A 57,671-nucleotide genomic window follows, 5' to 3' on the forward strand; every position below is an offset into this window, starting at 1 on the left:
AATTTATACATAGAAGTTAAATAAATTTTCTGGTGTACTAGGCTTAGAAATCCAAGATTTCTCGGACCCCACAACGTACGACAAAAAACAAATAAAAAGGAAATCATATGGCAGTGCGTAATAAATTTAGATATGGACTACTTGCATTTTTAGTCTCAGCGGCGCTCACAGGATGCGGCCTTGATGGTGATGATGGTGCTCAGGGGGAAACCGGAGCTCAGGGGCCACAGGGTGAACAAGGTGAGTCTGGTACTGATGGCAGCGACGGCACAGATGCTTCAATTGGCATTGCGATGGATATCGTAGGTCGCGCTTTCTTGGGCAACCAAACAGCAGCTGAAATCGTGCAGTATCACGCTGATACTAGTACGATTTACGCAACTAATGGCGAAACTAACACAATTGCGGTTATTGACGCTTCTAGCGTCAATACGGCCACAATGTCAGATCCAATTAATACGACCACGCTTACGCCAACCACTATCGCATTGCCTGCTGATATTAACGGTGTAACGCTAGGCAGCTTAACAAGCATCGCTATAAGTGGTGATCTTATGGCTGTTGCAGTACCTGCAGATGTTAAAACTGACAATGGCTATGTGCTGTTTTACACCGGCCTAGACAGCTCAGCTCCCGCATTTTTAGACTCGGTTGAGGTAGGCGCACTGCCTGACATGGTTACTTTTACCCCTGACGGCGGTAAAGTACTAGTAGCGAACGAAGGCGAGCCGTCTGATGACTACACGGTTGACCCGGAAGGTTCGATTAGCGTAATTAATATTCTTGCCAGTGGCGAGCCTGAAGAAACAGGAACCACAGTTGGTTTTAGTGCACTTAACGGCAGTGAAGCTGAACTTATGGCGCAGGGCATGATGTTTCCAAACCCAGCAGGGCGCACGATTAACGGTACTGCTATTACATCATCAGTCGCTAAAGACCTTGAGCCAGAATACATAACGGCAACGAACGACGTCGCTTATATTAGCCTTCAGGAAAGCAATGGCTTAGCCATTTTAGATTTAGAAGAGTTAACCGTGGACGTTGTTGGCTTAGGTACTAAATCTTGGGCAGGGCTTAATATTGATATCCAAGAAAACGATGCGGTAAGTTTCGGTCAATATACTGGTCTTTATGGGGTATATCAGCCGGATACCATTGCTAATTTCACGTGGAAAGATGCAACTTTCATTGTAACAGCGAATGAAGGTGACGCACGGGAGTACTTCTTTGACGTTGCCGATGAAGCTGCATGTACTGCTGCTGGTGGTGTTGATTTCGACGAAGACGATGGATGCCTAGCCTATACCGATGAAGTGAAAGTGGAAGACCTTACTGCTGCAGCAAACTCTGAATTGGCTATGCTACAGGCAACAGGTGAAGCTGATGATTTACGAGTAACTTCGGCCATGGGGGATGCTGATGGAGACGGTGAATATGATGCTGCATATGCCTATGGTGCGCGTTCATTTACTATATGGGATCAAAATGGCTTAGTGGTTTATGACTCGGGCGACGATTTTGAGCGCATTACAGCTTCAGTTCACGGCACACAGTTCAATAACGGTGACGACGAAAATGCTAGCGATTCACGTTCTGAGAATAAAGGACCTGAGCCTGAAGCATTAACAGTGGGTCAAATTGGCGATCGCACTTATGCATTTATCGGCACTGAGCGCATGGGTGGAATCTTCGTATACGATATAACTAACCCTTACGATGTTCAATTCGCAGAGTATGTGATCAACCGCGACCTTACTGAAGGGTTAACCAGCGATGACGTGATTGGCGATCTAGCGCCAGAAAGTTTGGTATTTGTGAACGCTGAAGACAGCCCAAGCGGCGTCCCTCTGCTTGTAGTAGGCAATGAAGTAAGCGGTACAGTCACGGTTTGGCAAATCAACGAGCTGTAATTTAACGCTATATAGCTAGATAAAAACCCGCTTGAATAAGCGGGTTTTTTTATTGTTATTTAGATGGCGATACATCTTTTCGTTTTAGCTCCTCAAACGCTTGCATCTACCGAGCTTTCTATCCACGTATATCCCGCCTTTAAGACTATATCGCGTTTTACGTTATTGGACGCGAGGTGCCAAAAGAAAGGAAATGCAAAATCACACAACATGGTTCGCAATGCGGGGGTTAAAGGCGCTAATCAAAAAGCCCGAGCTTGAGCTCGGGCCTTTTAATGTCGCGGAGTGCCTTGCTCTTACCAAGACATTGATTGTTACGATTGCAAGTACTTAGTACTTAACAGTTACGCCTGCAAACAAGCGTGGGCCATAATCATTTACTTCGCCAAGGTTGCCTTGAACATAGTAGTCTTGAGACTTAGGAGCACTAAATAGGTTAATTGCTTCAACCTTAACGCGTACATGCTCATTAACTTTATACGATGCGCGGGCTTCCCATACACCTACCTCATCTACGTAGCGAAGGCGAGTTCCATTGCTGGTATACGGCTGGAAGTACTCACTTCTATACTTGTAAATAAGCGCAGTATCAAGATCGCCAATCTGATAGTAAACCTGACCGCTAAACACGTGTTCAGAGAAGCCAGGTACAGCGCCTGGAGGAATGATACCTTGAGTCAACTGTGAAGTATTACCATCAAGGTCGGTAATAAATGTATCGCCGTAATTACTGTCTTCAAACTCGTAATCAGTGTCGGCATAGTTATAGCCGAATTTCACGCCAATACCGCTATCCCAACGGTAAGCAACAGAGGTTTCTATACCTATCAATGAGCTACTATCATCAGTAGTCACAGAGTTTGTGATAGGCAAGTTGTAATTGTCACCCTCAATCTCAAACGTTTCTAGCACCGTTTGCTGTTGGAAGCCACCGTTAAACTGTTTGTAGTAAACACCGAAAGCAAAGATTGAGTCTTCATTCGGGTACCACTCAATGGCAACGTCGTAGTTCCAAGACATAAGAGGCTCTGTACTTGGATTACCTGAACCATTCACGCCAACAATTAGGTCTGAAATAGTGGTTGGAGCGACTTCATCGTCAGTTTGGAACGTACGGCTAAAGCCTAAATCAGATGGGTCTGCGCGAGACATACCGCGATAGATACCTGCACGCAGTAAAATATCGTCGCTATAATCCATTACAAAGTTAGCGCTAGGAAGGACCTCGGTATAGCTACCACCACCTTCGATACGCTCAACGACTGAGTCATCTTCAACAAGTGTAAGTGTACCCAGCTCACCTTCAATAATTTCAAAAGCGCTTCTAAAACCAATTGACGTAACTTCCGTGTTTACAACACGCACACCGAAGTTACCGCGAATAAATTTGCCCCACATTTCTGTATCGTAATTCGCCATTAAATAACCAGCGTAAGTACGCTCAGTAACGTCTATTGTTCCTGAATTTTCATATTCTAACTCTGGATAGCCAAAAGCATCACCATTAGATGCAGCAACAGCACTAGCAAAGCAGTTGTTATCATATGTTGCCCATGAAGAACCCGTGCCGCTATCTACCGTATTTCCGTCGCCGTCGACGTGCGTGATGATGTTTCCATCTGAAACAGAGGATAAGAAGTCACTTTCTGGGAAGTCAATCTGACAACCTTGCATAAGAGCAATGGCCTGAGCAATTTCTTCTTCATCGGTTGAGCCTTCGGTAGCCGAGAACGTCCATTCAGTTCTAGAACCGTTGCCCTGAGAACCACCTAGCTGAACAAATGTCATTTCTGATGCACGTAGGCCACCTTCAACACTTACGAATACATCGTGATCAAGGATATAGCTAAAATCTACCTTAGCCGACTTAACTTCGTTTTCGCGGGTATTCTCTCTATCAGCACGAGTGCGTAAGCTATCGTAGAAATTAGTGATGTCGGTCACGTCAAAGTTTTGTACTGTGAAATGAGGGATATCATCACCCATATCCCACGAGAAAAATTGTCTGTCTTCGGTTCGGGCACGGTTTGAAATTTGTAGTTCTTCACGCTCTGTTTTCGAGTAAGCAAGATCGAAACTTAGCGTTAAAGCGTCGGTAGCGAAGTGTTCAACATTGATACCAAAACCATGGTAGGTTTCGTCGCGCGAGAATTGTTCGCCAGAGCTTTCAATACGGTCTTGACCTTCCCAATGTAAAATACCACCCACATCATTAGTTACTAGAGTTGGGCCAGTTAATCCAGGGATCGCACGTTTTTGTAAGAATATTAAGTCGTGTCTTGCTTCTTGCTGCAAACGATTTGAGTATTGGAAGTCGGTGTTGATATCCCAGGCTTCATTAGGCTGAAACTGCAGCGCTAAAAAGAATGCGTCTCGCTCGTCAGACGTTTCGTTTTGACGGTAGCTTCGTGAACTTCCGGTCCAAGCGTAAGGCGTACCAGCACTTATCGCTTCACCCGTTTCAGGGTCTATTTCCGTGTTATAACCCTGATTTGAGCTACCGCTAACCTGGTCTTCACAGTCGCCAGCGCTGCTGCGGAAAAAGCCTTCATTAGTGTTGGTCGGATCGTTCAAACACGCCCATAGCGAAGAACCCGTTGGGCTAGAGCTTCTGTACTCGGCTTCAGGTTGAGTTATGTCCTGACGCTGGGCACCGATAGAGATACCTAACGCAGAACCGTTGTTGAACTCAAACTGGTCAACATAGCTTATCGTTCCACGATAGCCTAAGTCACTGTGAAGTGAATTATCTACATTGCCTTCGTCAGGGTTATAGTTGCCTTTAACTTCACCCTGAATACGCTGTTTGCCGTAATCAAGAGGGGCTACAGTTTCAAGGGCTATAACACCAGCCACACCACCTTCAATCATAGAGGCGTCTTGTGTTTTATAGATAGCAATCTTCTTAACCAGTTCACTTGGAAACTGTGAGAAGTTAACAGAGCGGTCACCACTACCGTTAGTCGCTTCACGGCCGTTAATGTGCGTAGCACTTAAGAACGGACCTAGACCACGAATAGTAATTTCTGTAGCACCACCATTTTCACGGTGCGAAGCAGCACCCGTAATTGATTCTAGTGCTTCACCAATAGAAAGCGCTGGTAAATCACCAATGTCTTCGGCCGATAAGCCGTCAACAACAGTAGTAGATTCGCGCTTGATTGAAATCTGGTCTTGTATAGTACGACGTGAGCCAACAACGTCAATAACTTCTACGTCTTCAGCGGCGGCTTGCTCTTGCGCTTCTTGTGCTTGTAGCGAAAAAGCAGAAGTGCTTGCTACGCCAGCGATGAATGCTGCTTTTACCCAGCGTGCTGTTGGGTTTAGGGTAAAGGATGTGCTTCTTTTCAACGACATTACAATTTCTCCGTTGTGTTATCGATGCACTAACGCCCCGGAGGGCGCAGTGACTAAATGTGTAGGGTATTTGTGTTTTATGTATTAATTATCTGCTGTCCATGTAGAGCCAGCACCTACATCAGTAGACTGAATGTAGTAAAGCCCTTTAGCCCCAGCGATAGCTTGCGCACCGTTCGGGTCGGTTTCAATTAAACCATTGGTAGCAGTCACGAACTCTGGCACTTCCTTGCCATTGTCAGCTGGGTTTTGGTCGATAGCGCCGTCAGTGTCGAATTCGCCATTGCCATTAAGGTTGCGAATATCTACCCAAGACTCATCTTCAACATCTCCTGACGCATAGCTATCAGTAAAGCCGAAGTTGTTAGATAGAAGTGATTCGTCGTGGTTAATTAGGTCGCAATCGTATTCAAAAGCGTGGTCACTGCTAACAGCTTCTGAGTCAAAAGCAAAGCCTAACGTGCTCTCTTTGTCTGCTTCGTTAAATCCATTGGCAATAGCGTTGGCATCGAAGTCAATAACAAAGAAATTCTTGGTAAGACCATAAAGAGTAGGGGCGTTATCTGCAGTTAACTCATCGCAATCGCCAACAGGTGCTTTGCTGCCAACCTCTGTACTAAATACAATAGGTTGCAGTGAATTTAAAACCGTGTTTTTCGAAACGGTTAGCGTAAGGTCACCGCTGCCGTCAAGCACCGTTTGATTCCCTGCATTTGGAACACCGCCGTCAGCCTGAGAGAACGGGTTAGCAGTAAATACTAGGCCGCCGGCTTCTTTATTGCCAGAGCGAATACCTGCAATGTAGTTGTTCATTACCGTATGGCCGAGCGGCGTGATTAATACACCACTTGGGCGGTCGTCTGAACCCGTAATATCAGTAGTTCTAATAATGATATTGTCAGCAACGGTGTTAAACCCACCGTCTTCCAACGAAATACCGCCATTAGCATCAATGATGGTGTTGCCTTGAATAGTAGCGCCAGACGTTTGGACGCGCATTAGACGACGTCCTGAAGTAAAGTTATCAATACGGTTGTACTGAACAACAAAGTTAGCGTCTTCTGCCGCATCCGCACCCGTAGTGCTTCCAACGTTAAGTAGCAGTAGGCTTGATTGGTTGAAGTTCGGGTTAACCGCATTTTCAAACAAGTTGTATTGAATAGTATGGTTTAGACCCGAAGAAGAGAGCTTAATCACCGAGCCTTTAACCGCGTTGTTTCTATTGCGGAATGTATTACGCTCAATCATGGCGCCTTCGCCATTTACTACAAGCCAGTGATGAGTTTCTTCGTTTAGCGTAGTCTGGTCGCCGTCCATTGTGTTTTCAGTGAAAGTGAAATTATCACCTTCAGAGTAAATAACTGCAGCAGCCTCGCTTTCACAGTAAGAATCTACTGCTGTATCTATGTTTTCAAACCGAATGCCTTTTATTGCGGCACCGTCTACAGTGCTAGCAATGTTCACACATGCTTCGCCAGAAATAACCGGAGTTTCACCTTCTACGGCGGTCATAGTAACGGCACTGGTTAACATAATTGGCGCCAAGTCAGCATAAACGTTAGTGTTTAGACCTAATACATCGCCGTCGGCTAAGCCGCTATTTAGCGCACTTTCAAGGCCAGCTTTGTCATTAACAACAGTGCTGTACACGATAGTATCTACTGCATCTGAAGCCGATCCTTCAAAACCGTCATTATCGGTATAAGAGGCTTCTACAGAAATAATCGCGCCCGCATTCGCGCTTGGTGTGAATGTATTGCTGTTGCTATCAGGTACAGCCACACCATTTGCAAACCAAGTGTATACAACACCGGCTTCATCAAACCCGTTGTTATCAGTGAGAGTTGCAGTTAAAGCACCGTTCACTAAGTAGGGAACTGTTCCTGTTATCTCGATTGCGCCAGCTTCGTCAACAGCTTGCTCATTTACCGGAATAGTAGGCTCTGAAGTAATGACTTCTTCAAAACCGTTATCATCGGTATAAGATGCTTCAACAGTAATTACCTGTCCAACGAGACTTGTTTCAACTACATAGCTGCTTTGAGTGGCACCAGAGATGGCAGTATCATCGCCATACCATTGATAAGCGATTTCACCGGTAGCACCGTCTTCATCATTTACTTCTGTAGAAAGTGTATTACCTACTGTGGGAGTTCCGACAATAGTGATTGCACCTTCAGAGTTTACTCGGCCTACGAGAGCTGTTGGCTCAGACATTGGCGCTTCGTCAAACCCTCGGTTATCCGTAAACGTTGCTGAAACGCTGATGACCTTGCCAAACTCATTTTCCGTGAGTGTGAGTATTGATGTAACTTCATTTTCAATAGCGACATCATCTGCGAACCACGTATAAACAATGCTTTCAGGCTCAACGCCATTTTCATCTGACACAGAAGCTGTAAGCATACCGCCTACCACAACATCGCCAGAGATTGCGATAGTTGAGGCAAAGGCAATCGCCATAACATCGCTAGTTGGGTCACTTACGTGAGACTCGTTAATGCCACCATCGTCGGTATAAGAGCCTTGCACCGTAATAGCTGCACCAATTTGATCGTCAGTTAGCGTAAAACTAGCGCCGCTTGCGTCAGCAATTAGCTGGTTGTCTGCATACCAAAAGTAGCTAACCGATGATGAAATTCCATCTGGATCACTGACTGAAGCAGTCAAGGTCTCGCCGGACGTCGGCGTTCCAGATAATGTAATACTGCCTAAAGTGTTAGGGTTGTTGTCAGAATCTACATCACATCCTGTAATGGCAGCTGCTATTGCGCAAAGTGCAAATGCTTTTATCTTCATGATGGCATCGTGCTCCGAGTTAAATTGTAGGGTGGTAAGGTCGTTATCTTATTTTTGTGTTACCAATGTTTTTATTTGTTTGACCAAATTGGTAATAAGGTTAATAAAAACACAATTCATTAACATTTGCTAGGGGATTTACAAAATTACTTTAAAAAAAGGGAAGTTAGATTAAATTTGATGCAGGAAGAGCAAGAACTGGCTTGGCAGCCTAAGAAGTGCGCATATCTTTATGAAAGTAAAAGTTAAATTTAATGAGGAAATATGCGCTACCGGATATCAAACCAACCCGGTAGCGCAGTGGTGTGCTACTGCTTAGGCTTAAGCATTTCTATCTTGGGTATAAGAGTCCATATCGCCACAATTGCAATAATGGCTAACGATGCACCGATAACGAATGCTGGCGTATAGTTTCCATCTGCGGTTAGCCACGGCACTAACGACGTTAAACCAACAGCGCCTAACTTGGCCGCCATACCTGAAAAGCCAGACAAAGTGCCTACAGCCTTCTTACCAAACAAGTCACTAGGAAGCGTTTGAACATTACCAATTGCTGTTTGGAAGCCAAATAAAATAACGGCCATGATTAGTACAGCAACTGTTGGTGCACCTGGGTTCGACATAGCAATAAGTGCAGGAAGCATAATTAAACAGCCCAAGGTGATGACTAATTTTCTAGTCTTGTCTGTGTTCCAGCCTGCCGCAATTCGGTTTTGCGCTAACAAGCCGCCAAACCATGCGCCTAGCATCGCTCCTACATAAGGAACCCAGCCGTATATACCTATCTCTGTAACGTTCATCCCGTATACTTCGTTAAGATAGATAGGGATCCAGAATACAAATAGCCACCAAATAGGGTCGATTGCTGCCGATGCGATAATTACGCCCCAGCTCTGTTTTCGAGAAAGTAGTTCACCTGTTGAAGGGCTGTATTCCTCAGCTTCTTTGACATCACCATTTTCATCTTTGTCTTCGCTCATGGTACGCTGACCAGAAAGAATATAGTGTTTTTCTTCTTCAGTTATCCAGGAGTGCATTGCCGGCGGAGCTTTCACGATGATGACCCACGGGACAAGCCATAATAGGCCAATTGCACCTACCATAATAAATACAGCTTGCCAGCTGAAATGAAGTGTTAAAAAACCAATGATTGGAAAGGCGATGATGCCGCCAATAGCTGCACCTGAGTTGAATATACCTTGAGCTAAAGCTCGCTCTTTAGTAGGAAACCACTCAGCATTGCCTTTTGTGGCACCGGGCCAGTTACCTGCTTCAGCAATACCCAAAATAGATCTGAAAATACTAAAGCTAAGCATTCCTTGGGCAAAAGCGTGCGCGATAGTAGCCAGTGACCAAACACCAATAGAGAGGACGAAGCCAATTCGCGTTCCAATCCAGTCGAAAATCTTACCGAAAATCGCCTGACCAAATGCGTAAGAAAATACAAATACGATAGATATGTTAGCGTAAATCTGTTTCCTTTCTAACGCTGATTCATCGGGAAACAAGTCTTCTACAATAGCAGGCCATAATACGCTTAAAGCTTGTCTATCGATGTAATTTATAATCGTTGCGAGAGCAATAAGTGTAATTACCCACCAACGTAGACCTTGAATTTTCACGGCATCACTTCTCTTTTAGGTTGTGTATAGTTTCGCCAGCGCGTTCGTTTACTACTTATCTAATTTGACAAAATAGTCGTAGATTTCAGGTACGTTGCCGTTACCTAAGCCCGCATCTAAAGCTGCTTGCAAATTAGCTGATGAACCTTCAGCAATTTTTGATTCAGTTCCCAGATCTTCAACCATTTTTAGAAAATAGCCTAAGTCTTTGTTGGCGTTAGCAATAGAAAAGCCTAAATCGCTGTTGTTATCTACCGCATAATTCTTACAAAATTGCATAAACGGTGAATTTGAAGGACCCGCTGACATAATGTCGAACAGTTGTTGGCGATCAACACCTGCACGCTCTGCTACAGCAAATGCTTGAGACATAGCGCATACTGTGGTCATTCCCATGAAATTATTGATTAGTTTCGTAGTATGGCCCGCGCCAAGTTGTCCAAGATAGAATACGTTTTCACCTTGTTCATCAAGTACTGGCTTAACTTTTTCAAAAGTTTCTTTATCACCAGAAGCCATAATATTAAGAAGACCGTCTTTTGCATGAGCAGGTGTGCGGCCTAATGGTGCATCTACCATACCTACGCCTTTAGCAGCTAAATCAGAGCCAATTTTTCGAGTAGAAGACGGAATTGAGGTACCAAAATCTATTACAACTGCACCTTCTTTAAGGCCTGCCATAATACCGTCGTCAGCATACATCACCGACTCTACAATATTGGATGTGGTCAAACACAGCATTACGATATCTGACTTTTCTGCCAGCTCCTTGCCTGAGGTAGCTACACCTGCTCCACGCTCAGTGCATTTTGCAACTGCTTCTGGATTTAAATCCATAACTGTAGTTGGAAAACCTTTGTTTAAAAGGTTTTCTACCATGTTGCCGCCCATAAGGCCTAGGCCGATAAAACCAATTGATGGTTTAGACATTATCTTTTCCTCATAAGTAAAAATTTCGAAGGTTAGATACAACCTTGTCACCCTTGGTATCACCTAGTCTTTAACGGTCCACTGTCTATCAAACAGTGCTCTATTAACTTTATGACTATTGTTATTACCAATTTCATGGGTTAACCCTATTTCTATCTTGCCAATTTGTCAACCAATATCGATACTGAGGTCATTAATATGTAAACAAAATGTAGGTATTTAGATGAGAAATCATTATGAAATTTTGTTTTTAAAGTGAATTTATGATATTAAATTGCTGATATTTAATTACTTTTTTTGACTTTTATGTGAGCACGGGTAAATGAGAAGTGACATTGGAATTTGTTTATTTGAAAGTATAAATTCACTTACTGAAATTTGAAGAGTGTCGTTTTATTGGTCAAGTCAATTTAGCTACAATTCAAATTTGATTGATAAAGATAGGTTCGTTGTATGCATCTTGGTTACACCGTTGTAGGATTAAGGTAAGCTATAGCCCATAAAACGCAGTCGTATTTTCAACGTTAAGTACGATTAGGTTTAATTGCACTGGCACCGTTGCGTGTAGGACACAAAGTAGCGCAATGTGTTGAAAGCCAGAGTTTAAATAGATAATAGAGAATGCTTATGTCTCAACAAGTAGTGATTAGTGGTGTGGGTGTTTGGCACCCTAAAGACAGTATTACTAACGAAGAATTAGTAGATAGTTACAACGCATATGCCGATGTGTTTAACGTAAAAAATGAAAAACAAATTGAAGCCGGTGAAGTTGCCGCGATGCCTCACTCGAGCGCAGAGTTTATAGAAAAAGCGTCGGGCATTAAAAGCCGTTACATTTATCAAAAAGAGGGTGCGCTCGACATCACGCGAATGAAGCCAAAAGTTGCCCCTCGAGCAGATGATGAACTTTCTCACCAAGCCGAGATTGCCGTAGAGGCCGCCAAACTTGCGCTATCATCTGCCAATATAAGTGCTGGTGAGATTGATGCTGTGATTGTTTCTTGTGCCTACACTCAGCGCGCTTATCCGGCTATTGCTATTGAAGTACAAGAAGCTTTGAATATTGAAGGTTTTGGTTTTGATATGTTAGTCGCTTGCTCCGCTGCGACCTTCGGCATGCATCGCGCTTATGAAATGCTGTGCGCTAAAAATGCGACCCGCGTGTTGGTGATTAACCCAGAACTAGTTTCGCCACAAATTAACTATGCCGACCGCGACAGTCATTTCATTTTCGGTGACGTGGCAACGGCAACGGTTCTTGAATTTGCGGAAACGGCCAAGAGCGAGCACGTTTACGACGTTTTAAGTACCAAGGCACTGACGAAGTTCTCTAACAATATTCGTTCAAACTTTGGTTACATGACGCGAGCTGAAGATGTTGACCCTTATGGGCCAGACAAACTGTTCCACCAAGCCGGACGCAAAGTGTTCAAAGAAGTGTGCCCGTTGGCTGCTGCACACATTGAAGCGCATCTGGCAAGTCACGATATTACACCCGAAGGTGTGAAGCGTTGGTGGCTACATCAGGCAAACATTAATATGAATACTCTGATTTGCAAACGTTTGCTAGGACGCGATGCAGATCGCACAGAAGCACCAATCGTGCTTGATGAATACGCTAATACTGCTTCTGCGGGCTCTGTAATAGCGTTTGGCTTGAATCACAAAGATCTTGTTGCCGGCGACATAGGTGTGCTTTGTTCATTCGGAGCTGGCTATTCGATTGGTTCACTGGTAATACGCAAACGATAACTTTCTGAGCGCAGGTTCTACCTGCGCTGTGCAAAGTGCGTTACTTTGTTCTGTGTTTAAATACGCGCATTTGGACAAGCCACGTTTTAACCAAATGCGCCAGCAGGCCAAATAGAATGATGACATTGCAAGACAAGAAAATTAGTAGCATTTAATTAAGGCAGTAGCATTCAAGTATTATTAATATGATGATCTACACGGGTGTAGGTCAGCGTCTCCTAAAAAATGATAATAAAGGTGAGATAAAAGGATGATTTCAGATGTAGGCTATGGATTAAATAGTCTGGCGCACTTAGCCCTTTTATTATTATTGCTGACAGTAAGAAAACCAGGGGTAGCCAAACATCTACTCGTTCTAGCAACTGCGGCTACTTTTCTGTGGTCGACAAGTTTAATCACCTCACTTTTCGGTCCTATTTCTCTTAGCTGGTTACTTAGTGTTGATGTAATAAAGCAATTGGCTTGGCTGTTGTTCTTAGCTGCCTGTATTCAAACTAACTTCACCAATATTGCTGCGGTTTTAAAACGTCCAATTACGCTTATTATTGTCGCGCCAGCGCTTGTCGCACTTCTTGCGCCCTACTTATTGGCAGTAAATCCTGCGTGGAGCTTCCTAGTTTTAATCGTACTTTCTTTAGAAGTGCTTGTACTTTTAGAGGTTGTATACCGACAAGCGGGAAGAGAACAGTGGGCTTTTAAACCCCTTATAATTTATCTGGGCGCAACAAATCTGTTCGAGTTTGTCACCTACGCCAACGCGACCATGGTCAATCAGGTAGAGATTGGCTACATCGCTGCGCGGGGTTATATTTATTTTTTGTTAATGCCTTTGTTAGTCATATCAATTCGACGAATTCATCACTGGGGCATAGATATATTCATCTCACGGGATGTAGTTTTACACAGCTCACTATTGTTAGTGGCTGGCGGTTACCTTTTCGTGATGGCCGTGGTTGGCTATGCCATAAATTATATGGGTGGAAACTGGGGAGCGACAGTTCAAATAATTCTTGTAGTCATGTCGTTTGCGCTATTGGCCACCGTATTTTTGTCGAATGGCTTTCGAACCAAAATAAAAGTCTTCATCACCAAACACTTCTTTGCAAACCAGTTTGACTACCGCGTTGAATGGGTGAAGCTAACCAAGTGGCTTACTCGCGCCGGCGATACGTCTTCAGACGTTTTTCATGCAGGGCTAACAGGTATGCTAAACGCTATTCAGTATGAATCTGGTATGCTTTTTAAAGTGACTCCAAATGGTTATGAGTGTGTGGCGAAAGCTTCGCCTATTGAAAGCTCGGCTAATGAAAGCGTAGATAGTGCCATCTGCACCACTTTAGAAGCCCTCGCACATTACAGTGACGAGAATGGTTGGATTATCGATACTGACGCTTACCTGGTTAAACCGTTTGACTATGAAGGGTTAAAATTAAACCGCGACGCACTAAAAGAGTGGGGTTACCAACTATTTGTCCCTTTTTTGAAAGACGGTGGGTTGTGGGGATTTGCCGTGCTGGCGTCAGGCGACAAAGAAAAGATAAGTCTCAACTGGGAAGTGAAGGATTATCTTACTGCGGTTTCAGAGCAAGTTGGTACTTATATGCAACACCATGAAGCTGCTCAAGTAGTTGCTGAGAATGCGCAGTTCGCAGCGTTTAATCGCATGTCTGCGTTTGTATTACACGATTTAAAAAATGTACTCGCCCAAGTAGACCTAATTCTTGCAAACGCTCAACAGCACAAGCACAACCCTGAGTTTATCGAAGACACGTTCGAAACCTTAGAGCATACTAAGGCAAGAATGGAGAAAATGCTTAAGCAACTAACTGACAAGAAGGCGGTAGACGAAGGTGTAAACGCTGAGCTTTTGCTATCTGATGTTGCGAAAGATGTGGTGAGCAACCGCTGCTCCGGTTTAAATCCGTTACCGAAAGTGCATGTACTTAAAGAAGCTGCAGTAACGATTGATAAAGAAAAAGTAGCAAATGTCTTTTATCATTTGATCAGCAATGCACAACAAGCAACGAATGATGACGGTGAAGTTGATGTGGTTATTACCGCTAATTCTGACAACAATACCCAGCTTGTCATGATAGAGGATAATGGTGAAGGTATGGATAAGGCGTTTATCGAAGAGCGTTTGTTCAAGCCTTTTGATACTACGAAGGGGAATGCAGGTATGGGGATCGGTGCTTATGACGCAAAAACCTATATCGAATCTATTGGTGGCAAATTAACTGTTCAAAGTGAACCAGGGCGCGGTAGCTGTTTTACACTGTATTTTCCGATAGGATAGAATAAATATAAAGAACGAGAATAAAACAGTGAGTTATTCATGTTCTTTGGATGGACGAAGTAGATTAATAGGATGATGAAATGACCGATACCATTTTGGTAGTAGATGATGATTTAGGCATTCAAAAGCAGCTTAAATGGAGTCTTACAGATTACAATGTCGTTTTTGCTGACGATCATACTTCTGCCATTGCGCAGCTTCGACGTTTTGAGCCCAAAGTTGTCACTTTGGACTTGGGACTTCCCCCAGACCCGGCTAATGCTTCAGAGGGCTTGCGGATTCTTCACGATATCATCGCACTGGCGCCGAGAACGAAAGTAATTGTGGTTACTGGTAATAGTGATAAGCAAAATGCGCTTAAAGCTATTGATTTTGGTGCTTACGATTTTTATCAAAAACCTATCGATTCAGATACCATCAAGTTATTAGTCAATCGCGCGTTAAACCTTTCAAAGTTAGAGCACGAAAACAGCATTTTAGCGCGCACCCGTTCAGGTATGTCTAGAATTGTTGGCAACAGTGAAGCGATTCAAAAAGTGGTGCGTCGCGCCGAGAAAATTGCCAATACCGATATCAGTACGTTACTACTAGGTGAAAGTGGTACGGGTAAAGAGGTATTTGCACGCAGCATTCATGAACATAGCCCCAGAAAAGACAAACCATTTGTGGCGATAAACTGCGCGTCTATTCCAGAAAACCTGCTCGAAAGTGAATTATTTGGCTACGAAAAAGGCGCGTTCACAGGCGCAAATAAAACGACGTTAGGTAAAATAGAAACGGCACAGGGCGGTACGCTATTTTTAGATGAAATTGGTGATATGCCTATCGGCTTGCAAGCTAAGATGCTTCGTTTCTTGCAAGAGCGAGTGATTGAGCGGGTCGGTGGGCGTAATGAAATACCCGTAGATATACGTGTTATATGTGCGACTCACCGGGATTTACAATCTATGGTAGCGCAAGAAACCTTTAGGGAAGATTTGTACTACCGAGTGGGTGAGATGCCTATCATGATCCCGCCGCTGCGTGAACGGGATCAAGATATTATTTTACTCGCCCGTACCTTCCTAAACATTTATCGCGAAGAGTTTAAAGCTAAAGCCAAGAGCTTTTCCGAAACGGCGGTTAATGCCATGCTGGCCCATAAGTGGCCGGGTAACATTCGTGAAATGCAAAACAAACTCAAATCAGCGGTTATTATGGCTGAAGGTACGGTAATACAGCCTGACGATTTAGGGCTTTTGCCAGTAGATGCCGAAGATGAACCTGAAACGCTAAACTTACGTGAAGTGCGAGAAATTGCAGAAAGCCGCGCCATACGAAGAGCTTACCAAAAGGCAGATAAAAATATGTCTAAAACGGCTGAACTACTAGGCGTCACTCGGCCAACGCTTTATTCGTTAATTGACAAATATCATATGGAAGATGTTAAAAGTAGTGATTAAGGCCTGTTTGTCACTACTGTTCGTGATAAAGCGTATAGGGTGAGATGCCTTTCACCCTATTAAACAAGACTAGGCCTGGTTAATTTGTCGTATATTTTTATAATACAAACTGGCGGCGAGGCTCAGCTAACGCATCGTGGCCGCTAAACGTCACTTCAACGATTACTTTATTGGGACTATGCTCAATAAAAATAATGCTTCCACACACATTACATACATGGTGCGTTTCACCATTGGCCTCATGCAATTCGGCTAACGAGGAAGGAGCACAGTCAATGACAAGTCTTTCTTTTTCAACCGCCATACATAATTTGCTGGTATCTGTCTGGGTTAGCGTTTCGTTATCGGCTTCTAATTCATCAATATGGTCAATCTCATATTGAATGGCTTGGCAGCTACAGCTTCCTCTATACATATTTCTTTTTCTCTACTGCTATTTATCGAGGGAGTCTGGCCACTTAATACTTGCTACGTTGTTGAATGACGTGGCAATTCGTGAGCCAGGAAAGTTAAACTTAGTATCTAACATTGTTGGATGCGCTCTTGGTGTCTTAAGCGTTTCAATAACGCCTACCCAGCCGTTTCTACCAGAAAGCTTAGTGGCGTATAGTGCGTAGTCGACAACGGCAAACGTGCGTTTCCATGCAGAGTCGAAATCATCGTCTTTATCAGGGGGAAGCAATGAAAAGCCTATGCTGCAGGTAATATTGATAGGTTTCTCTAAGCCAATATCAAAAGGCGTGTGAGCTACCATTTCGCGACAGCGCTCTGCCAACTCTGGTAATTCTTCTCTATTTGAATGCCGACATACTACCAAAAACTCTTCGCCGCCCCAGCGAATAATAAGATCGGTCTGTCTAAATACTTCTTTGAGGACGTTGGCAAATACTGAGAGCACTTTATCTCCAGCTATATGCCCATAATCATCATTGATACGTTTGAAGTGATCAATATCAATGAGAAGGCAAAGTAAATCTTGTTTAGATTTGCTGTCATCAGGGTTTTGCTTAGCTGAAAATTGGCTGCGTCTAATTTCCCCTGGAAGCTGTGACTCTAGATAGTGCCTATTGTATAAACCGGTTAATGGGTCACGTAAACTCACTTCTTCAAGCGTTCTGTAGGCTCTCTTTAGCTCTTCATTCTTCTCTTGGAGGATCAAAGTTTGTTGCCTGACTTCGCGGCGCAATATAATGGTCTGTTGGCGTTGTTTGTAGCGACCCCATACCAGAAATGTCAGCAACATCGCCGCTAAAGATACACTCCAAAATAAGGTGCTTTGTAAGTTTTCATGTTCAGCTTGGGCAAGCACAAGTTGCTTTGACTCTTCTAGTTTTTCTAGCGTACGAGACTGACGCACAAGCTCGATTTCAGCTTGCAATCCTTCAATAGCTGATTTGTTTTCAGAATCTAGTAATACTTCACGTAACTGTTGAATGACAGATTGAATGTCTAAAGCTTTTTTGAACTCTCCTAACGATACAAATGCACTAAGCTGCAATGAAAGAAAGCTTAACTGCCCGCGAATATCTCTATTTAGCCTCGCATCAATAGTGCCGGTTCGTGCTTCTTTTAATGCTAGCTCAAAGTTTTGCTCTTTCATGTAAGCTTGAGCTAGGGCAAGTCTTCCCTCTTTCATCAATTTTGCCTGTCCTGATGAACTTGCGAACTTCATTGCTTCTTGTAGAAGCTCCCTACCTTTCGCTATATCATTATTTTCCACTAGCGCCTTACCCATTAGCATTTTAGCTTCTGCAATTGCACCAACATCATTGGTTGAAAGCAAAAGAGCAAGGCCTTCGTTAATGGTTTTTATGGCTTGCTTAATGGTACCTGACTTTAGCGCTAATGCGCCCATACGTGTTTTTATTGTACCAAGTAGTTTAGGCGACCCCGTGCTTTGAATGCTATCGAATGCATCTTGGTAATAGGTGTGGGCTAACGTGGCCTGGTTGAGTAAGCTATAAATTTCGCCGATGCGAAGCAAAGTAACGCTCATTTGGTTAGCCATTTTGTTTTCGCGAAAGTAACTTAATGCTTGCTTTAACGGTTCTAGAGCGGTTTCAATTTCGCCTTGTTCTTGCTGAATAATGCCTAGTTCAAGATTCAGTTGAGCCTTCAGCAATTCGTTGCGTTCTATTTGTGCAATAGACATAGCTCGGCGAATATACGTCAGTGCAATCGTATAATTCGATAGGTGCCTTTCTGATGTGGCGAGTTGTAACAGCGTTAACGCCATTTTGTTTAAATCACCATCAGAGGTGTAACGCTCTAGGGCTGCGTTAAAAATGGCTTTCGCCACTTCAAAGCGAGAGGCGTTTTGCAGTAAGGCTCCGAGAGTAGAAAATGTATCAGCAGACATCTGCTGCTGTTGAAGCGCTTGCTCTAAAAGTAATAGAGCTTTGCTATCTGCATCAGCATATTGCTTGGCGTTTAAAAGGTTCTCGATATCGGTAATTTCGGTATCGAAAAGCTCAAACGCTTTTACCGTTTTTACCTGTGCGCAATGCACGGTGATCAGTAGGGCACACACAAGTAGACGCACTGTGCTAAATCCTTTACGGCCCATTCGATTGTATCTCCTATAGGCTATCAGAATATGTTGGCTGAGTATCCCAGCAGGCTAAGGCTAAGGCAACATTATTATTGTGAAGGATAAAACGAATTTTATGCGTATCTGGATTTATACTTTAGTTTAGCTTTTGCTATTATTTTCAATCCACTCTCGAATTAACGCAGACTTGGCTTTACCTGTCTTCCGAGAGATCTTTGCTAACTTTTCAATACATAACGGCGTTAACGTAAAGGTAGCATGTCGCATACCTTCTGCTTTTGCAGGCTTTCTTATCGGTACAACACTGTCTGTACAAATTTCTTTTGATTCGTTTTTTGCTGTCAACGTTTGCTTTTTATCTACTTCACCTTGGGCATAAAGCAGTGCATCATCGATAAAATCTTCAACAGAGCGAAGGTTGGGTTTAGCTAATGGCTTCGACTTTTTGAGGTTGAGTAAACTCATAAGCATCCTCCATTTTGCCAGCTAATAGCTCTTCAAACAGGTTTCTTATTTCCGTGGCCGCTTTACCTTCAGGTTCGCTTTCAATTACCGATTGCCCTGACTCCTCTGAGTCATCGTACATGTTTCGACTAAAAGTAACAGAGTTTAGGACAGGAATACCAAACGAGCGACACACTTCTTTTGCTTCTAGAATACGATTAGCCAGGCTAGGAAGGGAAGGGCACTGTGTGATGACAAACGCTGCGTTCATTTTTGGGTTGACCATTTTACAGGTAGACAAAATATCTTCCATGTGAGGCACCGTTTTGAGGTCGCGACGTTTAGGTCTAAGAGGAATAAGTATGTGGTCCGCAACGGCCATCGACGAGCGAAGCGCTAGGTTGTCTTGACCGCCGCAGTCGATTACTACGTAATCGTAGTACTGTCGCAGGCTTAGCAGTTCGTTGCGTATTTTTCCGTATAACTGAACACAGTTTATTTCAGCAAGACGAGGGTTAGCTTTGCGTTCTTGGATCCAATCTGAAGTCGTTCGTTGCGGGTCACAGTCAACCATTAATACCTTGGCTCCTTTTTCAGTACGAAGATACACTGCAATGTTTTGCGCTATGCAGCTCTTTCCGCTACCGCCTTTTTCTCCACCAACTAAAATAATCATGGTGATAACCCTCAAATATCGCTGTACGTTAAAATGCTGAGCGTTAAGGGGTCGAAAATAATATCTCGACCGTACCTAACTTATGTTAAAAGCATAGGCAGGCTTTTCGCTAGGTTCAGCATCAAAATCGATATTAACGAATGTGAGACGATACCTATTGATTTGTGAGAAAACTCATTCTAGTCTTCTACGTCTATACAATAATTCACAGTAAAAATTACCGATAAGAGGTTGTTATGTCAGAAAGTCGCTTTACTTCCAAAGAAGGTCAAAAAATACCTAGTGTGTCATTTCCATGCCGCGAAGGTGAAGCATGGACAACGAAAACGACAGATGAATTATTTTCTGGCAAAAACGTAGTGGTGTTCTCACTTCCAGGTGCATTTACACCTACTTGCTCTTCTACTCACTTACCTCGTTACAACGCATTAGCGAAGAAGTTTGCTAAGCACGGTATTGATGAAATTGTTTGTGTTTCAGTAAACGACACCTTTGTAATGAATGCGTGGGCTGCTGACCAAGAAGCCGCTAACATTACTGTAATCCCTGATGGAAACGGTGACTTTACCGACGGCATGGGTATGCTGGTAGATAAAACGGACTTGGGTTTTGGTAAAAGAAGCTGGCGCTATTCTATGCTAGTGAAAGATGGCGTCGTAGATAAAATGTTTATTGAGCCTGATGTTGCTGGTGACCCGTTTGAAGTGTCAGATGCAGATACCATGCTGGCATACATTGCTCCAGAAGAGCAAACTAACGCACCAGTTTCTGTTATCACCAAACCTGGTTGTCCTTTCTGTACGAAAGCGAAAAAGCTGCTAGATGAAAACGGCTACGAGTACGAAGAAATCGTATTGGGCAAAGGTGCCTCATTAACCAGCTTAACTGCTATTAGCGGTCGCGAGACTGTTCCGCAAGTTTTTATTGGCGGTAAACATATCGGTGGTTCTGACGAACTAGAGGCCTACTTTAGCTAATACAATTTGTGTTTTAATCGTCACAAAAAACGGGAGCATGGTAAACTGCTCCCGTTTTTTATTAATTATCCGTAGCGGGGAATAATGGTGTCGTCAAAGTTTTTTGTAAAAATGCTCACAGGTATTGTTGCGCTTTTAGGTGTAAACATGGCTATAGCCGAAAATTTGGCTACAAGCGATAGCAGCGAGATAAAAACCAAACGTTTTTCAGAGCAGCAAAATCAGTTTAAAGCATTTTACGAAAAAGAATGGGGGCAAACCCAGCCTTGCAGAGAGACGGCGCTCAACCGTTTTTCAGTATGTAGCAATATATTGCGCAACGAAGGCAATTCACCTTTCATGCTGACCAATAAAACGAGCAGCAAAGTAGCAGTGTTGATCCACGGCCTTAGCGATTCTCCATTTTTTATGCGTGAAATTGCTAATATTTTGTTTGAGCAGGGCTTTACTGTAGTAGTGCCGCTTTTACCAGGCCATGGTAAACGAGATGCTGATGATGACATGTCTGACTGGGATTTAGCTGAGCGCTGGCAAGCACATGTCGATGAGGTCATTAATTTAGCTGATAGCATGGGCGATACCTTGCTTGTGGGTGGCTTTTCTACTGGCGGTGCTTTGGCCGTTGAGCATTATTTGGATAGTGCCAATAGCGATGCTAACAATATTGACGGCTTAATGCTTTTTTCCGGTGCCCTCGCGTTGTCTGACAATGCTGAAAGTATGTCTCGAATTTGGGGGATCAAGCTTTTAGCTAGAATAATTGATGGAAGCTATGAAACCCATGGCCCCAACCCTTATAAATACCCAAACGTGGCTGGCTTAGCTGGATTGGAGTTAATGGACTTAATTAACACAATTCGGGAAAAAGTTGAGGAGGGGCAACAAGTTGAAGTACCACTTTTCGCCGCTCACTCCCAAGCAGATGTGACTACGCCTATCCATGGAATAGAGCTTTTAATGGAGGCAAGCGAAGGGCCAAATACCTTCTTTGTAATTGATGAGTCGTACGGGTTGTGCCACGCTGATCTTGTGGTAAACACTAAGTTGCTGAATAAAATGAATTTCAATGCAAACATGGTTAATCAACAAGAAGAATGCGCGGTACCTAAAGCAAATCCGCTGTTTTCAACTATGGGCTTGATGTTGCGTGATTACTTGTCGCAGTTCAGCACGCCCTAGCTTAGCAACGCTGGTCACTGGCTTTACCGCCCGGTTACATCACGCTATTATTGGAGTGTAATGGTGGTATGAATAGCCATTAAATTTAACAGCTGCCTGAGTAAAGTGTTTGAGCAAGTTTCAATTTCGTTTAACGCTTAAAGCGTACAAATCAGCGAACGGGAGTTCGTTGGTCTTTATGTTATTTTTAATGATGGCCCTTGTGTCGTCAGGCAGTGCTGTATCTATTGAACATTCATACGAACACGTTCACTCAATGCCAGTCATGGCACAACAATCTGTTTCGCCTCATGCTTTTCATGAGGTTCATTCATCTGAGTCTGTTGATACACATTGCCAGCATCAGAAGATGTCATCTGAGCATGCTAATTTAAGTGCCAATAGTAATGTGAGCGACGTTGCTCAACTCAGTGACGCTAACGAGCATAACGCGAATGAAGTACTAACAACCGACATGCCGTGCTGCAAGGAAGAATGTAATTGCCCTGCAGACCATTGTTTTAACCTCAGCGCCAGTGCGCTTATTCAGCCAACAGTTGAAACCGAAGTGTCGGTAGCGAGAATGGCTGCCACTGCACCTCTTATTGGGCAGCGTATATCCCTTCACTTTGGGCAGTTTCGCCCACCCAAATCACTTTTCACAGCATAGATCTATCTTGCGGATTTGTTTCGCAGTAGAGACGTATTTTATTTAACCATCTTGGTGGTTCGTTTTGAGATCTCTCTAGTCTTTTATCTATGTAACGCGTGGAAAGCCCTTTTGCTAATACCTTTGTCAAAGTCAGCGAAAAGAGAGCTATGCCAGCACGCTTTACTCCTAAAAAGTGATGTTATACATGAGCAACTATTCGGTACCTAAAAAAGTAAGCGCGAGGGCTGTCAAGCTTTGTAAATCAAGCATTTTGTTCGCAATACATTTTCTGCTTTCTTATTTTTTGTTGGTTAACAATTCTGTCAAAGCGCATTCTTTAAGCCTAGAACAAGCGCTGCAGTTAGCTATTCAACACGACCCGTCGCTTAAAGGGAATGTGTATCGCAAGCAAGGTTTTAAGGCAGAAGCTGAAGCGTCATTATATTGGGAAAACCCACAAATGTCGGCGTCCGTTCAAAACTTGCCTACCGACGGCTTCGCGATTGACCAAGAGCCTATGACGCAATTTAAAGTGGGTTTGAAGCAGCAATTGCCAAGAGGCAATGAAAATCAGTATAGCCAACAAAAATACTTGGCTATGGTCGATAAGGTGTCTATAGAGAGCCAAGTCAGAAAGGCGTGGCTTAAACGTGAAGTTACCCTTACTTGGTTAGATTGGATTTACGCAATGCGCCGCATTGCGTTATTAGATAAAGAAAGGTCACTGCTTACTCAACTACTTGAGTTTACTGACTCTAGATACAGTCAAGGTGTTGGGGCTGCTGAACAGCAAGACATACTGCAGGTGCGCTTAGCATTGCTATCGTTGGACGATAAATACCTGCAGGCTTATCAGCTAAAAAACGAAGTGAAATCTGCACTTTCAAAATGGCTTGGTGCCCCGCTAGATGAAACCATTAGTGCGCCGGTAATTCAATCAAAGCCAGAGACTATAGAACTCGATGCCATTTTAAACCGCAGCAATCTAAGTCTCTCTGCTTTCTTAACGTTTATTGAGAGTAGTGAGCCTTTTTCCATACTGCGTCACCACCCAGAGGCCATGGCACTTCAGTTTCAAACAGAAATAGAAGCGCAAAATGTCAATATAGCGCGAGAGAAAACCAAGTCTCAGTGGGCATTTGAGGCCAGCTATGGGTACAGACAAGATGCTCAGAACGGCGCGAGCCGGGCTGACTTTGTTTCACTCGGTGTTCAAGTAGACTTGCCCTTTTTCAATAAGTCTCGTCAAGACGCCTCAATTGCAGCGGCTGCGTCTAAAGTGAGTGCGTCTGAAACGGACTTCCGCTTGAAAGTGAACGAGCTTGCAGCAAATGCTGAGGTGCTTAAATCACGATTATCGGGCTTAAGTGAGCGAAAAGCGCTTTACGAAACCGTGCTAATTGGAGAAATACAGCAACTCTCTGAGGCCGAGCTTACAGCCTATACCACAGACACAGGCGATATAAGCGACGTAGTAAGTGCCAAGCTTAAGCAAATACAGGTGCAGGAAGATTTACTTAGTATTGAGGTTGAGCGAGCCAAAACCCTGGCGTCGCTTTCTTATTTGTACCTGCCATCCAAAGCCCATTTTTCGAATAAAGAGCAGTAAATATGACGTCTTCATTAAACTCAAACAATCAAACCAGAAGCGCTCTTTTAAACAGTCCTCTTGTAAAAGGTTTATTAATAGGCCTGCTAGTCGGTGGCCTATTGGCATTTGGCTTAGCCACACTATTGTTGTCTAACGCATCTGTTTCATCGAAGCTGGCTAATAGCAAAAGTGCCCACAGCGAGGAAAAAACACACAGCGATGAGAAAGCCCCTTTATATTGGGTAGCGCCCATGGATGACAGCTATCGTCGGGATAAACCGGGAAAGTCACCAATGGGAATGGATTTAGTGCCGGTTTACGCCGCTGATAAAGCAAGGTCTTCGCATAGCAATTTGCGCACGCCAGGTACAGTAATGATCCCACCGAATGTACAGCACAATATGGGAGTTAAAGTTGCCCCTGTTACCATTGGCTCGCTTGAACAGACCGTAACAGCGGTAGGCGATGTGGCTTATGATGAAGACAGCATTGTGCACATTCATCCCCGTGTATCTGGTTGGGTCGATAGGTTGTTTATTAAGTCTCAAGGCGAGCAAGTCGAAAAAGGCCAAGCGCTTTACACTTTGTACTCCCCTGAACTGGTAAGTGCACAAGAAGAATACGTTTTAGCCCTCAAGCGCAAAGACTCACGTTTAATTGAAGGCGCGGCTCAGCGTTTAAAAACGTTGGGGTTATCGAAGCGCGTTGTTGAAGAATTACAAAAAAGTAGACGGGTAATACAGACAGTCACATTTAATGCGCCGCAAAGCGGAGTGGTAGAAGCGTTAAATATTCGCCAAGGGTTTTACGTTCAGCCCGGGACTACGCTGATGAGCATCGCACAGCTTGATACTGTATGGGTAATTGCTGAGGTACCTGAAAAGTACGCGCAAGTCATAGCGCCATATAATCTTGCTATGGTTACTCTTGACGCAATGACACATGCTTCAGATGCCAAATGGGAAAGCCACGTTGAGTATATTTACCCGTCTTTATCAAAGGTAACGCGAACCTTGAAGGTGCGTATTCCCCTGGCTAATGAAAACCACACATTGAAGCCTAATATGTTCACTCAGGTTTCTCTTAAGCCAGCACAGCGTAAGCCAGCGCTGCTTGTGCCTCGTAGTGCTGTTATTCGCACAGCTAAAGACGCAAAGGTGGTGTTGAGTGATGGCAACGGCAACTTTAAATCGGTAAGCGTAAAACTGGGGCAAAGTGATAGTACACACTTCGAAGTGATAGAAGGTTTGTTACCTAGGGATAATGTTGTGGTATCAGCGCAGTTCTTGATTGATTCCGAGTCCTCGAAAAACAGTGACTTTAAGCGAATGGAGGCGCCGGATTATCAGGCCACAACTACCGGTACCATTGAAGCAATTGAATTACCCGTTAAAAACAATACAGGTGAGCCAGCACATAGTGCAGAAGTAGTTATTGCCCGTGGCCCCATAGAAAAATGGGGGAGAGGCCCTGCAACCATGTCTTTTGCCGTGTCAAAGCACATTGACTTATCCCAGTTCAAACAAGGCGACAACATAGTTTTCACCTTTTTCACAGGCGACGCATTTACTGTTGTCGATATGCGTAAAGATATGAGCCATGGAAAGGGTGAAGATATAACGCAAAGCTCTGGACAAAGCCATCACGAACATAAAGATAGTGAACGCCTGAGTCATGCTCCTCAAAACCGAGACCCTAAAGCTCATAAAGATAATAGGGAAGCTCATAAATCAAACAGTAATAAGTCGATAGAACTTAAATCAATTAATCATGAATCTGTGGAGCATAAATCGATAAATCATAAGGAGCATATGCACCATGATTGAATCGGTAATTCGCTGGTCGGTAAATAATAGAGTTCTGGTGCTGTTGGGCGCCATTATGCTTAGTATTTCAGGAATCTGGGCCGTAAAAAATACGCCTGTGGATGCTATCCCTGATTTGTCTGATGTCCAAGTTATTGTGAAAGTAAGCTATCCAGGCCAGTCGCCACAAGTGGTTGAGGATCAGGTGACCTTTCCACTCACATCAGCACTCATGTCTGTGCCTGGCGCACAAACGGTTCGCGGGTATTCATTCTTTGGCGATGCGTACGTGTATGTCATTTTCGATGATGATACCGACATGTACTGGGCGCGAAGCCGAGTATTGGAATACTTAAGCCAAGCGGCTTCGCAACTTCCAGAAGGTGTAATACCTCAGCTAGGCCCTGATGCAACAGGGGTAGGCTGGGTTTACATCTATGCATTGGAAAACGATGCTAGTCAACCAAATGCACTGGATGCTGGTGAGTTAAGGGCGTTACAAGACTGGTTTTTAAAGTTTGAGCTACAGTCAGTTGAAGGCGTATCTGAAGTTGCTTCTGTTGGAGGTATGGTTAAGCAATACCAAGTGATTATCGACCCCGAAAAGCTACGTGCTTATAACATTCAGCCTTCTATGATTGAGATTGCGCTTCAACGGGGTAATCGCGCCTCTGGTGCTTCGGTTATCGAAATGGCGGAAGCCGAGTATATGGTCACTGCGCAAAGCTACATTCAGGGCAAAGACGATATACTGGCATTGCCTACAGGTGTTGTTAAAGATGGCGTGAGTATAACGATTAGTGATGTGGCTCAAGTGGTAGAAAGCCCGGTAATGCGCCGCGGTATCGCCGAGCTAAACGGAAAAGGTGAAACCGTAGGCGGCATTATTGTGATGCGCTACGGCGAAAACGCGAAAGCCACTATCGCTGCGGTTAAAGCTAAATTAATTATGCTAAAAGCCAGCTTGCCTGAAGGGGTGAATATTGTTCCGGTTTACGACCGCTCGACGCTCATCGATAACGCTATCGATACCCTTTCTTCTAAGCTGTTAGAAGAACTACTAGTGGTAGGTTTGGTATGCGCTATCTTTTTGTTTCATTTACGTTCATCAATGGTGGCGTTAATCAGTTTGCCAGTTGGTATCCTCGCCGCTTTTATCGTAATGAAACTGCAGGGACTGAATGCCAACATTATGTCTTTAGGCGGCATAGCCATAGCTATTGGTGCAATGGTAGATGGGGCGATTGTGGTGGTTGAAAACTTGCACAAGCATATTCACCAATATTCAGTGAAAAATGGTGCGTTAACAATTAACCAACTTTCTTCTGGAAAACGGTGGGAGCTAGTTATTAAATCAACTGCGGAAGTAGGGCCAGCACTATTTTTTGCGCTTCTCATTATCACAGTATCATTCATCCCTGTTTTTGCTTTGGAAGCGCAAGAAGGGCGGCTTTTTGCACCGCTGGCTTTTACCAAAACCTATGCCATGGCTGCGGCTGCTGCACTGGCGGTAACCTTGGTGCCTGTGCTGGCGGGTTACTTCGTGCGTGGCAAAATACGCTCTGAAGCCCAAAACCCGGTAAATCGAGCACTAGAGCGCGTGTATCAGCCAATGCTGACACGATTACTTAACTACCCTGTGCTCACATTGGTGGGGGCATTTTGCTTATTGCTTTCTATGTACTGGCCGCTAAGTCACCTAGGTAGTGAATTCATGCCGGAATTGGACGAAGGCGATTTAATGTATATGCCTACAACCTACCCGGGTATTTCAGTGGGTAAAGCCAGAGAGCTTTTGCAACAAACGGATAAGCTTATTGCCACCTTACCTGAAGTTAAAACGGTATTTGGGAAAATTGGACGGGCCGATACGGCCACAGACCCTGCACCGTTGACGATGATTGAAACCTTCATTCAGTTTAAACCCAAAACGCAGTGGAGAGACGGCATGACCACTGAAAAGCTCAAAGAAGAGCTTAACGCTTTGGTGCAATTTCCTGGGTTGACCAATGCGTGGATAATGCCAATTAAAACCCGTATCGACATGTTGGCAACCGGGGTAAAAACACCTGTTGGGGTCAAGATTGCGGGGCCCGACCTAGCCGGTATTGAAGCCATTGGAAAGGATATTGAGATATTGCTTAACGACCTGCCCAATACCGCATCTGTATACGCAGAGCGGGTGGTTGGCGGTCGTTTTGTGAATGTCGATATCGACAGGCAGTTGGCGGCGCGTTATGGCATGACCATAGACGACGTCCAAAATATTCTAGCCTCGGCAGTTGGCGGCAAAATAGTAACGCAGTCTGTAGAAGGACGGGAGCGTTTCCCTGTAACTATGCGTTTTCTACAGCACTATCGCGACACGCCTGAATCTCTTGCATCCATGCCTTTCGTTACGCCAAGCGGTGTTCATATTACGCTAGGAGATGTCGCGACCGTGGGTATTGACGACGGGCCAGCTGGAATTAAAAGCGAAAACGCGCGGTTAAATGGGTGGGTGTATATTGATATATCATCAGACTCAGCCGCAGGTATTGACTTAGGGGGTTATGTAAAGCGAGCTAAAAGTCACTTGTCACAGCACCTTGATTTACCCACCGGGTATTCTATTTCTTGGGCAGGGCAGTTTGCTTACCTAGAGCGCGCAAAAGCAAAACTCTCGGTGGTTATACCTTTAACGTTAGCCATAATCTGCCTATTACTTTATCTGGCATTTAAGCGCCTTCGCGATGTAGCAATAATACTTGTTACCTTACCTTTAGCACTGGTGGGCAGCGTATGGTTACTTTACCTTCTTAATTTCAATTTATCGGTTGCGGTGGGTGTTGGGTTTATCGCCCTTGCGGGTGTTGCGGTGGAAATAGGGGTTATCATGTTGGTCTATCTAAACCAATATGTATCAGAAGCACTTATTAGCCACGCAACAGAGAATGGTAGCAATAACAAAGATGAGCTAGTGAAAAAGGCTATTGTCCATGCTGCATCAGCAAGACTTCGCCCCGTCATAATGACTTCGCTTTCTATCATTGTAGGCTTATTGCCAGTTCTTTACGCCACAGGAACAGGCAGCGGGGTAATGCAGCGAATAGCGGCACCTATGGTTGGCGGTATGGCAAGTGCATTGGTGTTAACGCTGCTGGTACTACCAAGCGCGTTTTACCTAATCGTTTCGGGTAAGAAGTAACAGAATAGGTAACAGAATAGAAAGTTCAATAGAAAAGAAAAACATGGGGAAGCAAAAACTCGCTTCCCCAAGTTTACTTCTTAGAGCGTTAGGCGATTAATGCGCTGCCGCATGATCTTCCGCATGATCTTCCGCATAGTCTTCTACCTGCTGCCAAACGCGCAAAAGGTTGCCGCTCAATATCTTTTCAATGTCGGTACGGCTATAGCCTCTATCGAGTAGCCCTTGGACTAAGTTTGGAAAGCTCGCCACATTCTTAAGCCCAATAGGTAATGAGTCGCCCACGCCGTCGTAGTCTGAACCAATACCCACGTGATCAACGCCAATCAGCTTTACAACGTGATCGATATGGTCAAGCACTTCATCAAGCGTGGAGTAAGGGTAAGGCACTTCTTTGCGATAACTTTCTTCAAAGTTCTCTAGCTTAGGGCTGTCTTCACCTTCTTTTTCAATTAAGGCTTTACGTGCAGCCGTCAGGCCGCTGCGCCACGTACCGGCTTCTTTAGACACAAAACTAGAACCAAAGTTAATCATAATTACTCCGCCATTTTCGCCGAGTTTTTTGATCATCTCGTCGTCCATGTTGCGCTCAAAGCCAGGTGTAAATCGGCGCAGTGAAGAGTGAGATGCGATGACAGGTACTTTTGTTAGCTCAATAACCTGATAAAAAGCGTCATCGGACACGTGAGAAATATCTAACATGATACCAATATTATTCATCTCGCTTACTAGGGTTTTGCCAAACGGGCTTAAACCTTTCCATTTTCTGCGCAGGTCATACGAAGAGTCAGAAATGTGGTTTGCCTGGCTGTGAGCAAGGGTAATGTAGCGGATGCCGCGCTCGTAAAAGGCGGTTAAATTTGCTAAATCCCCTTGAATAGGCGAACCATTTTCCATACCCATTGGCAGTGAAATTAACCCTTTTTCAAATTGAGATTTTACGTCAGAAGGGCTTTTAGCAATGGCAAATTTATCGGGTGCGCGGGCAACAATGGCTTCCACAGAATCGATGAGCTCATGAGCAAGTTGGGTAGATTCAGGCGAGTTGTCTAAGCTAGCAGGTACATAAATGCTCATAAACGGGGCGTTAAGGCCTCCGGATACTGCGCGAGGGTAGTCAAAGTCTCCATCTTTTGTGGCTTTAGTGACATCTACCCACTTCTCTTTAACGCGATAAGGAACATCAATGTGCCCATCTACAATAATAGTGTCTTGTGCGATCTTGATAGCTTTTTCAGATGCTGAATACGTGGGGGTGTCAGCAAGTACAGAGTGTGAAGCAAAAAGCGCAGAGATAAGTAATGCGCAAGATGAGAGTGGGAAGCGCCCCTTCATAGAAAATCCTTATTTTGTTTTTTTATCGCTTTGGTCTAGGTCAATAACTCTAACTTAATAGCAATACGAGACTAAAGGATAAATCATACCCAGACAATAGGCTTCCATTTACTTCTAATTGTTCATTTTAACCTACAAAATCACCTTAATTGCTCATTTTTAGAGCGCTTGTGCCCGTTTACTTCAAGTTTACATTGCAATAAAAATTTAAAACTTGTTATGGTGAAGACTGCGTGACTTCATTGCGCGAATACGGGATACTCCCAAGCGCTCCGCCAATTATAGATGACAAACATGCATCAGCGCGGCCGACGTAATTTTTTAGTGGTACCCGCTCTTCTCACATAATCAAGCCGGGGCCACAGTTAACAAGTATGAGAAATAAATATGGCTATTAATTTTGTACCGCTAGATAAAGAAAAGCATAAAGACCTAAAGGTTGCGGTAAACACATCTTTCAGCTTTGCGAAAAACACACACCTTGCAGCAGCAACAATTCGTGAATTTGCACAATTAGCAGCAACAATGCCGCTAGTGTTCATTGAAGACACTGCATCTAAGCGTCACCACGTTGTGACTATGCTAGGCATGGAGCAAGGTCAAAACCTTTTTCTTACTGGCGACAGTTGGAAAGGCCCACACGTTCCAATGAACATCCTTCGCTACCCGTTCGACGTACGTCCTGACGGCGATAAGCTAGGTGTTTATATTGATGAAAACTCAGACCTAATTTCTGATGAAGGCCAAGCGCTATTTACTGAAGCTGGTGAAGCAAGCGAGTTCCTTGATAACCGCCAGAAATTCCTAGCGGACCTTGCGAATAGCGAAATGCTAACACAGCGTTTTGTAGCGAAAGTGGTTGAACTAGATTTACTTGATCCAATTCAAATTCGCCTTACTTACCAAGACGGTAAGCAGCGCAATGTTACTGGCATGATGAGCATTAACGAGAAGAAACTTCTTGAGCTACCTGAAGAGCAAGTACTTGACCTTCACAAGCAAGGCTTCCTAGGTGCAATTTATGCGGTAATGATGTCAGTTGGTCAGCTTAATCGTCTTGTTGAGCTTTCAAACGATACAGATAACCCTATTCGCAACATGCAGCTTTCTGCTGTTAAAGCAGAAGAAGCGTCTGCTGAAGCGGCACCTAGCGCGTAAGCGTTTTAGATCGAAGTTTAAAAACCCGCGATTTCGCGGGTTTTTTTATGTCTAAACGTTACGTTCAGATTTCATCATGTTTCGTTCAGAATCCGTTAAGTTTTAATGCCTTATCTTATGCGTAGTGGTATTACACCTCGTTCCCAACACATTTTTTAAGGACAAAAGACATGAACATCAACTCTAATAAACTTTCAACAACGCTAACCGCACTATCACTCATTGCGGCTTCAGTATTTTCAGCGCAAGTAGCACATGCAGCTACACAAAACGAAGTACAGGTTACCGCTGTTGATCTTGAGGGGCTGGATGACAACCTCTACGGTGCTAGATATGTACGCTACCTTGACGAGGTTAGCGGTAACAGTGGCGCATACCTTATTAACCCTTATCTACAGCGCATATCAAGTCTGTCTGGTGGGTACGCTAATTTAAACGGTAATGACGTGTTTAATCTAGGTAGTACTTTTTATTTCGATGACACTTGGATGTTAGCTATTGAAGGTGTCCACAGTAAATTTGACAGCAACTATGGTGATAACGATTACACCAATATTGATTTAAAAGTAGGGTTTAACTTGTCACGTCAATGGCAAATAGGCGCAGGGGTAATTTATCAGCGCGCTACTTACGATTTTAATGATGGTACAAATAGCTACAGCGAAAGCGAGAATGAAACTTCACCACTTGTTTTTACACGCTATACCACAGTAGGTAACGGGGGAACCGGTTGGGACTTCACCGCTCAATACATTGCCGATGATGTTGATGTATTATCAGGAAGTGCGCGATACTTCTTTAGCCCAGGTTTAAGTGTTCAAGGTAGTTATAGCTATACCAATGCGCCAGACGGTTTTGACAACTTAAAAACCGCAGGTGTGGCTTTAGATTATTGGGTGAATGAGCAGTTCTCAGTATCAGCAAGCTATGAAACAGATATTGATAGTGACATTGAAAGCGATGTAGCTTCGCTTACAGCTTCATACCGTTTTTAAGAACAAGTCAGCACTCAACTATTGATAACTAGCAATTACTAACAATGAACTATCAACTTCGGTTGGTAGTTCATTTTTTCATTTATTCATATAAATCGCTTTTAAGTTATCAAGTGCATTCATCAGATAAAAACAGCAGTTCATCGATAAATTTTAAGTTTAATTTTACCCACCTGAATATTTTTTAATCTTTTTTACGCGCCTAATCATACACTTCCTCAAAACACTGTATATCCAACCAGTTTAAACCCAGTGTTTATGCGGCTTTCACGCCTTTTTTCTACTTGACAGTGGGGATCATTGGTACCTAAACTGTATCTCAGTGGGTAAATGTGGCGAATTGTGGATCAAATCATCATCACTTTGCAGATTAGTACTCAAAAAACAAGAAAACCAAGAGCAAATAATAAAAGGCTAGGGGAATGTTCCGCGGCGCTAACGCAATCAATCTGGATACAAAAGGCAGACTGGCTATACCGACGAAGTATCGTCAGTCGCTGCTGGATGATTGTCAGGGACAACTGGTCTGCACAGTCGATACACAACAAAGTTGTTTGCTGCTTTACCCACTTCCCGAATGGGAAGAGATTGAGCTAAAACTCTCTAAACTTTCAAGCATGGTTCCGGCCGAGCGTCGCTTGCAGCGATTGCTACTTGGATATGCTTCTGAAGGTGAGATGGATAAAAGCGGACGTATTCTTATTCCTACTCCACTGCGAAGTTTCGCAAAACTCTCAAAAGAAGTCATGTTAGTTGGTCAGTTAAACAAATTCGAAATTTGGGATGCCGATATTTGGGCACAACAAGTTGAAGCTGATATAGACACCGAACGCAAAGGCGAATTTGAACTTACCGAACGATTACAGGACTTTTCTCTATGACGCAGCCTAGCGAATTTAAACATATTTCAGTATTGCTTGACGAATGCATTGAAGCGCTGGCGATTAAACCGGACGGTATCTATATTGATGCTACGTTTGGACGTGGTGGGCATTCAGCGCATATTTTAGACGCTCTAGGCGAAAATGGGCGTCTTATCGCCTTCGACCGAGACCCTCAAGCAATAAAAGCAGCGGAACGCTTTGCTGATGATAAGCGTTTTAGCATTATCCATTCACCGTTTGGTGATATGGCAGAAGAAATTGAAGCACTAGGTCTAACCGGTAAGATTGACGGTGTGCTAATGGACTTAGGTGTGTCCTCACCACAGCTAGATGATGCCGAGCGTGGCTTTAGCTTCCTGCGCGACGGTCCGCTCGACATGCGCATGGACACGTCTCGCGGTCAAAGCGCGGCTGATTGGTTGGCTAGCGCAGAAGAGCAAGACATTACACAGGTCATCAAAGAGTTTGGCGAAGAAAAGTTCGGCAAGCGCATTGCTCACGCTATCGTAAATACACGCCTAGAAACACCTATCACGCGTACCGCTCAATTAGCCAAAATTATTGACGAAGCAGTGCCTGTAAAAGACAAATTCAAGCACCCTGCAACCCGCGCATTCCAAGGTATTCGTATATACATTAATGCTGAGCTTGAGCAACTTCGTGTGGGCCTAAAGGCTGCCACTCAAGTGTTAGAAAAAGAAGGCCGCTTAGCCGTTATTTCATTTCACTCGTTAGAAGATCGTTTAGTAAAGCGCTTCATTAAGGAACAAAGTAAAGGGAAAGTTGTACCGCACAATTTACCGATTACCCAGGCTGAAATAGATGCAGATAAAGTGCTTAAAGCCTTGGGCAAAGCGATAAAACCTTCTGAACAGGAGATTGCGAACAACGTTCGCTCCCGCAGTTCGGTATTACGTGTGGCAGAAAAGTTATGACCAAAGCCGCACCAGACAAGGACAGCACTAATTTTAAATTACTGCTTATTATTGTTTCAGATTTAACCCGCAACAAGTTGCGGGTTTTGTTGTATTTAATGGTTATCGTAAGTGCCATGGCGGTGACGCTTAGCAGTCATCACAACAGGCAGCAGGTAATTGCACTAGAAGACCTCATGCAAGAGAAAGATGAGCTTGATGTTGAGTGGCGTAACCTGGTGCTTGAACAACGGGCGTTAACTGAGCATAACCGCATAGAAACTTTGGTTGAGAAGCAGTTGGAAATGTACCGCGCTACCGCAGATGATGAAGTAGTGGTGAGGTTAAAATGAGTACATCAGCCCTTTCACGCCAACGCAAAAAAACAGGTGCAAAGCAAAACGTAACGCCAAGCCTAGTGCACTGGCGTTTTGTGGTTGTACTTATTGTGATCATGCTAGTGTTTGGCGTGTTAGCCGCACGCGCAGCTTACATTCAAGTTATTGAACCTGACGAACTGATTCAACAGGGCGACAATCGTACCTTAAGAACCCGTGACATGCCGACCTATCGCGGCCTTATCACCGACAGAAACGGCGTTGAATTAGCTGTGAGTGTTCCTGTTCGTGCCATTTATGCAGACCCAAAAATTATTCATGAAAATGAAGGCTTCAAAGAGGAGCGCCGCTGGGAAGCGCTAGCGGATGTACTGCGCCAAGACGTTAATGAATTGAAAGAAAAAGTGGCTAACCCCAAGCGTCGCTTCGTTTATCTACAGCGTCAGGTGTCGCCGGCCATGGCAGAGTACGTTGATAAACTAGATATTCCAGGTATCTATCTGCGTCGCGAGAGCCGCCGCTACTATCCTACAGGTGAAGTTTCGGCGCAGTTAATTGGCGTTACCGATGTGGATGACACAGGTGTTGAAGGCTTAGAGCGTATGTATAACGAGTGGCTAACGGGCACCCCTGGCTCTCGTAAAATACGCCGCGATGCGAAAGGCCGCCAGGTTGAAATTTTAGAGACTAAGTCGGGTGAAAAAGCTGGTGACCTGCAGCTGACCATCGACCAGCGTATTCAGGCTCTAGCCTACAAAGAAATTAAAGAAGCCATGATTTATTATCAATCAAGCTCGGCTTCAGCCATTGTTATTGATGTAAAAACCGGCGACGTATTGGCAATGGTTAATGCACCTTCCTTCAACCCGAACGACAGAAGCAAACTGTCTGCGCACAGAATGCGTAACCGAGTTATTACTGATGCGTTCGAGCCGGGCTCAGCATTGAAGCCACTGGCAGTGCTTACTGCATTAGAATTCGGTGAAGTTGAGCCCGAAGACTCGGTAAACACCCACCCGGGTTGGATGCGTTTGGGCGGTAGCTTAGTCAAAGATTCGCGTAACTACGGTGAGCTAACGCTAGAAGAAATTATTCAGCACTCCTCGAACATGGGCACATCGAAACTGGCGCTGTCTGTTCCTAAACAGTTCCTGCTTGATACTTACTACAACATGGGCCTCATGAGTGATACCGGGCTTAACATGGCGGGTGAGAGCAGTGGTATTTTCCATGAGCGCAGTCGCTGGTCAGAGTTTGAATTAGCCACACTGTCATTTGGTTACGGCATTTCCGTAACCACGGCGCAGCTTGGCAGGCTTTATTCCACATTGGCAAATGGCGGGGTTAAAACACCCCTAAATATTATCAAATCGCCAGAGCAACCTTCATGGCAAGCCCAATCTGAACGCGTTATCAGTGAAGAGAACGCGAATGCCATTGTTCAAATGATGGAAAGCGTAACCCAGCGCGGCGGCACGGCAACCAAAGCGGCGGTACCAGGATATCGCGTAGCAGGGAAAACAGGGACAAGCCGAAAAGCGGTAGCAGGTGGTTACGGTGAAGAGTATGTGAACATTTTTGCCGGCATTGCACCAGTGTCTGACCCAAGGCTAGTGACCATTGTTTTGATCAACGAACCCGGCGGCGATTTGTATCACGCAGGGGATACCGCAGCACCTGTATTTTCGTCAATTATGGGTGGTGCACTGCACATGCTTAACGTTACGCCAGATGACAAGCAGGTTACTTCAAGTCGCTTATTGAAAGGAGGTCAAAGTGGTAGTTAGTGCCTTTATTCAAAGTATTAAAGCCTTGTTAGCAAAATTTGGAGTAGATGCCCCCGATATTCGCATTGAAGGTTTAACGTTAGACAGCCGTGAAGTGAATACGCGCTTAGCGTTTGTAGCGGTTAAGGGGCATGAACGTGATGGTCGCGATTTTATACCACAAGCAATAAGTTTAGGGGCTCGTGTAATTCTGGCGCAAACTGAAGACAGTAGAGCCCATGGTCAAATGGAAATGCGCGACCACAGCGTCATAATTTTGCTGTATGAACTACCACAAATGCTCTCGGCGTTAGCTGCTGCATTTTATGACTATCCCGCACAAAAAATGGTCACGGTGGCAGTGACAGGAACTAACGGAAAAACCTCTACAGTTCAACTGCTTACACAGATTAAGAGCGCATTAGGTACACGTAGCGCAAGCATAGGAACCTTAGGGAGTAGTGTGTTTGAGGGCGATGAAACCCAGTGGTCGAACACGCCAGCGGAGAACACCACGCCCGATGCCATACGTATGCAATATTTGTTGGCAGACTTTGTGCAAAGCGAAGTGCGCCATACGGCTTTTGAAGCAAGTTCTCACGCATTGGTTCAGGGGCGTCTTGGTACAGTAAAAACCGATATCGCTGTTTTCACCAATCTTACTCGTGACCACTTAGATTATCACGGCACAATGGAAGAGTATGGCAGAGCCAAGCGCTTGCTACTTCAACAGCCGGGTTTGAAAGTAGTGGTGCTGAACGCTAATGATGATGAAAGCAAAAAGTGGGACGGCGCAGCAGATAAAACTGTAACGCGAGTCTGGACTGGCATAGACGAAAATAGCTTGGCTGGTAAAAGCGAAATTGTGTTACTGCGCGATCAAAACAATCCTCAAAGTCGCCATTGTTTCGCCACAAATGCTTTTTATCATGCAGGTGGATGTAGCTTTGAACTAGTGAGCTCGTGGGGAAGCGCTGCTATTTCGCTACCACTATTTGGAAAGTTCAATATCAGCAATGTGCTTAGCGCTATAGGTACGTTACTAGCTGAAGGTGAGCGTTTTGATGACGTGGTTAACGCGGTAAATGCTATCACTCCCGTCGCTGGTCGAATGGAAGTATTTCCTATAACTGGTGCTGCTAATTTAGTGGTGGACTACGCGCATACGCCAGATGCGTTAGAGAAAGTGCTATTAAGCGCAAAATTCCATACAACGGGCAAAGTGTGGTGTGTGTTTGGCTGTGGTGGAGATAGAGACAAAGGCAAGCGACCGTTAATGGGGCAGGCTGCCGAGGTTGGTGCTGACGCTATTGTGATCACTACAGATAACAGCAGAAGTGAATCCCCTGAGTCTATCGCCAAGGACATCATTGCGGGCTTAAAAAATTCTGAGCTGGCAGTGTCTATTCCCGATCGCGAGCAAGCTATTCGCCACTGTCTTGAGCATGCGCAAGACAGCGACATCATCATTGTGGCCGGAAAAGGCCATGAAGATTACCAAATAATCGGTGATAAAAAGACTAACTATAACGAACGTGCAGTTGTGGCGCGACTGCAACAGGAGTACAGCAAATGATAACAACAACGCTGTTATGGATAGCCGAAAAGGTTAATGGAAAATTATTGAACGACGTTGCGGATATTGAAGTGTCTGCAGTAAGTACCGATACCCGCACCCTAGAAGATGGCGCAGTTTACTTAGCCTTGAAAGGCCCGAATTTTAATGGCCACGATTTTATCTCAACGGCAGAAAAAGCGGGAGCAAGCGCGGTTATTGCAAGTGAAGACGTGGAAACCTTGCTACCTGTCATCAAGGTTGAAGATACCAAGGAGGCACTTGGTCTGCTGGGCGCGGCGGTTAAGGCTCAGGTAGCACCAAAAACTATTGCTATTACCGGGAGCAGTGGCAAAACCACGGTCAAAGAAATGTGCGCGGCCATTTTGGCCCGCAGAGGTAACGTATTGGCCACAAACGGTAACTTCAATAATGATATTGGTGTGCCATTAACTCTTCTTCGTTTAGAGACGGAGCATGAGTACGCTGTAATGGAGCTTGGAGCGAATCATTTAGGTGAAATTGCCTATACCACAAATTTAGTAAAACCTGACGTCGCAACCATTGTTAATGCTGCAGCTTCTCACCTGGAGGGGTTTGGCAGTTTACTTGGTGTTGCACGGGCAAAAAGCGAAATTTTTAAAGGCTTAGATGAGAATGGCGTAGCGGTAGTTAATGTCGACAGTCAGTTCGCTGAGTTTTGGCAGGGTAAGCTTAAACAAACTAAAACGCTTACGTTTTCCCCGCAGCAGAAAAACAGTGCAGATTTCTATGCTGAAGATATCACGATTGGCTTAGACGGGTGCGCTTCATTCCATCTTTCATGTCCTCAAGGCGACCTGGCAATTCAGCTGACAATACCTGGTGTCCATAACGTGGGCAATGCTCTTGTTGCTGCTGCGCTAACGCTTCAAGTAGGCGCTACGTTAGAAAATGTGCGCGATGGCTTACTCGCCATGAAGCAAGTTAGCGGCCGTCTTAATGTGAAACAACTTACTGAACAAGTTCGTCTTTTAGATGATACCTATAATGCGAACGTGGCGTCTGTAAACGCGGCAATTGACACGCTAAGTAGCTTTTCAGGTATTCGTGTTCTTGTGCTAGGCGACATGAAAGAGTTGGGCGAAAAGGCGCGTTTTTACCACGAGCAGGTGGGGGAATACGCTAGACAAAAAGGAATTGATTACCTGTATACCATGGGTGTTTTGAGTCAATCAGCGAGTGCTGTGTTTAATGAAAATGGTGGCCATTTCAGCGATGTTGAAAGTTTGTTGGCCGCAATGGAGAGTGATTTGTTAGTGCAGCAGCGCGATATTTCGATTTTAGTTAAAGGTTCACGCAGTTCAAAAATGGAACGCGTGGTAGAGGCGGTCGAGGCCTCTGCGCTGGGAAAGCACGATAGCCGTCGGGAGCGAATAGCATGTTAATTTGGCTAGCCGACTGGCTGACACAATTCGATTCAGGGTTTAACGTATTTTCATACCTTACTCTTCGCGCAATTTTAAGCACGTTGACCGCGTTACTTATTGCCATTCTTATTGGCCCTAAGATGATTCGTTATTTGCAGCGTATGCAAATTGGTCAAACTGTACGCGACGATGGCCCGCAAAGTCATCTATCAAAATCCGGCACACCCACCATGGGCGGGTTGCTGATCCTTGCTGCCATTGTTGTTAGCGGCTTGCTTTGGGCTGACCTGACTAATCGCTATGTGCTGGTAACCCTAACTGTGGTTGTGGCCTACGGTATTATCGGATTTGTTGACGATTATAGAAAAGTAATCCGCAAAGATTCGAAAGGGCTTATCGCGCGCTGGAAGTATTTCTGGCAATCGGTAGTTGCCTTGGGTGTAGCATTCTATTTATACAGTAGCGCTACAATTAGTGCAGAAACTTCGTTGCTCATTCCTTTCTTCAAAGAAGTATTCCCACAGTTAGGTGCCTTTTTTATCATCATCACTTACTTTGCCATTGTAGGTACAAGTAACGCAGTAAACCTTACTGATGGTTTGGATGGACTAGCTATTGTTCCTACCATTTTGGTGGCAGGTGCATTTGCCATTTTTGCCTACGTGACAGGTAATGCGAACTTTGCTGAGTATTTGAATATCCCACATATTCCGCTCACCAGTGAACTAGTGATTGTGTGTACAGCTATGGTCGGTGCGGGCTTGGGATTTTTATGGTTTAACACATATCCTGCGCAAGTATTTATGGGTGATGTTGGCTCACTAGCGCTAGGCGGCACATTAGGTGTGCTGGCTGTACTGGTGCGCCAAGAGCTGGTGTTAATCATTATGGGTGGTGTTTTTGTTGTGGAAACCCTGTCGGTCATCCTTCAGGTAGGTTCTTACAAACTGCGTGGCCAGCGAATTTTCCGCATGGCGCCTATCCACCATCACTATGAATTGAAGGGCTGGCCAGAGCCGCGTGTTATCGTGCGTTTTTGGATAATTTCAATCATTTTAGTTTTAGTGGGTTTAGCTACTCTCAAACTTAGATAAGCGGTTAAGAGATAAATAGTAATGTCGTATAACGTACGTGAGCATAGTTATGTAGTCGGTGGCCTAGGTGTTACAGGTCAGGCTTGCGTGCGCTTTTTGTTGCAAAAAAAAGCAACGGTTAAAGCGTTTGATACACGTGCTAATTTTACTGCACCTGCTGATCTTGATACTGGCATGCAAGCTTTTATGGCAGATAAGGTCACTTGCAATGCCCTAAGTGAAGATTACTTCGATGGTGTAGACACCTTGGTGTTAAGCCCAGGACTTGCTATTGATATTGAACAAGTTGCCTTGGCAAAATCTTGCGGAGTAGAGGTTATTGGTGACGTGGAGCTGTTCGCCCGTTTAAATACACCTGAGAATAGCACTATGCCAACTAAACGAGTGGTTGGCATAACAGGCTCTAATGGTAAAACTACGGTTACTTTATTAGTGAACCATTTGCTTAAAGCCTGCGGCGTAAAAAGTATTGAAGCGGGTAATGTGGGCCGACCTGTGCTTGAAGCATTTAAAAGCGATGCAGATGTAGTGGTAATGGAGTTATCGAGTTTTCAACTTGAAACCACGTCAAGCCTTTTACTTGAGGCTGCCACAGTACTCAATATTTCCGATGATCACCTAGATCGTCACATCACCCTTGAGGCGTATATCGATGCCAAGCACCGTATTTTTGATAACGCTAAATCAGCTGTCGTATGGCGGGATGGAGAGTTTGTAGCGCCTGAAGAGCAACTTGTAGATGCGGGTAATGCTAATCACTATGCTGCTTCAAACGTTGCATTGAATAAAGGTTTGCTGGCGACACGAAACATCATTGAATATGGATTAGGCGAATCGTCTACCGGTTTTGCGATTGCACCATTTGAAGATGGCCGCAGTGGTTTTGAAGATAAACAAAGCCTGTATATTACGTTTAACGGCGAAAAGCTCATTGCCCTTAGCGATATTCATTTAGTGGGTATGCATAACGTACTAAATATTATGGCTGCATTAGGCATTTGCCTTCAGCTTGGTGTTTCGCCTGAAAGAGCGATTAAACATTTACACAGCTTTAAATCTGCACCTCACCGCTGTGTGGAAATAGCCCGTGTAAACAACGTTCGCTATATCGACGATTCTAAAGCAACTAATATTGGTGCCACCATAGCAGCCCTAGAAGGAATAGGCCCTACTATAGAGGGTAAACTTATTCTTATTGCCGGTGGTGACGCCAAAGGTGCGGATATGGAGAATCTGGCGCCTTATCTAAACCAGCATGTGGCCCATGTGTTTGCTTTGGGCAAAGATGCACATCTGTTCGAAAAGAGTTTTGCTCATGCAACGTGCGTGGCAACCATGAAAGATGCAGTTAAAGCGGCAACAAGGCTCGCTGCTCCTAGTGATGTGGTAATGCTCTCGCCTGCGTGTGCCAGCTTAGATATGTTTAAGAACTATATGCATCGCGGTGACGTGTTTAAACAAGATGTATACGACCTACATAATTTACACAGTCAGAACAACGCTACTGTGGAGGCTGCATCATGATAGCTGCCTCTACCAAACTTAGTGCGTTATTTGCCGCGAAGCACGACGGAAAACCTTCGGCAACGCATCCGTATGATGTCACTCTCATTTTGATTGCGCTGGCTCTGATGAGCATCGGTGTTGTTATTGTTACATCAGCATCTATGCCGGTGGCAGATAGGCTACACGACAATCCATTCTACTTTGCCATTCGTCACGGTATTTATATTGTTGGGGCGATCATTGCCGCAATGATCGTTCTGAATTTGCCTATGCAGTTTTGGCGCATGACCAACCCCTACCTTCTGCTTGCGGCTATCGCGCTATTACTAGCAGTACTGGTAGTGGGAAGAACCGTAAACGGTAGTACCCGTTGGTTGGCGATTGGGCCCATAACCATTCAAGCGGCCGAACCGGCCAAGCTCTTTTTCTTTGCGTATTTGGCAGGCTATCTCGTTCGCCGATACGAGGAAGTTACCGAGAACTTGAAGGGCTTTATTAAGCCCCTTGTGGTGTTTTTTGCACTGGCTATGTTGTTACTGCTTCAGCCAGACTTGGGGACCGTTGTCGTGATGTTTGCAACCACGATTGGCTTGCTATTTTTAGCGGGTGCACGACTGTGGCAGTTCTTCGCACTGGTGTTTGCAGGCATATTGGCGGTTGTAGCGCTTATCGTGTTTGAAGAATACCGAATGAAGCGGGTAACCTCCTTTTTAGACCCTTGGGCCGATCCGTTTGGTGCAGGCTATCAGCTAACTCAGTCTTTAATGGCTTATGGTCGAGGTAATTGGTTCGGGCAAGGCCTAGGCAATAGCTTACAAAAGCTTGAGTTTTTGCCTGAAGCACACACCGACTTTGTTATGGCCATTTTGGCAGAAGAGCTCGGCTTTGCCGGTGTACTTGCGGTACTAGGTCTTATTTTATGGATGGTGTTACGCGCATTAAATATTGGAAATAGGGCACTTGAAAAAGGGCGCGCGTTTGACGGCTATTTGGCTTACAGCATCGGCATATGGTTTAGTTTTCAAACGGCGGTAAATATTGGCGCAAGTGCCGGTATTCTGCCAACCAAAGGGTTAACCTTGCCGCTTGTCAGCTACGGCGGCTCGTCACTTATTGTTATGTCAGTGGCGGTAGCCATACTCCTTCGTATTGATTTTGAACTACGTGTTGATGGCGTACAAGCAATCGGCCGAGGCGATGGTAAGGACGGCAAGAAAAAGGCCCGTCGCAAAAAGCCTATTTCTTCAAACGAAGCTCAGGCTAAGGAAACGGCTAAACCAGAAAAAAGCACCGATGATGAAGATTTTTCATCATCCACCGTGGAAGCTAAGCCCGCAGTAAAAACATCAACCGCGGAAGATGAAGGTAAAGCTGGCATTAAAGCCATACTGGCGCGAGTAGCGCAGGAGGCGGACAATGACTAAGCGTTGCTTGATTATGGCAGGTGGAACAGGCGGGCATGTATTCCCCGGTCTTGCAGTGGCAAACGCGCTTCGAAATGAAGGGTGGGATATTCACTGGCTAGGTACCGCCGAACGGATGGAAGCACAAGTTGTGCCTAAGCATGATATTCCTATTCACTTTATTCCAGTAAAAGGGCTTCGTGGTAAAGGAATATCGGCTCGTCTTCAAGGTGCCGTTGCCTTAGTGAAAAGCTTGTTCTCTGCAAGACGAATCATTAAACGTCTTCAGCCTGATGTGGTTGTTGGGTTTGGCGGCTATGCCAGCGGCCCAGGTGGTGTGGCAGCAAAGAGCCTAGGTATTCCTGTTATTATTCACGAGCAAAATGCCGCAGCTGGCATGACAAATAAGTTACTTAGTAAATTCGCAAACCTCGTTTTACTTGGCTTTAACGATGCTAAAGAACAATTTTCAGGAGTTGCCACTAAGGTGCATACTGTAGGTAATCCAGTTCGCGATGAAATTTGGCAGGTGATGCCTAAAGCTGCAGATATTAACGCAGGCGCTCGTGCAAACACTCTTGAAAATACCAGTGAGTACGAGCAGGGTTTAAATATGCTTGTGGTTGGCGGAAGTTTAGGCGCCCAAATTCTGAATGAAACTGTGCCTGAGGCATGTGGTGTACTAGAAGGCTTATCTATAAAGCACCAGTGCGGTAAAGGTAATAGTGAAAGAGTTACTCAAGCTTATAAATCTGTAGGCGCTGATATGGCGAAAGTTGTTGTGAGCGATTTTATCGATGACATGGCCGCAGCCTACGAATGGGCCGATTTCATTGTTTGTAGAGCCGGTGCGCTAACGGTAAGTGAAGTTGCAGCTGCAGGGCGCGCCGCTATTTTTGTACCGCTCCCGTTTGCGGTTGATGATCACCAAACGAAAAATGCGCAGTCGTTAGTAAAGCAAAATGCGGCATTAATGATTGCTCAATCAGTATTGAAAGATAGTTTAGGGCAGGCGGTACGTCAGTGGTTACAACACCCTGAAGGCTGCTTAAAAATGGGTGCTATTGCGAAAACATGTGCAAGTACCCATGCCACGGAAAATGTAGTAAGCCACGTTAAAAGCGTGGTAGGAGTAGGGGACTAATGGTTTTTAAAACCCCATTTGAAAGCCCGCAAATGCGCAGGGTAAAAAATATATTCTTTATTGGCATCGGCGGTGCCGGTATGGGCGGTATTGCGGAAGTATTACTGAACGAAGGTTATGCTATTGCTGGCTCTGACATTCAAGAAGGGCCAATGACCCAGCGCTTAACCGAATTAGGCGCTGATGTGAAAATAGGCCATCGAGCGGAAAATGTCGAAGGTATGGACGTCATTGTGGTGTCTAGCGCTATCAATGAGCAAAACCCTGAAATTATTGTTGCTCGTGAAAAGCGTATTCCAATTATTCGCCGCGCCGAAATGTTAGCGGAGCTAATGCGCTTCCGTCACGGTATTGCGGTGGCGGGTACGCACGGCAAAACTACCACAACCAGTTTAATCTCGACGATTTTCGCCGAAGCGCAGTATGACCCTACGTTTGTTATCGGTGGATTGCTCAATAGTGCCGGTACGAATGCGCGTTTAGGCAAAAGTCGCTATCTTATTGCTGAAGCTGATGAAAGCGACGCGTCGTTCCTTCATTTGCAGCCTATGGTATCGGTTGTGACCAATATTGAAGCGGATCACATGGATACCTATGGTGGAGACTTCTCGAAGGTAAAAGATACTTTTGTTGAATTTTTGTCGAATCTACCGTTTTACGGGCAGGCCATCGTGTGTGGTGACGATGCGAATATCCAAGAGATTCGCCCTCGTATTGGGCGTAGCATTCTTACCTACGGTTTTGAATCTCATAACGATTATCGCGCAGAAAATATTACTTTGTCATTCGGCAAAGCGAATTTTACCGTTATTCGCCCAGAGCGTGAACCCTTAGATATTACGTTAAACCTCACCGGCAATCACAATGTGCTTAATGCCCTAGCTGCTATTGCAGTGGCTTGCGATGAAGGCGTGGATGACGATGCTATTGTCCGTGCACTAGCTAGCTTTGGTGGAATAGGTCGTCGATTCGAGCAACTAGGAACGTTTCATACCAGCAAAGGCGAGGTTTGTCTGGTTGATGACTATGGCCATCACCCAACGGAAGTAAAGGCTACTATTGCTGCTGCTCGCGCAAACTGGCCAGATAGACGATTGGTTATGGTTTACCAGCCTCACCGTTTCACGCGAACACGTGACCTTTATGAAGACTTCGTTGAAGTATTGTCGAGCGTCGATGCACTGCTGCTACTTGATGTGTACGCCGCCAGTGAGCAGCCTATTGAAGGCGCTGACAGTAAAGCACTATGTCGTTCAATTCGTCAGCGCGGTCAGATAGAGCCTGTCTATGCGGGTGATAAAGACGCCTTACCAGCTATTTTGGCGAATATTATGCAAGATGGCGACATTGTTATGACCCAGGGGGCAGGCAATATTGGCCAAATTGCTAAGCTATTAGCAAGTCATCAGCTAGAGCCTAAAATGCTTGCAAGGGAAGGGGAATAAAATGTTTGCACCTTCAGTAAGTATTCACTCACAAAAAACACATACCCCAAGTGAGTATGGCAAAGTGGCTGTGCTGCTTGGTGGTGATTCTGCCGAGCGCGAAGTATCTCTAAATTCGGGGAACGCTGTGTTAAACGCACTTTTAAGGCAGGGCGTAGATGCCTTCGCGTTTGACCCAGCAGAGCGACCGCTCACTGATCTTCTCGACTTAAACGTCGATAGAGCGCTAATTATGCTACACGGTCGCGGCGGTGAAGATGGCTCTATGCAAGGCGCCCTTCAGTTCTTAAAAATTCCCTACACGGGAAGCCCTGTTTTAGGCTCTGCGCTGGCAATGGACAAAATTCACACCAAGCAAGTGTGGCAAAGTTTAGGTTTACCCACTGCAAAATATGAAATTGCTGATAAAAGGCACTTTGAAGCTGGTAAGTGCAGCGCTATAATGGATAAATTGGGGAATGAAGTCATGGTAAAACCGGCCAGAGAAGGGTCGAGTATTGGCATGGCGAGAGTGACAAGCGCTAAACAGCTCGAAACTGCCATTCAGGACGCTTTTAAATACGATAATCAAGTCCTGTTAGAGCAGTATATAGATGGCCCGGAGTTCACTATTTCTGTGTTACAGGGGCAGGCGTTGCCGTCTATTCGCATGTCTACTCCACATACATTCTATGATTATGCTGCGAAATATCAGGATAATACAACAGAATACTACTGCCCAAGCGGCTTGTCTGAAGAGCAAGAAGCACAGCTAGCAAAACTGGCATCTCGTGCTTTCGACGCTATTTCTGGCAGTGGCTGGGGCAGAATTGATGTAATGCAGGACAACCAAAGGCAATTTTATTTGCTAGAGGCAAACACAGTACCTGGCATGACAGAAAAGAGTTTGGTGCCAAAGGCCGCCAAAGTTGCAGGATTAACATTTGACGAACTGGTGCTAAGTATTCTTTCTACCAGTTTTGATGACATTGCAAACAAGGCGTAAGCGTGGCTGATACCAATGCTAATCAAAATAAGCCTGCTTTAGAAAAAGAAGGCAAAAGCAAAACAGCGGTATGGGGCGGCGTTGCTTTCTTACTGTTTGTTGTTGCAGGATTAGTTTTTGGCGGGCTTAGAGCAAACCAGTATATGCAAGATGAACAGCAAATGCCGGTACAGGTTATCGATTTTTCTGGTGATTATCAGCACATCGATATTACCAAGCTTGAGCGCTTAATACGTAAAGCGCAGCCTGGAAGCTTTTTCGCGCTTGACGTTAACGAGGTGTTTGAACTTGTGGAAGCGCAGCCTTGGGTCTATCGCGCTTCAGTAAGAAAGAAGTGGCCAAATACGTTAAAGATTTATTTGGTTGAGCAGCAGCCTGTTGCGCAATGGAATGAAGATTTGTTGTTAAACCCTTATGGCGATACGTTTAACGACGAAGGCGTGAAGCTGGACTTACCGCGCCTGTACGGTCCGGGGGGCAGTGAAAAAACAGCCCTTGAAGGCTACAACGCGATGCACGCGCTGATTGCGACAACGGATATGATGCTAGACGAGTTGTCGTTAAGCGAACGATTTGCATGGCAAGTGCAGTTGAAAAACGGCATTAAATTGAATTTAGGGCGTCAGGAGTTTATCGATAGGCTACAACGGTTTATTGATGTTTATCCACTTTTGGCGCAACAAGAGAAGGCGGTGAAATACGTCGACCTTCGCTATGACACGGGCGTAGCAGTCGGATGGAAAGACGACAGCGCCACAGATGAAGAGAGTTAAGGAAACCATGTCAAAACCTGCTGAACGCAATTTGATTGTAGGGCTAGATATCGGCACCAGCCAAGTAAAGGCTGTGGTGGGTGAATTACTAGAAGATGATCAAATCAGTATTGTTGGCGTGGGCACCCATGCATCTAAAGGCATGGATAAGGGCGGCGTTAACGATTTAAACCTGGTCGTTAAGTCGGTACAGCGTGCTGTAAACGAGATGGAGTTAATGGCAGATTGCCGTGTGTCTTCAGTTTTCATGTCTATCTCGGGACGACACGTTAAATGCCAAAACGAAAATGGCATGGTACCGATTAACAACCAAGAAGTAACACAAGAGGATGTAGATAACGTTATTCATGCGGCCCGCAGTGTGCCTATTGCTGCAGAACGCCGTTTGCTTCACGTGTTACCTCAAGAGTTTACTATTGATGTACAGGAAGGCATTAAAAACCCTATCGGTATGTCAGGCGTAAGAATGGAAGCTGATGCTCACATTATTACCTGCGCTGATGATATGGCGAAAAACATGGTGAAATGCGTAGAGCGTTGCGAACTCAATGCCGATCAATTGATTTTCTCAGCATTGGCATCAAGTTACGCAGTGTTAACAGACGATGAGCGTGAGCTGGGTGTTTGTGTAGTGGATATCGGTGGCGGCACTATGGATATGGTTATCTATACTGACGGCGCTATACGTCACACCGCAGTTATACCGGTCGCAGGTAATCAAATTACCAGCGACATTGCAAAAATATTTAGAACACCAATCAGCAATGCTGAAGAAATAAAGGTGAATTACGCCTGTGCATTGAAAGATATGGTGAGTATGGAAGACAGTATTGAAGTGCCTAGTGTCGGTGGACGCCCGGCTAGAGTCATGTCTCGCCATACGTTAGCAGAGGTTATTGAGCCTCGCTATCAAGAACTTTTTGAGCTGGTGCATGATGAAATTCGCGCCAGCGGTCTGGAAGAACAAATTGCAGCAGGCCTTGTACTTACTGGTGGTACCGCTAAGATGGAAGGTGCTGTTGAATTTGCTGAAGAACTTTTCCAGATGCCCGTGCGCGTGGGCAAACCCATTAACGTAAAAGGGTTATCTGAATACGTTGATGACGCTGGTTTTGCGACAGTCGTAGGACTGCTGCAATATGGCAAAGTACAATCTGATAATAAGAAGTCCAGTACGCAGAAAACCGGTGAAAGCTTATTTCATCGAGTGCAAAGCTGGTTTAAAGGTGAATTTTAATTTTTTTGGGGGCGCTATAGCTACGGCATTGAGGCTAGCAGGAAGCAATTAGCCTAAGGGAATGACCTGGCGTAGTGTTTAAAAAGACGTACAACCGGAGAGTAAGTATGTTCGAATTAATGGATAGTCACGGCGAAGAAGCCGTAATAAAAGTCATCGGTGTCGGTGGTGGCGGTGGTAATGCCGTTGAGCACATGGTGTCTCACAGCATCGAAGGCGTAGAGTTTATTGCAGTTAACACAGACGCACAGGTGCTTCGTAGCTCAAATGCTGACGTTACGCTTCAAATTGGTTCAAGCGTAACCAAAGGATTAGGTGCAGGTGCCGATCCAAATATTGGTCGCGAAGCTGCGCAAGAAGACAGAGAAACCATTCGTCAGGCGTTAGATGGTGCCGATATGGTTTTCATCACTGCCGGTATGGGCGGTGGTACAGGAACGGGAGCTGCGCCAGAAGTCGCTAAGATTGCCCGTGAAATGGGTATTTTAACGGTAGCCGTGGTTACTAAGCCGTTCCCATTTGAAGGTAAAAAACGTACCTCTTTCGCAGAGCAAGGCACGGTAGAGCTTGCTAACAACGTTGACTCGTTAATTACCATTCCTAATGAAAAGTTACTAAAAGTCATGGGGCCAGGTACGCCATTGCTGCAAGCGTTTAGCGCAGCAAATGATGTACTACGCGGTGCGGTTCAAGGCATTGCCGAGTTAATTACCCGCCCTGGTTTGATCAACGTCGACTTTGCAGACGTACGTACTGTTATGTCTGAGATGGGTAAAGCCATGATGGGTAGCGGTGCAGCAAGTGGTCCAGACCGTGCTGAAGAAGCAGCAGAAGCAGCAATTGCCAGCCCATTGCTTGAAGATATCGACCTGTCAGGTGCGCGCGGAATTCTTGTTAATATCACGGCAGGACCAGATTTCGCTATTGACGAGTTTGAAACTGTAGGTAATGCGGTTAAAGCATTCGCATCTGAAAACGCGACAGTTGTTGTAGGTACCGTTATCGATATGGAAATGACAGATGAACTTCGCGTAACGGTTGTTGCAACCGGTATTGGCGCAGAGCGCAAGCCTGACATTTCATTGGTAAGCTCTGAAGGTTCTCGCCTTACAACGCCAGCAAAAGAATACGGTAGTGCACAAACAAGTGAGCCGCGTTCAGCTGTAGGTGGTACAGAGGGTAACCAAGCGCTTAAAGCCGATGATAGTGCACAGCCAGACAACGATTTGGAGTATTTGGATATTCCTGCGTTTCTTCGCAAACAGGCAGACTAATTTAGCTGCCTGAAAAGGAAGGGAATTATTTTACGTTTGTGTTGTCTCACTTGTTAAGGTGTATTTACACGACGTGATAAATTCGCGTGAAAGGGTCAAAAAAATTCGCAATCTGACTGAGTGAAATCCGTCAGAACGGGTGCTTTTTGACATGTGAGTAATAACTCACTATAATTCGCGCCCGCTTTTTTAATAGGTAAAAGCTTAAGCACATGATTAGACAACGTACAATCAAGCAATCGGTTCAAGAAACCGGAATTGGGCTTCATAAAGGGGAAAAGGTCACAATGACTCTCCGACCTGCGCCAGCAAACACGGGTATCGTGTTTAGGCGTGTTGACCTTGAACCACATGTTGACATACCTTCGCGTGCGAACGCGGTAGGTAACACCATGCTGTGTACGTGTCTTAATAACGAAGATGGTGTGACTATCCAAACGGTAGAACATTTAGCCTCTGCGTTAGCAGGCTTAGGTATCGACAATATTATTGTTGAAGTAGACAGTAACGAGCTACCAATTATGGACGGAAGTGCTAGCCCGTTTGTATTTTTGCTTCAATCTGCCGGTATTGAAGAACTGAATGCGCCTAAGCAATTTATCCGTATTAAAAAGCCTGTTCGCGTAGAAGAGGGCGATAAGTGGGCCGAATTAGTGCCCTATGACGGTTTCCGCGTTGACTTCCAAATTGACTTTGATCACCCGGTGATTAGCCAAACTCGTCAGCATATGACTATGGACTTTGATTCATGCTCGTATGTTAATGAAGTGAGCCGTGCTCGTACCTTCGGCTTCATGCGCGATTTGGAGTACATGAATGCCAATAACCTAGCATTAGGTGGCAGCATGGAAAACGCGGTAGCGTTAGATGAATTTCGCGTATTGAACCCAGAAGGATTACGTTACGATGACGAATTCTTGAAGCATAAAATATTGGATGCTATCGGTGATTTGTATCTTGGCGGCCATAGCTTAATTGGTGAATTGCGCGCATATAAAACGGGCCATGGCTTGAACAACAAGTTATTAAACGCTGTACTGGCACAGAAAGAGTGTTGGGAGTTTGTGACGTACGACTCGCAGGAAACTGCACCAATTCGTTATGCTCAACCCGCGCTAGCGTAGAAATTTAGAAAAGCCGCCTAACGGGCGGCTTTTTTTCATATGGCAATTACTGTAATAAATGATACAGTAGCCGAATAATTAATATAAATTTCACCCTTGTGACACAAAAATCATCAGTTGAAGGTACTCGCCTTTGGCTAAAAACACATTTGCAAAGGCGTGAAACAGAAATTTTCTTCGTGGTATGAGACTAACAATTACATTAGCAGGTAAAAATAAACGTTACAGGCACAGTATTAGTGTCCGTACGCTTGTGAGCGCAACCGTGCTCTCATCTATTTTTATGCTGGTCTCGAGTCGCTCAACGGAATCGATGTCTGAAGATATTTCTCGTGTGCGCTTAGCGCAAACTGAAGTTAGTGAAAATAAAAAAGACGTTGAAGCACTTAAGCAACAAACCACAGTTAAACTAAAAGCTTTGCTTTCTTACGTAGCAGAATTATCGGCTCAGGCCACGCTACTTGATGAGAAGGGCAAGCAAATCGCAACAGAATTAGGTATGTCAGCGGCTGACCTGGACGCTTTCGTACCGGTATCGATACCGGATAACCTCCATAACGACCCCATCCTTCATGAAATAGCCAAACTAGAGCAATCGCTTGATTTAAAGTCTCAACAGTTGTCTATGCTTGAAAGTTTGGTGCGGGGTCACCATATCAACGAACAGAGCCAATTATCTGGTCGTCCGATAGAGTCAGGGTGGTTGTCTTCTTATTATGGTATGCGGGCCGACCCGTTTACTGGCGAACCTACTATGCATAAAGGTTTAGACTTCGCGGGTAAAGCAGGTGAGCACGTTGTGGCAACGGCCGCGGGCATTGTGACCTGGGCGGGTGAACGCAGCGGCTACGGCCAACTAGTAGAAATTGATCACGGTGATGGTTTTGTTACCCGATACGGACACAACAATACCCTTACTGTTTCAATAGGCGATGTGGTAACCAAAGGGGAACCTATCGCAAAAATGGGCAATACGGGGCGCTCTACGGGCGTTCATGTTCACTACGAAGTAATAAGAAACGGAAAACAAGTCGATCCTCTGCCTTTCGTTTACAAAAAGTAGACTAGGTAGCAGCCAGGTAATTCACGTTAACAAGGCCTTTTTAGCAAAGGTAGTGTGTAACGATGAAGCATAATTTTAGAACATCGCCAAATACAACAGGGTACTGTTGTGTTTTATACGTTTAATGTAGCTGTGCACGCTGTACGGCGCCTCGACAAGTATTGGAATAAAAAAGCTAATGTTTTCAAGCATCCTTCGAAAAGTATTCGGTAGTAGAAACGACCGACTATTAAAAAAATTACGCAAAAACGTAGATGCCATTAATGCACTGGAAGCAGAATATGAAAAGCTTTCCGATGAGGCGCTAAAGGCTAAAACTGACGAATTTAAAGCTCGTATCGAGAAGGGTGAAAGCCTAGATAGTCTTCTAGTCGAAGCTTTTGCAACGGTGCGTGAAGCCAGTAAACGTGTTTATGGCATGCGCCACTTCGACGTGCAAATGCTAGGTGGTCAAGTACTGCACGAAGGTAAAATCTCAGAAATGCGTACAGGTGAAGGTAAAACCCTTACGGCTACTTTGCCAACTTACCTTAACGCACTATCGGGCAAAGGTGTTCACGTTGTTACCGTAAATGACTACCTAGCACGTCGTGATGCTGAGTGGAGTAATCAATTATTCATGTTTTTAGGTATGCGTGTAGGTTGCAACGTACCGGGCATGTCACCCGAGCAAAAGCGCGACGCTTACCAAGCAGATGTTACCTACGGTACCAACAACGAGTTTGGTTTTGACTACCTGCGTGACAATATGGCGTTTAGCCCTCAAGACCGCGTTCAGCGCCCGCTTAATTATGCTGTAGTGGATGAAGTTGACTCAATTCTTATCGACGAAGCCCGTACGCCCCTAATCATCTCTGGTCAGGCTGAAGATAGCTCAGAGCTTTACCGTCGTATTAACGTCATTATTCCTAAACTTGTTCAGCAAGAAAAAGAAGATGAAGAAGGTCAGGAAGGTGACGGCGATTACACTATTGACCTAAAAGCAAAGCAGATCCATCTAACCGAGCGTGGTCAAATTCATGTAGAAGAAATTCTTCATGAAGAAGGTATGCTTCCAGAAGGCGAGTCACTGTTTGCTGCAGGCAACATCTCACTACTTCATCACATCAATGCTGCACTTCGTGCGCATAAGCTATTTGCCAAAGATGTTGACTACATCGTTAAAGAAGATCAGATCGTAATCGTTGATGAGCATACGGGCCGCACAATGGAAGGTCGACGTTGGTCTGAAGGTTTACACCAAGCCGTAGAAGCGAAAGAAGGGGTTCGTATTCAAAACGAAAACCAGACCCTAGCGTCAATTACGTTCCAGAATTACTTCCGCTTGTACAACAAGCTTGCGGGTATGACAGGTACTGCCGACACAGAAGCTTTCGAATTTAATCATATTTACGGCTTAGAAACGGTAGTAATTCCAACAAACCGCCCTATGCAGCGTAAAGACAATGCAGACCTAATTTACCTAACTGCAGAAGAGAAATACGAAGCCATTGTTGAAGACATTAAAGAGTGTGTTAAACGAGGACAGCCCACGCTTGTAGGTACGGTTTCTATTGAGAACTCAGAGCTCATTTCTCGTATTCTTAAAAAATCGAAAATCCCTCATAAGGTACTAAACGCTAAGTTCCACGAACATGAAGCCGATATTGTTGCGCAGGCTGGTAAGCCTGGTGCTGTAACCATTGCGACTAACATGGCTGGCCGTGGTACCGATATCGTATTAGGTGGTAACTGGCAGGCTGAGCTAGAGAAAATTGAAAATCCGACTGAAGCGCAAATTGAAAAAGTAAAAGCGGCATGGAAAGAAAGTCATGACGCAGTTCTAGCGTCAGGCGGTCTTCACATTATTGGTACAGAGCGTCACGAATCTCGTCGTATTGATAACCAACTTCGTGGTCGATCAGGCCGTCAGGGAGACCCGGGTTCAAGCCGTTTCTACCTTTCATTAGACGACGCCCTAATGCGTATATTTGCCTCTGAAAAGATGGGCAATATGATGAAGCGTTTAGGTATGGAGCGTGGTGAAGCGATTGAGCACCCTTGGGTAACACGGGCTATTGAAAATGCGCAACGCAAAGTAGAAGGCCGTAACTTCGATATTCGTAAACAATTACTTGAATACGATGATGTAGCTAACGATCAGCGTAAAGTCATTTACGAACAACGTAATGAGCTTCTTGATGAAGGCGATATCAGCGAAACTATCGCTGCTATCCGTGAAGATGTTATCTCAGGTGTAGTAGACGAATACATTCCACCTCAATCTCTGGAAGAAATGTGGGACGTGAGCGGCCTAGAAGAGCGCATGCGTGCTGACTTTGCGGTAGATCTGCCTATTAAGACATGGCTTGAAAATGATGACAAACTGTATGAAGAGAAGCTGCGTGAGCGTATTTTAGGCGAAGTGGTAAGTGCCTATAAGCAAAAAGAAGAGGTTGTGGGTGAACAGGTGCTACGCCAGTTCGAGAAAGCGGTAATGCTGCAAAACTTAGACAGCCACTGGAAAGAGCATTTGGCGGCAATGGACCACCTACGTCAAGGTATTCACCTTCGTGGCTATGCACAGAAAAATCCTAAGCAAGAGTATAAGCGTGAATCGTTTGAATTGTTCTCGCAAATGCTAGAAGCACTTAAGGTTGAGGTTATAACCATTCTTGCCCGCGTTAAGGTACAAGCCGAAGAAGACGTGCAAAAAGTAGAAGAGCAACGTCGTCAGGCTGACGATGTTCCTAAAAACTTCGAACACGAAGAAGCAAACGCTGCGCCTGAAGAGGCAAGTGACAAAGTACGTACGCAAGTTCGTGAAGGCGCTAAAGTAGGTCGTAACGACCCTTGCCCTTGTGGTTCTGGTAAGAAATACAAGCAGTGTCACGGTAAGCTTAAGTAATGAAAGTAGTACATGTTGCTGTGGGCGTAATCGCCCGCGGCGATGAAATATTCATTACCCTTCGCCCAGACAATGTTCATCAAGGCGGTAAGTGGGAATTTCCTGGCGGTAAAGTGGAAGAAGGTGAAAGCGTGCTTCAGGCATTAAAGCGTGAGCTTGCTGAAGAAGTAGGGATTAGCGTGAACCGCAGCGAACCTGTTATTGTTATCACCCATGATTATGGCGATAAGCAAGTTAAGCTAGACGTCCATCGCGTTTATGACTTTACCGGTGAGCCTCATGGTAAAGAGGGGCAGCAGTCTCGATGGGTTAATGTAAAGGCACTTAACGCCGAAGACTTTCCAGAAGCGAATGTTCCCATTATAAAAGCATTGCAGTAACAAAAAATGGCCACATCAAAATGTGGCCATTTTTTATTCACTCTCTGACGTGCCTTGAGCATAGTTTTAACGCAAAGTTAAACACATTATGTCTTCAAAGCAGCGTTATGCTCATTAACCACTTTCTCAATTAGGAGGCGCGCTCATGCAGACCTGAACGCCCCTTCAGCGCGTCGCTGCCTACAGCTACTACAAGTCAATACGTTCAGACGTGGCAAACGCAACATCCAGTTTGAAATACGCCGCTTCGTTGATGAAATGAGGGTAGGTTTCATTTTTACCCTCCCAAAGAACATCTTTGCCATCAAAGGTTCTAAACATGGGAGAGCCTGGTAACAAGGGCTTAAAGTCATTGTCTTGTAATGAATGATGAACCATAGCGGTGCGCTTGCCATTTTTATCTAAAGGAAAATTGATGTTTTCCCCCAAGCGAAACGCTTCACACCTTGGTAGTGCGTCCGTTTTTATTTCTTGATTATTATAGGCTACACAAAAATCTAAAATGGCTTCAGCCATAGTTTGTGTTAAAAGGTACACATCTTCTCGCAACACACCTTGAGGCTGTCCACCAACCTCAATCATTACGCCTTTCTTACCGGTAGTACACATATAGCCGTGCTCAAGATAAGGTTTCTCATCTTCCACCAATATATTTGCTTCAGGCATTTGCTGCTTAACGAACCGCGCTAGCTGGATATGAAACTCATCCGCTTCTAAAATTATCAGCGTAGCGCCCATCTCGCTAGTGGTGTTGTGAATATCAATAACAAAGTCGGTATTTGAGTCGCCTTTTGGACCAAATTTCTCATTCAAAGATTTGGCAAGTACCGCTTCTTTGGAAGAGTTATCACTGGCTAAACCCTCGAAGGTAAACTGCCTATTTAAGTCTTCTTCTACAAAGCGCACGTTAGCAGCAAGGGCTGCTTCGTTGGCTATGCTTAATGAAACATTAAGCTCACTAAATCGCGAAGGTAGCCCAAACTGTTGCCAGTTTTGAATAAGCTGAATACCACTGGTTTCATTGCCATGAGTTCCACCAACAAGCGCGATAGAGTTAAACATTACTATTCCTTTTTACTAGTGTGAAGAAGCGGTAGGTCAGTGTATATATAAGAGCCCAGATAGGCCCAGATGGGTCTAAACAAGGCATGAAAGGCTATCGCTAGCTATTTAAGCTTAGCCTAAGATTTTGCCAGCAATATACCCATATTATAATGAGAAGCCATTCAGCTTCCTTTCAACTACCTGACTCTGAACTACCTGATTCTGAATGACTTGATACTACACCAAGGAATCGGGGACGAAAACACGTCAGCACGCGAATTTACTTAATTAGGTATCGTCTATTATCGGAAAAAGTGTTTAGCCACTTAGTGTTTAAAGAAGTCATCAGACTGCTGCGCCAACATTGCCTCAATTTCTTCTACATCAATATGTTTGGGCGTGGCATCTTCTGCTGGCTTACCGGTAATTTTTCTATCTTCTGCTGCCCACTCACCTAGGTCGATAAGCTGACACTTCTTGCTACAAAAAGGGCGATATTCGCTTGTTGGCGCCCAAACAACTTGTTTGGCACAAATAGGACATTTCACTTCCATAATAGACTCCAGTGAAATACGTCTTTGCGGTAGCGTTAAAAAGAATTAACGCTATCCAAGACGAAAAATATTGAATAAGAACGAAGTTTAGCAGGCCGCTAAACGAAACTGAATACTGTTTTCCACCGCGCCGGTTTGCCCTTCTTGCGGCGAAAACAACATAAAACGTAGGGCGTAACGGTATTTATTCCCGCTTAATGTTGGGTAATAGCCTTCATCTACACTACATTTTACGCGAATAAGTTCGTTTTTGTC

General features: G+C 44.8%; 43 protein-coding genes (1 of these 43 running past the window's edge). 31 read left to right on the forward strand and 12 right to left on the reverse strand.

The window, feature by feature from the left end; translation table 11 throughout:
* Positions 1–107: 107 nt before the first annotated feature.
* Positions 108–1,910 (forward strand): choice-of-anchor I family protein, encoded by a 1,803-nt coding sequence (locus KL866_RS04015; RefSeq protein WP_025256175.1) that lies wholly within the window; start codon positions 108–110, stop codon positions 1,908–1,910.
* Between the two features lie 330 nt (positions 1,911–2,240).
* Here KL866_RS04015 and KL866_RS04020 read toward each other — a convergent pair whose 3' ends face one another.
* The 4 genes from KL866_RS04020 to KL866_RS04035 all read right to left on the reverse strand — a co-directional run bounded on the left by KL866_RS04020 (position 2,241) and on the right by KL866_RS04035 (position 10,618).
* Positions 2,241–5,267, reverse strand: coding sequence for a TonB-dependent receptor (locus tag KL866_RS04020; protein ID WP_214993541.1), 3,027 nt, complete (start codon positions 5,265–5,267; stop codon positions 2,241–2,243).
* Between the two features lie 84 nt (positions 5,268–5,351).
* Positions 5,352–8,066, reverse strand: coding sequence for a poly(beta-D-mannuronate) lyase (locus KL866_RS04025; RefSeq protein WP_214993543.1), 2,715 nt, complete (start codon positions 8,064–8,066; stop codon positions 5,352–5,354).
* A gap of 308 nt (positions 8,067–8,374) precedes the next feature.
* Positions 8,375–9,688, reverse strand: a complete 1,314-nt coding sequence (locus KL866_RS04030; protein WP_025256172.1) for an MFS transporter — start codon at positions 9,686–9,688, stop codon at positions 8,375–8,377.
* A 51-nt stretch (positions 9,689–9,739) separates the two neighbouring features.
* Positions 9,740–10,618: an NAD(P)-dependent oxidoreductase gene (locus KL866_RS04035; protein WP_025256171.1), complete on the reverse strand. Its 879-nt coding sequence runs from the start codon at positions 10,616–10,618 to the stop codon at positions 9,740–9,742.
* Between the two features lie 627 nt (positions 10,619–11,245).
* Between KL866_RS04035 and KL866_RS04040 the strand changes: the two genes are divergently transcribed.
* The 3 genes from KL866_RS04040 to prsR all read left to right on the forward strand — a co-directional run bounded on the left by KL866_RS04040 (position 11,246) and on the right by prsR (position 16,108).
* Positions 11,246–12,370 carry a beta-ketoacyl-ACP synthase III gene (locus tag KL866_RS04040; protein ID WP_025256170.1) on the forward strand — a complete coding sequence of 375 codons (1,125 nt, stop codon included), beginning with the start codon at positions 11,246–11,248 and terminating at the stop codon, positions 12,368–12,370.
* A 250-nt stretch (positions 12,371–12,620) separates the two neighbouring features.
* The gene (gene prsK, locus KL866_RS04045) at positions 12,621–14,666 is read left to right on the forward strand and encodes an XrtA/PEP-CTERM system histidine kinase PrsK (protein WP_214993550.1); all 2,046 of its coding nucleotides are present in this window, start codon (positions 12,621–12,623) and stop codon (positions 14,664–14,666) included.
* Between the two features lie 80 nt (positions 14,667–14,746).
* Positions 14,747–16,108: a PEP-CTERM-box response regulator transcription factor gene (prsR, locus tag KL866_RS04050; RefSeq protein WP_025256168.1), complete on the forward strand. Its 1,362-nt coding sequence runs from the start codon at positions 14,747–14,749 to the stop codon at positions 16,106–16,108.
* Between the two features lie 97 nt (positions 16,109–16,205).
* Here prsR and KL866_RS04055 read toward each other — a convergent pair whose 3' ends face one another.
* The 4 genes from KL866_RS04055 to KL866_RS04070 form a co-directional block, all read right to left on the reverse strand.
* Positions 16,206–16,523: an ADP-ribosylglycohydrolase gene (locus tag KL866_RS04055; RefSeq protein WP_214993552.1), complete on the reverse strand. Its 318-nt coding sequence runs from the start codon at positions 16,521–16,523 to the stop codon at positions 16,206–16,208.
* A gap of 18 nt (positions 16,524–16,541) precedes the next feature.
* A complete protein-coding gene (locus KL866_RS04060; protein WP_214993559.1) occupies positions 16,542–18,674 on the reverse strand; it encodes a diguanylate cyclase in 2,133 nt (710 codons plus the stop codon).
* 126 nt (positions 18,675–18,800) lie between these two features.
* Entirely contained in the window at positions 18,801–19,124 is a 324-nt protein-coding gene (locus KL866_RS04065; protein WP_214993561.1) for a replication protein RepA, read from the reverse strand.
* Positions 19,084–19,779, reverse strand: a complete 696-nt coding sequence (locus KL866_RS04070; protein ID WP_025256164.1) for an AAA family ATPase — start codon at positions 19,777–19,779, stop codon at positions 19,084–19,086. The genes KL866_RS04065 and KL866_RS04070 overlap by 41 nt, the downstream gene beginning before the upstream one ends.
* A gap of 236 nt (positions 19,780–20,015) precedes the next feature.
* Here KL866_RS04070 and KL866_RS04075 point away from each other — a divergent pair, with 236 nt between their 5' ends.
* The 6 genes from KL866_RS04075 to KL866_RS04100 all read left to right on the forward strand — a co-directional run bounded on the left by KL866_RS04075 (position 20,016) and on the right by KL866_RS04100 (position 29,149).
* A complete protein-coding gene (locus KL866_RS04075; protein ID WP_025256163.1) occupies positions 20,016–20,756 on the forward strand; it encodes a glutathione peroxidase in 741 nt (246 codons plus the stop codon).
* A gap of 84 nt (positions 20,757–20,840) precedes the next feature.
* Entirely contained in the window at positions 20,841–21,935 is a 1,095-nt protein-coding gene (locus KL866_RS04080; protein ID WP_214993563.1) for a carboxylesterase, read from the forward strand.
* 178 nt (positions 21,936–22,113) lie between these two features.
* Positions 22,114–22,584 (forward strand): hypothetical protein, encoded by a 471-nt coding sequence (locus KL866_RS04085; RefSeq protein WP_251139822.1) that lies wholly within the window; start codon positions 22,114–22,116, stop codon positions 22,582–22,584.
* A 187-nt stretch (positions 22,585–22,771) separates the two neighbouring features.
* The gene (locus KL866_RS04090; protein ID WP_214993570.1) at positions 22,772–24,175 is read left to right on the forward strand and encodes a TolC family protein; all 1,404 of its coding nucleotides are present in this window, start codon (positions 22,772–22,774) and stop codon (positions 24,173–24,175) included.
* A gap of 2 nt (positions 24,176–24,177) precedes the next feature.
* Positions 24,178–25,983 carry an efflux RND transporter periplasmic adaptor subunit gene (locus KL866_RS04095; protein WP_214993572.1) on the forward strand — a complete coding sequence of 602 codons (1,806 nt, stop codon included), beginning with the start codon at positions 24,178–24,180 and terminating at the stop codon, positions 25,981–25,983.
* On the forward strand, positions 25,976–29,149 hold the full coding sequence (locus KL866_RS04100) for an efflux RND transporter permease subunit (protein WP_214993574.1): 3,174 nt from the start codon (positions 25,976–25,978) through the stop codon (positions 29,147–29,149). Before KL866_RS04095 ends, KL866_RS04100 begins: the two co-directional genes overlap by 8 nt.
* 96 nt (positions 29,150–29,245) lie before the next feature.
* Here KL866_RS04100 and KL866_RS04105 read toward each other — a convergent pair whose 3' ends face one another.
* Positions 29,246–30,484 carry a dipeptidase gene (locus tag KL866_RS04105; RefSeq protein ID WP_214993576.1) on the reverse strand — a complete coding sequence of 413 codons (1,239 nt, stop codon included), beginning with the start codon at positions 30,482–30,484 and terminating at the stop codon, positions 29,246–29,248.
* A 387-nt stretch (positions 30,485–30,871) separates the two neighbouring features.
* On the opposite strand from KL866_RS04105, the gene KL866_RS04110 reads away from it, so the two are divergent.
* From KL866_RS04110 to mutT, 21 genes are all read left to right on the forward strand, one after another.
* A complete protein-coding gene (locus KL866_RS04110) occupies positions 30,872–31,642 on the forward strand; it encodes a SapC family protein (protein ID WP_025256156.1) in 771 nt (256 codons plus the stop codon).
* Between the two features lie 170 nt (positions 31,643–31,812).
* Positions 31,813–32,637 (forward strand): hypothetical protein, encoded by an 825-nt coding sequence (locus KL866_RS04115; protein WP_214993578.1) that lies wholly within the window; start codon positions 31,813–31,815, stop codon positions 32,635–32,637.
* A gap of 422 nt (positions 32,638–33,059) precedes the next feature.
* Complete coding sequence (gene mraZ, locus KL866_RS04120; RefSeq protein WP_025256154.1) at positions 33,060–33,518, forward strand: division/cell wall cluster transcriptional repressor MraZ; 459 nt, start codon at positions 33,060–33,062, stop codon at positions 33,516–33,518.
* A complete protein-coding gene (rsmH, locus tag KL866_RS04125) occupies positions 33,515–34,456 on the forward strand; it encodes a 16S rRNA (cytosine(1402)-N(4))-methyltransferase RsmH (RefSeq protein ID WP_025256153.1) in 942 nt (313 codons plus the stop codon). Before mraZ ends, rsmH begins: the two co-directional genes overlap by 4 nt.
* Entirely contained in the window at positions 34,453–34,788 is a 336-nt protein-coding gene (gene ftsL / locus KL866_RS04130; RefSeq protein WP_025256152.1) for a cell division protein FtsL, read from the forward strand. Before rsmH ends, ftsL begins: the two co-directional genes overlap by 4 nt.
* Positions 34,785–36,560: a penicillin-binding protein 2 gene (locus KL866_RS04135; protein ID WP_214993579.1), complete on the forward strand. Its 1,776-nt coding sequence runs from the start codon at positions 34,785–34,787 to the stop codon at positions 36,558–36,560. Before ftsL ends, KL866_RS04135 begins: the two co-directional genes overlap by 4 nt.
* Positions 36,550–38,115 (forward strand): UDP-N-acetylmuramoyl-L-alanyl-D-glutamate--2,6-diaminopimelate ligase, encoded by a 1,566-nt coding sequence (locus KL866_RS04140; protein WP_214993581.1) that lies wholly within the window; start codon positions 36,550–36,552, stop codon positions 38,113–38,115. Before KL866_RS04135 ends, KL866_RS04140 begins: the two co-directional genes overlap by 11 nt.
* Positions 38,112–39,521: a UDP-N-acetylmuramoyl-tripeptide--D-alanyl-D-alanine ligase gene (murF, locus tag KL866_RS04145; protein ID WP_025256149.1), complete on the forward strand. Its 1,410-nt coding sequence runs from the start codon at positions 38,112–38,114 to the stop codon at positions 39,519–39,521. The genes KL866_RS04140 and murF overlap by 4 nt, the downstream gene beginning before the upstream one ends.
* The gene (mraY, locus tag KL866_RS04150; protein WP_025256148.1) at positions 39,515–40,597 is read left to right on the forward strand and encodes a phospho-N-acetylmuramoyl-pentapeptide-transferase; all 1,083 of its coding nucleotides are present in this window, start codon (positions 39,515–39,517) and stop codon (positions 40,595–40,597) included. The genes murF and mraY overlap by 7 nt, the downstream gene beginning before the upstream one ends.
* Before the next feature lie 21 nt (positions 40,598–40,618).
* Positions 40,619–42,121: a UDP-N-acetylmuramoyl-L-alanine--D-glutamate ligase gene (gene murD, locus KL866_RS04155; RefSeq protein WP_214993583.1), complete on the forward strand. Its 1,503-nt coding sequence runs from the start codon at positions 40,619–40,621 to the stop codon at positions 42,119–42,121.
* A complete protein-coding gene (gene ftsW / locus KL866_RS04160; RefSeq protein ID WP_214993585.1) occupies positions 42,118–43,527 on the forward strand; it encodes a cell division protein FtsW in 1,410 nt (469 codons plus the stop codon). Before murD ends, ftsW begins: the two co-directional genes overlap by 4 nt.
* Positions 43,520–44,650 carry an undecaprenyldiphospho-muramoylpentapeptide beta-N-acetylglucosaminyltransferase gene (gene murG, locus KL866_RS04165; protein ID WP_214993587.1) on the forward strand — a complete coding sequence of 377 codons (1,131 nt, stop codon included), beginning with the start codon at positions 43,520–43,522 and terminating at the stop codon, positions 44,648–44,650. Before ftsW ends, murG begins: the two co-directional genes overlap by 8 nt.
* The gene (gene murC, locus KL866_RS04170; RefSeq protein ID WP_025256144.1) at positions 44,650–46,095 is read left to right on the forward strand and encodes a UDP-N-acetylmuramate--L-alanine ligase; all 1,446 of its coding nucleotides are present in this window, start codon (positions 44,650–44,652) and stop codon (positions 46,093–46,095) included. Before murG ends, murC begins: the two co-directional genes overlap by 1 nt.
* Before the next feature lies 1 nt (position 46,096).
* Positions 46,097–47,080, forward strand: coding sequence for a D-alanine--D-alanine ligase (locus KL866_RS04175; protein WP_214993589.1), 984 nt, complete (start codon positions 46,097–46,099; stop codon positions 47,078–47,080).
* A gap of 2 nt (positions 47,081–47,082) precedes the next feature.
* Positions 47,083–47,853: a cell division protein FtsQ/DivIB gene (locus KL866_RS04180; RefSeq protein WP_025256142.1), complete on the forward strand. Its 771-nt coding sequence runs from the start codon at positions 47,083–47,085 to the stop codon at positions 47,851–47,853.
* 7 nt (positions 47,854–47,860) lie between these two features.
* On the forward strand, positions 47,861–49,090 hold the full coding sequence (gene ftsA, locus KL866_RS04185) for a cell division protein FtsA (RefSeq protein WP_014980043.1): 1,230 nt from the start codon (positions 47,861–47,863) through the stop codon (positions 49,088–49,090).
* A gap of 107 nt (positions 49,091–49,197) precedes the next feature.
* A complete protein-coding gene (gene ftsZ / locus KL866_RS04190) occupies positions 49,198–50,364 on the forward strand; it encodes a cell division protein FtsZ (protein WP_025256141.1) in 1,167 nt (388 codons plus the stop codon).
* 212 nt (positions 50,365–50,576) lie between these two features.
* Positions 50,577–51,488 (forward strand): UDP-3-O-acyl-N-acetylglucosamine deacetylase, encoded by a 912-nt coding sequence (gene lpxC / locus KL866_RS04195; protein WP_025256140.1) that lies wholly within the window; start codon positions 50,577–50,579, stop codon positions 51,486–51,488.
* 184 nt (positions 51,489–51,672) lie between these two features.
* Positions 51,673–52,551, forward strand: coding sequence for a M23 family metallopeptidase (locus tag KL866_RS04200; protein ID WP_025256139.1), 879 nt, complete (start codon positions 51,673–51,675; stop codon positions 52,549–52,551).
* 178 nt (positions 52,552–52,729) lie between these two features.
* Complete coding sequence (gene secA / locus KL866_RS04205; protein WP_025256138.1) at positions 52,730–55,438, forward strand: preprotein translocase subunit SecA; 2,709 nt, start codon at positions 52,730–52,732, stop codon at positions 55,436–55,438.
* The gene (mutT, locus tag KL866_RS04210) at positions 55,438–55,818 is read left to right on the forward strand and encodes an 8-oxo-dGTP diphosphatase MutT (protein WP_025256137.1); all 381 of its coding nucleotides are present in this window, start codon (positions 55,438–55,440) and stop codon (positions 55,816–55,818) included. Before secA ends, mutT begins: the two co-directional genes overlap by 1 nt.
* 189 nt (positions 55,819–56,007) lie before the next feature.
* Here mutT and KL866_RS04215 read toward each other — a convergent pair whose 3' ends face one another.
* The 3 genes from KL866_RS04215 to zapD all read right to left on the reverse strand — a co-directional run.
* Complete coding sequence (locus tag KL866_RS04215) at positions 56,008–56,880, reverse strand: aspartoacylase (protein ID WP_025256136.1); 873 nt, start codon at positions 56,878–56,880, stop codon at positions 56,008–56,010.
* Between the two features lie 308 nt (positions 56,881–57,188).
* Positions 57,189–57,416 carry a DNA gyrase inhibitor YacG gene (yacG, locus tag KL866_RS04220; RefSeq protein ID WP_061486400.1) on the reverse strand — a complete coding sequence of 76 codons (228 nt, stop codon included), beginning with the start codon at positions 57,414–57,416 and terminating at the stop codon, positions 57,189–57,191.
* A gap of 87 nt (positions 57,417–57,503) precedes the next feature.
* A protein-coding gene (gene zapD / locus KL866_RS04225; RefSeq protein ID WP_025256134.1) for a cell division protein ZapD crosses the window boundary here: on the reverse strand, positions 57,504–57,671 show its final stretch. It continues 585 nt past the right edge of the window; 168 of the gene's 753 nt are visible here — the last part of the coding sequence; the start codon falls outside the window, past its right edge; it ends in the stop codon at positions 57,504–57,506.

Source organism: Alteromonas sp. ALT199, assembly GCF_018619335.1.
Classification (GTDB): domain Bacteria; phylum Pseudomonadota; class Gammaproteobacteria; order Enterobacterales; family Alteromonadaceae; genus Alteromonas.

Coding starts and splice junctions, on each gene's coding strand:
- mraZ (WP_025256154.1), top strand. CDS start 33,060: ATGTTCCGCGGCGCTAACGCAATCAATCTGGATACAAAAGGCAGACTG.
- rsmH (WP_025256153.1), top strand. CDS start 33,515: ATGACGCAGCCTAGCGAATTTAAACATATTTCAGTATTGCTTGACGAA.
- ftsW (WP_214993585.1), top strand. CDS start 42,118: ATGATAGCTGCCTCTACCAAACTTAGTGCGTTATTTGCCGCGAAGCAC.
- ftsA (WP_014980043.1), top strand. CDS start 47,861: ATGTCAAAACCTGCTGAACGCAATTTGATTGTAGGGCTAGATATCGGC.
- KL866_RS04020 (WP_214993541.1), bottom strand. CDS start 5,267: ATGTCGTTGAAAAGAAGCACATCCTTTACCCTAAACCCAACAGCACGC.
- murC (WP_025256144.1), top strand. CDS start 44,650: ATGGTTTTTAAAACCCCATTTGAAAGCCCGCAAATGCGCAGGGTAAAA.
- KL866_RS04105 (WP_214993576.1), bottom strand. CDS start 30,484: ATGAAGGGGCGCTTCCCACTCTCATCTTGCGCATTACTTATCTCTGCG.
- KL866_RS04025 (WP_214993543.1), bottom strand. CDS start 8,066: ATGAAGATAAAAGCATTTGCACTTTGCGCAATAGCAGCTGCCATTACA.
- murG (WP_214993587.1), top strand. CDS start 43,520: ATGACTAAGCGTTGCTTGATTATGGCAGGTGGAACAGGCGGGCATGTA.
- KL866_RS04115 (WP_214993578.1), top strand. CDS start 31,813: ATGAACATCAACTCTAATAAACTTTCAACAACGCTAACCGCACTATCA.
- KL866_RS04215 (WP_025256136.1), bottom strand. CDS start 56,880: ATGTTTAACTCTATCGCGCTTGTTGGTGGAACTCATGGCAATGAAACC.
- ftsL (WP_025256152.1), top strand. CDS start 34,453: ATGACCAAAGCCGCACCAGACAAGGACAGCACTAATTTTAAATTACTG.
- KL866_RS04085 (WP_251139822.1), top strand. CDS start 22,114: ATGTTATTTTTAATGATGGCCCTTGTGTCGTCAGGCAGTGCTGTATCT.
- KL866_RS04100 (WP_214993574.1), top strand. CDS start 25,976: ATGATTGAATCGGTAATTCGCTGGTCGGTAAATAATAGAGTTCTGGTG.
- mraY (WP_025256148.1), top strand. CDS start 39,515: ATGTTAATTTGGCTAGCCGACTGGCTGACACAATTCGATTCAGGGTTT.
- murF (WP_025256149.1), top strand. CDS start 38,112: ATGATAACAACAACGCTGTTATGGATAGCCGAAAAGGTTAATGGAAAA.
- KL866_RS04065 (WP_214993561.1), bottom strand. CDS start 19,124: ATGAGTTTACTCAACCTCAAAAAGTCGAAGCCATTAGCTAAACCCAAC.
- murD (WP_214993583.1), top strand. CDS start 40,619: ATGTCGTATAACGTACGTGAGCATAGTTATGTAGTCGGTGGCCTAGGT.
- KL866_RS04090 (WP_214993570.1), top strand. CDS start 22,772: ATGAGCAACTATTCGGTACCTAAAAAAGTAAGCGCGAGGGCTGTCAAG.
- KL866_RS04070 (WP_025256164.1), bottom strand. CDS start 19,779: ATGATTATTTTAGTTGGTGGAGAAAAAGGCGGTAGCGGAAAGAGCTGC.
- KL866_RS04015 (WP_025256175.1), top strand. CDS start 108: ATGGCAGTGCGTAATAAATTTAGATATGGACTACTTGCATTTTTAGTC.
- lpxC (WP_025256140.1), top strand. CDS start 50,577: ATGATTAGACAACGTACAATCAAGCAATCGGTTCAAGAAACCGGAATT.
- KL866_RS04200 (WP_025256139.1), top strand. CDS start 51,673: ATGAGACTAACAATTACATTAGCAGGTAAAAATAAACGTTACAGGCAC.
- KL866_RS04095 (WP_214993572.1), top strand. CDS start 24,178: ATGACGTCTTCATTAAACTCAAACAATCAAACCAGAAGCGCTCTTTTA.
- KL866_RS04080 (WP_214993563.1), top strand. CDS start 20,841: ATGGTGTCGTCAAAGTTTTTTGTAAAAATGCTCACAGGTATTGTTGCG.
- mutT (WP_025256137.1), top strand. CDS start 55,438: ATGAAAGTAGTACATGTTGCTGTGGGCGTAATCGCCCGCGGCGATGAA.
- KL866_RS04110 (WP_025256156.1), top strand. CDS start 30,872: ATGGCTATTAATTTTGTACCGCTAGATAAAGAAAAGCATAAAGACCTA.
- KL866_RS04040 (WP_025256170.1), top strand. CDS start 11,246: ATGTCTCAACAAGTAGTGATTAGTGGTGTGGGTGTTTGGCACCCTAAA.
- ftsZ (WP_025256141.1), top strand. CDS start 49,198: ATGTTCGAATTAATGGATAGTCACGGCGAAGAAGCCGTAATAAAAGTC.
- prsK (WP_214993550.1), top strand. CDS start 12,621: ATGATTTCAGATGTAGGCTATGGATTAAATAGTCTGGCGCACTTAGCC.
- KL866_RS04060 (WP_214993559.1), bottom strand. CDS start 18,674: ATGGGCCGTAAAGGATTTAGCACAGTGCGTCTACTTGTGTGTGCCCTA.
- KL866_RS04035 (WP_025256171.1), bottom strand. CDS start 10,618: ATGTCTAAACCATCAATTGGTTTTATCGGCCTAGGCCTTATGGGCGGC.
- KL866_RS04175 (WP_214993589.1), top strand. CDS start 46,097: ATGTTTGCACCTTCAGTAAGTATTCACTCACAAAAAACACATACCCCA.
- prsR (WP_025256168.1), top strand. CDS start 14,747: ATGACCGATACCATTTTGGTAGTAGATGATGATTTAGGCATTCAAAAG.
- KL866_RS04135 (WP_214993579.1), top strand. CDS start 34,785: ATGAGTACATCAGCCCTTTCACGCCAACGCAAAAAAACAGGTGCAAAG.
- KL866_RS04075 (WP_025256163.1), top strand. CDS start 20,016: ATGTCAGAAAGTCGCTTTACTTCCAAAGAAGGTCAAAAAATACCTAGT.
- secA (WP_025256138.1), top strand. CDS start 52,730: ATGTTTTCAAGCATCCTTCGAAAAGTATTCGGTAGTAGAAACGACCGA.
- KL866_RS04055 (WP_214993552.1), bottom strand. CDS start 16,523: ATGTATAGAGGAAGCTGTAGCTGCCAAGCCATTCAATATGAGATTGAC.
- yacG (WP_061486400.1), bottom strand. CDS start 57,416: ATGGAAGTGAAATGTCCTATTTGTGCCAAACAAGTTGTTTGGGCGCCA.